This window comes from Paraburkholderia sp. RL17-347-BIC-D (assembly GCF_046027915.1).
GTDB lineage: Bacteria > Pseudomonadota > Gammaproteobacteria > Burkholderiales > Burkholderiaceae > Paraburkholderia.
In genome coordinates this window covers 57672-115342 of sequence record NZ_JARESS010000015.1, presented here as the reverse complement: position 1 = coordinate 115342, position 57671 = coordinate 57672, and the positions used below count along the sequence as shown (strand labels likewise).

Sequence of the window (57671 nt, the reverse complement as noted above, 5' to 3'; positions counted from 1 at the left end):
CCGCGGTATTCAGCCACGCCTGCGGGGTGCCCTGCGAAACCGCATACGCGCCGACATAAGGCATCATGCAAGTCGTCTGATAGAGCTGTGGCGTCCAGCCTGAAGGCGCCAGAAAAATCGTCGTCGCGCGCTTCTCGCTGTACGGACACGCACCGAACGTCGAAATATTCCACAGGGTCTGCTTGTAAGTGTCGTAGTCGATGTTATGGCGTTGCGAACCCGCTTGCCATCCTTCGAGCTGGATAAACGTGTTGTAGCTGCCTGCGCTGGCGTACGGATCGTTGACTGTGCGTCCGGCGAGAAACGCCAGGATCAACGCGCAGTTTTCCGGCGCAAAGCTGCCGCTGACATCCAGATAGTACGTGCCGGTGATATTGGTGACGCTCGCATAGTGCGAGTTGCCCATGTCGTGCCGCGTCGGCAGGCCAGCCGAAGTGAAGAACTGATCGAACGCGCTCATGGCAACGCCCGCCGGCAGATCGTCCTTCGCACTGACGGCGACGAAATGCGCGCCCGCCGCCAGCAAGCTGGTGAACGCTGTCACGCTCGCGGCGTTCCACTTTGCACCGTCGCCGAATGGAAACGCACGATAGCCGCTGATAGCGAACACGGACGGATTGGTGCCCGCCTGCCAGGTGATTTGCGGCACCCACATGGTCAGCGGTCCGTTGCTCGCCGCGCCGCTCATGTAACGCGCGAGCAATCCGATCAGCGCCGCGTCCTGCGGCGGACAAGCCGCGTTGTTTCCTGACATGCTGCCGCCCTCGAGCCACTGTTGTGCCCATTGCGCGGCAAAGCCCGCCATCTGGCCGCCGGTGAAATCCGCCGGCTCGATATAGCCGTTCGGCGCACCGTTGCCGTACGCCGTGGTGACGACGGCCGCATCGCGTGTGCCTTCGCCAAACATGCTGTTGACGAAATCCTGGCTGTTATTGCGCGCCGGTGTATCGAGCAGACCCAGCGGCACGACCCACGCACGATCGTTGGCGTTGACCGCCCGATATAGATTCAGATAAGCCACCGAGTCGTGCCCTGGAAACGTCGTTGCATTGGCGCCCGAGATATAACCGGTCGACGCATCCACGCTCACCGTCGTCGAACCCGCTCCAGACGGATGGTTGTACGACACGCCGAAATTCACGGCGCTGGCCGTCAGGCTGAAGCGGCCGGTGCAGCCGCCCGAGCGGTTGAGCGCGCTGGCCACCATCTTTCGTCCATAGCCGATCGCGCCCGGCTGTGCTTGCGGCACAGGCCCGTCGCTGGCGGCCGCGCTGCCAAACTCGAGCGTCAGGGCGGCAGCCCAGTTCGTAAGGTTGATCGTCATCGATCGTTCCGACATGGCATCTCCTTGAGGGACCGTGAGAAACGTCGCACGGCGCAGTCGCTGCGCCGCACCCCACCACCGCGTTCAATCATCGTGATCGACTTCACGCACTCTGATTCTTCGACGACGCGCCGTAGACGCCCCACACCGTATAACCGGTGACGAGGAAATAGCCGCCCGCGATATACGCGGCGATCGCCGCTTGCGAGGTTGCCTGCTGCTTGAGCGTGTCGACCGCGCCGTTGATCACGCTCGAGACCCGCACGATCGCCTTGTCCGACGCGCTGACGGCGGTAGACGCCGGCCCGGCATTGGCCGCTTTCACGCCGCTGAACGCACCCGAGAGCGCTCCCGTGCCGAAGCCCTGCGCCGAGCTGAGCAGCAACTGTCCGACCGTTACCTTCTGGCCGGTGACGGCGTCGGTGAGCAGGGTCGAGACGTCCTTGCCGATCATGCCGGCTGTCGCCTTCGTCAAGGCTCGGAACGCGACGCTCGCCGTGGCGCTCATGCCCTGCGACAAACCCAGCGTGGCCGGCATCGTGGCAAGCCCGCCGATGCCGCCGCTCGCAAAGCCGGTCAGCGCACCGGTGCCCATGGCTTCGAAAAAACCCTTGGCCGTGAAGTCCCGGCCGTGCTGGACGTCGTACTGCAAGCCGCTCGTGCCGGCGCCGCTGATCGCGCTGGTGGTCGCGCTCCACAACACCGAGGTGGCGTTCTGCGCGACGACCTGCGCGGTCGTGAGCGGCGCGGCTGCCTCGACGCTGGCACTCGCGCCGGCCGCGACCTCGGTCGCTCCCGCCGCCGCCCCTTCGACCGCGACCTCGCCCGCCGCGGCGCCCGCGGCCGCACCGGCCGCTTCACCGCCCACGGCCACCGCGCCGGCTGCGGCCTCACCGCCGAGTGCCGCTCCCGCCAGCGCACCGTCGGCCGCCGCGGCTGCCGGTGCGGCGGCGCCGAACGTCACGAAGCTCAGTGCGATGCCGGCCGCGATCACCGCAACCATCGCCGCACCGATGCCGATCTGCGCCCATAGCGAAATGTTGCCGCTCGGGTCGACCATGTTCAGCGGGTTATTGCTCGCGAACACATAAGGGCTCGCAAATTGCCGTGCCGGATCGGGCGTGACGAAGCGCAGCAGCGCAGGGTCGTAGAGCCGCGCGCCGAAGTCGTACAAACCGAGCGTCGCGTCCCACGGCTTGCCAGCGTACTGGAACAGCCAGCTCGGTGCGCCGCTGCCCGCTTCGCTCAACAACCCGCCGAACGGCAGATAGTCGAAACTGGCAACCAGTGCGCCGGCTGTGTCGGTCACGGCCCAGACCGTGTTCTGATGATCGGCGATCGGATACTTCAGGGCGCCATCGTGCACGGCGGCGAGCCCATTGGCCCCCCAGATGCAAACCTGCGGCGTGCCGTCGTTCCAGATCACGAGCGGCGTGTTGCCCGCGCCCTGGAAACTGATCTGCAACGCGCTGCCCTGCTGACGCACCACGCGCTGATTGTTCAGGCCGCGTGCGTAGCGAACCACGTTCGAGCCGTTCGTCACGGCGGCGACCGTGCCGAGCGCCGGGTCGTATTCCATGCTCAGGCCGCGCCACTGATCGGGTTTGCCGTCGTTGCGATAGTGGAACGTGACGCCCTCCCCGTCTGCGAGCGTCGCGGTGTCGAGCCTGTCGGTGCCCGCGCTAAAACTCGCCGACAAGGTCGCGCCGTCCTGCGTGGCCTTCCAGATGTTGCCGTTCGCGTCGTACTCCGTCACTGCCTGATTGCCGCGGCCGGCGTTGGCCACGACCGCCGTGTTGAAGCGTTGCTGGCCGTCGTACGTGTACGCGACCGAACGCGTGTCGCTCAGCGCGCTGAAATTGAAGGCGGTGTCACGGCTGGCGATCTGCGAGTCGGGCGTATACGTGTAGTTCTGGCTGAACACCGTCTTCGTGCCGACGCTCGCCTGGTGCGTAAGGATGCTGCCGGGCGAGTCGTAGCCCCACGCGTCGGCTAGCGCGCCGCGTTGTGCGGTTTGCAACTGGCCGTCGGCGGTCCATGTATAGCTTGCGATCGCGGCCGGTGTGCCGGGCACGCCGATCGCGGTGATTTGCCCCTGATCGTCGTACGTGTAGACGATGCTCGGCAATGGACTGCCCGCCGGCAGATCGATCTGCGTGATCTCGTTCAGCGCGTTGTAGTGATAAGTCGCGCTGGCCGACAGTTGCGCGGCGCCGGATACATCGAGACGCGTCGTCACGACACGGCCCAAGGCGTCGTAGATCCATTGTTCGTCGACGGTGCAGTCGCCGAGGCCGCGTGCGGATGCCGGCGCCGGATTGTAAGTGACCGCGCGCGTGAGCTTGCCGAGCGCGTTCGGGTCCGTGCCATCGCCGTCGTAGCTGTAGACACGCGCCGCGGTTGCGCCATCGCTCGCACTCGGCCACGCGAGGTTGTCCACTTCCGCGGTGAGTTTTGCGGCGTCCCATGCGCCGGCTACCACGCCCTCCTCGACGATGCGGCCGAGCGCGTCGTAGCGGGTATAGAGGAAGTACTGCTCATCACCGTCGAGCGGCACCTGAACGAAGCGCGACTGACCCTTCCCGTCGAACAGATACGACGTGTTGCCGGTATCCGGATCGCTATAGACGCTTGGCTGGCCCAACGGATTCTGCAAAGTCGTCCGTACGAATGCGGCCGGGTCGGACTGCGGCCCGTTCGTGAACGCATTCGGCAATTTCATCGTGCCGAGGATCCCGGCCGTGCCGGCCGCCGCGTCATAGCTCGGGCTCACAGTGGTTTGCCCGGCGTTGCTGCCGTCGGTGGCGAGTTGCACGGTGGCCACCGCGCGCTTGGCCGTATCGACGAACTGCCGTCCCTGGTAACCGCCGGGCGTGGTGGTGAGGGTCGCGAAATACTGGCCGGCTTGCACCGGATCGTTCGCGGCACTTGCCGTATAGACGGTGCGCGTCGTTTCGCGCTCGGCGGGACTTGTGGTGTTGACGTCGTGAATCGACAGTTGCAGCCCAGGCTTGCCGCTTTCCACGATGCGGCCAAGCGCAGAGCCACCGTAGCGCAATCCGTTGTACGGATAGTTCTGGTCGTCCGAACGCTTGACCGGCCCGTCGGATTGGCCGGCGTAGTACGCCGCGACGTCGCCTTCCATCTCACAGGTGTTTTGCAGCGCGGCGAGGAAAGCCGGCACGTCGACGAAGCTCGAGCGGTATTGCAGCGGCGCGAACGCCGCGCCGCTGCCGAACGTGCCGGGCGCAATGCGCGTCAGGGCGAGTTGCCGGTCGAGCGCGTCGTAGACGACTTCCATCACGCGGCTGTCCGTCCCCTGCAGCTGATGCACCTGGCGCTGGCGCGCGGCGCCGTCGGTATAAGACTGGCCGATGCGCGGATTGGCGCCCGCCATCAGATTGACGATCTGCAACGCGTTCGGCCCGGTGGAGAACGTCAGGCCTTGCGACGGCGTCGCGGCGCTCGCATGACTGAACAACAACTGGCCGTTGCCGAAGAACAGCACGGCGCCCGGCACCATGGCGAGTAGCCATTGGGTCGCCAGATGCGGCGGGGTCGCCAGCGGGGTTTGCACGGTTGTGCCGCCCGCGCAGCTCCATTGCCAGCCGGATCCCGGAGTCCAGCCGATCTGCTCGCCGGCTCCGAACTGGAACGCTATCGTGCCGTTGCCCAGCGTCGCCGGCGGCACCATCTCGATGAAGAACACGACGGCCGGTGCGGCGTTCGCGGCGCCTTGCCAGAGCAGCGAGTCGGCGGCGTTGCCGGTCTTGCTCAGCACGCCGTCCGCGGTGCTCCACAGGCCCGGATTACCGGGCTGCCAGCGGGTGCGCCACTGCGCGCCGTCGAGGAAGGTTTCCGCGTGGCCGCCGTCGGCCATGTGCAATGTCAGTTCGGCATTCGGACTGGCGTTGTTGAACGCATCGTCGGACGCGCCCTGGCGCGACAGGAAGCGCACGTCCAGTTCCTGCAACTGACCGTCGCCGCCGACCGCCCCCAGCGGCCGGTTGTACGCGTCATAGAGCGTGAAGCTCACGTTGCCGCCGGCGTTCATCGTCGCGCGCAGCAGACGCGTGTCCGCGTGCCAGCTTTGAACCGTGACGTCGGTGCCGAACGGCGCGAACAGCACACTGTCCACCAGCACATTGCCGCTGCCGACATTGGCAAGGCGCAACGCGATGCTGCTGGTGCCCGCAGCCAGCGCGACCGACGCGCTCAGATACTGCCATTGCCCTTGCGTGTCGACGAACGCGAGGTGACTCTTCTGTGAGCCACAGTCGATGTCGATGCCCGAGCCGTCGGCGTCGTAGCCCGCGGGCGTCTGATAACGCACGGCCAGCAGATAGGCCGTACGCCCTGCCGCCGGCGCAACCGTCACGCTTGCGCTCGCACCTTTCGGTACGCTCAGGCTGCGGGTGCCGAGCCACGCGTTGGCCGTGTCGAAGGTCGTGCCCGTAAGTGTCCAGCCGCTCGCGTCTTCGTAGGACTGGAAACCGTTCCAGGCGCATTCGGCGAGCGCCGCGGCCTTGAATGTCGCCACCGGCAAACCCAGTGCGGTGCCGAACAGCGTTGCGCATAACGTCCCGGCGCCATCCGCCTGCTGCAAGACGGTGCCGTTGGCCGCGCGCACCAGGTTGCGCGTCGTGCATTGCCAGTCAGCGGGTGTTTCGCCCGGCGCATAGGTCGAAAATGGGAACGCGGCGGGTCCGCCGGTCCAGCTGAAGTCGGCTTCTTCGGCGGGCGTCAGCACGTCGTCGCCCCATAGCGTCGGCCAGTTGCTCAGCGCCGTGACCGCCGACGATGTCGTGACGCCGGCGTTGGTCGAGGTTTGCGCCACCAGGCTGCTGACATCGCTCAGCACGCGGCTGGCCGGGTTGACTTCGCACGCGTACACATTGGTCTGCACGTCGGTTTCGAGTTCGCCCGCGCCGTTCATCGTCGTGCGGGTGACGCTCGCCGGCTGTCCCGTGTAGGTGTACGGCAGCCCTTGCGGCGCGTACACGGTCGCCTGCCCCGAGGCGACGCCGTCCGTCACCGCGTTCTGCGCGGTCTGCAGGACGTACGCGCCATAAAGCTGAACCGGCGCGGCATGCGTATCGGTCGGGTCGCCCGCGCGCATCACATACGCATTCCATTCGTTCTCGACGCTGCTCAGGGTCGTGCCCGATGCATCGCAGGTCACGACGCTGTGCAGCAAGCCGTCGAGCATGTTGTAGTAATCGTCGGGCGCGACCAGCTGGTTGCCGTTCAGGTAGCAACTCGTCACCGAACCATTCACCGGATTTGCGCTGCTGCCGCCCGGGTACACGATGCTCTCGAAATATTTGACGACCTCGCCGCTCGCATCGCACGCGGCGCTCGCGGTGTTCTGCGCATAGCAGGTGGTCGAGCTTTCCGACAGGCCGTCGTCGATCGTGATGCTGGCGACGGGCCAATCCTCGATCGGCCCCTGGATCGCGTCGCCCGCGTAGCGATGCAGATTGACGCTGGTGGCGTCGTCGAGATCGCTCGCGGTGTCCGGGTACGTGAAGAACGCCGAGGCTCCGCCCGGATACATGCCCTGTCCCGGCAAATCGTGCTCCTGCGCCGTCCACATCTGCTGGCCGCCGAGCACTTGGGCGGAGCCGGCCACCCCGCCATTGCGCAGCACCAGCGCCGACGAAGCCGTTGCATGCCCGCTCGGATTCTGCGTGTCGTACGCCGCACAGGCGATAAACGCGGGACCTTCGTTGATCACCGACGCCGCGTTCAACTGATAGCGGTTGCTCGTTCCGGCGGCCTGGTTGATCAGCGTCTGGATGTCGCCGATGCTCTGCGTCACCGCATGCGACCAGTTGGTCGCCACGCCGCGGAAAAATAGCTGCGTGCCGACGCTCAGATAGTCCGGGTTGCCGCCGCTCGCCCAGTTCGCCGTGCTCTGGTTGCTCGGCGGGACGCTCAAGCCGGTGATCGCGGTCGCCGTGTCGGTCCAGTTCGCGCTGGTGCTGTTCGCGTCGTAGCCGACCAGTTGTGCTTTCGGCGAACCGTTGCCGACGAGAATCAGCGTGCCGTAGTCCGGTCCATACGCGTAACGCTGCTCGCCGACGATCACGCCGCTTTGCGGCTTCAGGTTGCTGTTCGCGAGCCACGCGTCGCCATCGAAGCGGATCAGGTTGCCGCCCACCGCGACCATCGCGTTGCCGATGCTCGCGGGCGCCCAACTGGTCGGATACGCGTTGTCGAATTTGTCGATGAAAGAGAACTTCGCCGGCGCGGCAAAGCGGTAGGCGCTGTTCCATTGCAGCACGAACACGTCGTAGCCCTGCTGACCGCTCGACGCGCCACCCGAGGTCAGATGCGAGACCGCCAGCAGCGACACGTCCGAGCTCAGCGCGACTGTCGTGGTATTGCTCAGCGAAAAGCCGAGCGTCGCGCTGCCGCCCTGCTGCCACGTGCCCGTCGGACTCAGATACGACAGCGTGACCTGTGACTTCATATCCAGCGTGGTGAAGTACTCGCGGCCAGCCGTGAACCACGTATAGGAGGCCGTCTGCTGGGTCGTATGCGTCCAGCTTTGGGTCGGCCAGTTCCACGTGAACAGGTCATAGGTGCCCTGATTGGCCGAGGTGCTCATCTGCGGCACGAGCACGAAGTTCTGCCCGGCCAGTGTCGAGACGTGGCCGTTGGCAATCGGCCAGTGCCAGGTCGGGCTGTTGCAACCGCCGCTGCCGCCGCCGGCAATCACTGCTGCGTCCCACTGGGCCCGGCGCGCCGGATCCTTGCGGAACAGGTGCAGATTGGTGTTGGTGCTCGTGTTGTACGTAATCGCAACGAAGTCCGCGGCGGCCAGCACGGCGACCGTCGAGAGATCCGTGCCGCCGTTGCCGTCCACCAGCAGCGGGTTGGATGGGTCCGCCTGCCAGCTGGTCCACTGTCCGTTCCAGGTGAGGATCTGCAACGACAACTGCTGCGTCGCGCTGTTGTTCCACAGCGCGACCGCATAGTCGGGACCGAACCACACGCGCGGCATCGACTGCTGCGGCATGGGCGCGGGCGCGGATAGCGTCAGCGCGCGCTCGCAGATCGGCAACTCGACCTGCTCATACGCATAGCTGGCGCTGCCGCCGGTCGGATAGACGACGCGACGCAACGCGCCGAGGTTGGTGGGCTCGCCGATGTCGAGGTTGTAGTCATAGCCATAGCCTGGCAAATTTTCTTCGGCTGGATTGAACAGCGCGAAGCCGGTGAGCAACCGCTTGCAGGTGTCGCCCGATGTGCCGGCAACGTTGGCCACCGCCTGCGCGCCCGGGTTCGACGGGCTCGGGTCGTAGACGAATGCCAGCGAAAACAGCGTCGAGCCGTCGGTATGCGTGACCGCGATCCCGCTCAGGAACTGCGTCTCGTAACGGTCCTGGAAGCCGTTGGGCGTGATGTCCGGCACGGTCTTGTGCGGATCCGCATATTCGCGCGGGCTCTCCGGTGTCGCATTGCTCCACAGTTTCGGCTGATAGGTGAAGCTTGCAGTACGGTCGAACACGTCGGTGATACTCGTCAGATAGCAGGCCTTGGTGTACGGCTTACCGCCCACGCCGACCTGCTGTTCCGCGCCATGCGTAAGCAGTCCGCTGCCGTCGCGATCGAAGCCGTTGTAGCCGTACGAGACGAATTCGCCAAAGCGGCTATAGGCGCGCTGCAAATGCCACGCACTCGCGTATTGCTGCTGCTTGCCGGTCACGGCGCTGTTGCCTTGCCACAGAGCGAGACCGTTGTCGTCGGTCCATTGCACGGCCCATTCGATGCTGTTGCCGGCACTGACGTTGTAGCCCTGCGCGGTTTGCGCGACGCCGCCGCCGAACGACATCGTCTGCCCCGTCTCGTTGGTCACGGCCCAACGCTCGTAACGCGAGTAATACAGCACCTTCCAGAACTTGTAATTGACCAGTTGGTACGACTCGCCGCCGTCGCTGGCATCGAGCGTTTGCTGATTCAGTTGCAGAACGAATTGCTGCTGGAGTGCATCATCGTCGATCCGCCACGGGCTTGCGCTGCCCGCGATCTTCGCGCTCGCCGAGAGCGGCAAACCGCGCTGCACGAACTCGCTGCGCACGGCGGCCGGCACCGTCTGACCGTCGACCAGCGATCCCGCCAACGCGCCGGCCATGCCGAACAGCGACGGATTGGCGGGCTCGCGGATCAGTTGGCTCGACACGCCCGCCATATTGATCGAATAGGTCGCGGCTCCCGGTGTCGGCGCGCCGCCGGTGTCGAGCGTGATCGCCGATACCGGCAATTGCCAGCCCATGCCCAGCACGCCCGTCGGACGGTCGCGGTTCCATGTCATCGCCTGCTGGTGGACGTTGCTCTCGTACTGGATCGACAGATCGATCTGCAGGCCGTCGTTGCCGGTACGCCCGGGCATCGAAAACAGTGCCTGCGTAAGGTTCACGTCGCCGCGAAACAGGTTGACGCTGCTCTTGAGCACGCCCACCGTGCTGGCATCCATCTGGAAAGTACGAATGCTGGGAATCGAGGAATCAGACATGACGGCCGGCTCCGGAAAGAACGCGCGCACGCGACCGCCCGCGGCCAATGCGGGCGGCGTGAACGCGCAGGTGTAAGGAGGCGCACGCGCGTGCGCCGTTGCATGTTGCGGCGGGTTGCCTGGCCGCTGACTCAGGTGCCGACGATGAAACCGCTGACGTTACTCACGCCGTCGTCCTGCACATGGCCGGAGTTGTCGATCAGCTTCGCCGCGCCGGTAACCGTGACGTCACTGCCGCTCACGCTCTGCACCGACAGACTCACTGAGAACGTTTTCACGTGATGGTCTGAGTTGTCGCGGTACTGCACCTTGTAGCTGCTCAGGAACGGCGTGTAGTGGGCGAACGGCTTGCCGAACGTGACTTTCTGCGTGTTGTTCTGCAACGTGTTGGTGCCGCGCACGAAGTTGCCGAGCGACGGGTCGCAGTTCGCCACGAGTCCCGCATCCACGGTGCCCGATACGTTTCCATGGCCGGTATCGTCGTACATATAGACCGTGCCGTTGATCGACGCGGTGTTCCCGCTCAAGGTCGTGCCGACAGCCGCGCATGCCGTCTCCATATGGTGATCGGTGCCGCCATACGACAGGTAGTAACCGGCGAGCGCGGCTTGCAGCACGTTCGGATCGGTGCCGGGAATCGTGATCGGCGAACTCGTCCCGCCGTTGACGATGCCGGAGACATTGCCGAGCTTCAGATTGGAATCGTCGACGCCGACCCACGCGAGCGCGACGACATTGACATAGGACGAAGCCGGATCGAGGTTGTTTCCGCTGGCATCGACCATCGTCGCATGCGCAGTGATGGCGAGGGACGATCCCGATTGATTGACGCTCAGCGAGACCGATATCGTCTGCACGTGATGGTCCGTATTGCCATAGCTCAACGAAAAAGCCGAGATGCCGACCATACGTTGCGTAATCTGGTCGGTGAAGTTGAAGGTGTTGGTAGCACCGGGTTTGATCTGGGCACTCTGAATCTGCAGCGGCATGATATTGCTCCCGAATTTGAATACGCGCGGACAAAGCCAGTCCCTGCCATGGCGATTTATGCGCCTTGGCTTAACCAGCCATTTTTAATAAAAAAAGGAAGCCCTTTCAGTAAAAGACTGAAATAAAACCCAACGTACTTTTATTTAAAAATTTAACATTTCCGCTAAATCAGAATCCAAAAAACAAAATCTCTCCCAGACTCCAGTGAAGGGAATCGGATTGTCTGATTTTGAAGAGCGAAAGCGCAGACCGCACCCTCGCGTACGAACGGAAATGCCCGTCCCGCGCGCCTGATGCCCCCGGTATTCGATGGCCTCCTACAGAACCTCGGCACTCTGAGCGGCCGATAGCCGGATTGCGTCTAAATTGCTGTTATGCGACTCAGTATGGTTGATGGCAACAGGAAATTCAATGTTCAGACCAATTCCGGAAGGCGTTGCCATCAAAAAAAATCGTTTCACTCAGGCGCTGGTTCGGCGGGTAAGGAAAATCACATTCCCAATTGAAAGAGAGACAATTTCAGTCGATTAGCACAGTTTGACGTTTGGCTATCGGGCATCGATGCAAAGCGGATCAACCGGGCGCGTTGTGCCTTGATTGTGCTCGGGTTGTGATGAGTGCGAGCCCGCACTGAATAAGCTGAAAGCCTTTCGTCGGAGCGGATATGTAGGACAATATGTTCCGTCAGCAGCGCACTCCGCACTCTACCGTCCAGCACACATACAGATTGGATGGTTAGCGACGCCGATACACCCAGAAGACAGAACATCAACCAAACGGGTCAGAATGGACAGCTTGCTTATCGGGCCGGCAACACGCAAACAGGCCGTTTTCGCAGGTACATTTGCGTCGCTTGTTCTGCTCACCTTCGTGATCGCGGGTCCGCGCGCGCACCAGACGTTGCCGGCAATCACTTCCTTCATGCCGATGTGCGCACTCACGGTGTTCACCATGTCGGGAATCGCCGCGTTCCTTCTCGGCGCCCGCTTTGCCGTGACGCAACAACCGATGATCGGCGCGCTCGGTGGCGCATACGCATTCACGGCGATCACCGTCGCTTTGCAACTGCTGATGTTCCCTGGCATTTTCACGCGCACTGGCCTGTTCGGTGCCGGCGCTTACAGTGCGGCGTGGATGTGGGTTTTCTGGCATGCGGGATTCCCGCTGCTCGTCATCGTGGCAGCGCTCATTCGCGACCGCTTTCCGGGCAAGTCGATCGAACTGCCTCATATCGACTTCTGGACCTGGGCGCTGATCGGTGTTCCAACCGCGCTTGCCGCCGCGCTAGGCGTCCTCGCTGTTTATGCGGATCTGTCGGCGCCTTTTCATATGGCGCCCGAAACGGGCGTGCTCTCAGGCGGCCGAACCGCGGTCGTTATCTGCTCGCTCGACGTTCTGGCGATCGTCGTCGTTTTGATAAAAGGGCGACTGCGGACGGTGCTCGATCTGTGGATCACCATCGCTCTGCTGGCGTCGTTCGTGGACGCTACCCTGAATCTGCTGAGCATCGTTCAGTTCACGCTCGGCTGGTACGTCGCACGGGTCTTCAGCATGCTGGCTCCCGGCGTCCTGGTCTGCGTCCTGGTCTGGGAAGTCACTGTTCTCTATCGCAAACTGTCCGAGGCGCACACGACTCTGTTGCATACCTCCATACGCGATGCCCTGACCCGCGTTTATAACCGTAGCTATTTTGACGACCAGTTTCGCAGGGAATTCGAGCGTGCGACGCGCAACCGTCAGCCGCTCTCGCTCGTCATGGTCGATGTCGACAATTTCAAAGACTACAACGACGCTTTTGGTCATCTTCGTGGCGATGCCTGCCTTAGGGTGATTGCGGGCGCGCTGGCAGGAACCGCGCGCCGGCCAGGCGATTTCGTCGCCCGTTACGGCGGTGAAGAGTTTGCGCTCGTGTTACCCGACACGGGATTGAGCGAGGCATCGGCGATTGCCGAGCAGGCCAGGCTCGCAGTCATGGACTTAGGATTGACAGCGCCGATACCCGCCGGTCAGATCACCATCAGCGCCGGGTGCGCGACGACTATTGACCCAAACACACTGGGCACGCCCAGCGCACTCGTTCACGCAGCGGATGCCGCGCTTTACGACGCAAAACGTGCAGGACGTAATCGGGTTCAGTCCGTCACGTCGCTGCCGTGAAGCGCGACTGTCTGTTTCAGGGCCAACTGCTCAAGCGATACTATCCAGCAGGTCCAGCAACGCGTCGCCGTCAACAGGCTTTCTGAAGAAACCCAAGGCGCCTCTTTGCAGATAGTAGTCTTCCGTATGCCCGCTCGAGTTCCCGGTGATGATGATGACGGGTGTAAGCGCGTTCGAATGAACTGTTCTTTCGAGTACTTGAATACCGTCAATGGGCCGCATTCCCAAGTCCGTGATAACGCATACCAGACCGGAGCAACCATCGGAAAAGAAATCCAGTGGCGATTCGTAGACTCGTACTCCATACCCGCCAGACGCAAGCAGGTTCGCAAGAGACGTCAAAACGCGCCGGTCGTCATCAATTATGGCGACGGTCCGAACCGGAGGCGTGGGCATTTTTTTCTCCGCTCATCGCTTCTCACGAAGAATTAATCGACCTCAGACATCGGACGTGGTTGTCAGCGATGCTTCGAGTTGCAGTTTGCTGGCCTGCCTGACGAGAGTAGCAAATGAATCCGCCTGCATTTTTCTCATGATGTGGCCGCGATGTACCTGCACGGTGTATTCGGTGATGCCAAGAATTGCTGCCGCCTGCTTGTTGAGCAGACCGCTTGCGAGTAACGGCAAAATCTCCTGCTCGCGAGGCGTCAGCGATTGATAGAGAGCCCAGAGTGTCGTCGCGTCCTCCGCCTCCTTGCGAAGCACGTATGCTCTCGCGAGAGCCGCATCGACCGCGCCCATCAATGCGTCTTCATTGACGGGCTTGGTGAGGAAATCAACTGCCCCGCCCTTCATGGCAAGGACCGCGGACGGCACATCTCCTCTTCCCGTAATGAAAATGACAGGAATTCGCGAGTCCGTGCGTACCAGCTTCTGGACTTCCAGGCCATTCATGTCTGGCATGCGCATATCCAGGATCAGACATGCAACGACATTTTTTTGACGCGGCGTGTCCAGAAACTCTCCACCGGAGCTGAATGCCTGAACGTTTCTTCCGTTTGCGCGCAGCAGTGCGGAGAGTGCTTCCCGCACCCGTTTTTCGTCGTCGACCACGTAGACCAATTCGCTTGCGGATTCCATGGAACCCCTCGGTGGTTAGGTGAAAGTCCCTCCTAACTTCGGCACAGCCGGGCCACGATAATCCCGCTTAATGTCCGTCTCGCGCGGTCGTGCCGACAAAAAAACCATTGCCATCGGAAACGTCACATGAGACCACGGACGGCTGTGTTGTGCATCACATGAATATGTAATGGCAGCGCCCAAAATGAAGTTGTAGGCTCGGCACCCGTTGCGAAATGGCCCACAAGGTCTGTCACGAATGATCTGCAAACGTCCTTGCGTTGACGTGTGCCTGAACCATCCCCGCACGGTCTGGCTGCGCAAATGCGGGCGCTGGTCAATGAATGCCCAGGTGGAAAGGCTTACCTGACGAGCCGACCGGCGATACCGCCCACCCTCGTCAACGTGCTGTCGCGTTCGACCGCTCTATCGGAAGACTGAAGCTGAAGGTTACGCCGCGGGACACATTGCGCACGGCCCAGATCCGGCCCGCGTGTGCCTCGATGATGGACCGGCAGATTGCCAGCCCCATGCCCATTCCTGTTTCCTTCGTGGTGAAGAACGGCTCGAAGATCTTCTTGAAGTCCACCTGTCCCGAACCATGATCCTCCACGTCGACCACCACGTTGTCCGCATCGCGACGCGAGCGAATCACTAGCAGCCTCGGCCGTTCCTCCGTTGCCGCCAGCGCTTCGATCGCGTTGCGCACGAGGTTCACGATCACCTGCTGGATCTGCACCGCGTCCGCGCTGATCTTCGACACGTCTTCGCCCAATATTGTCTCGAGCGAAACCGCGCTGCGCTGGATGTCGTCGGCCATCAGCGTGCATACCTGAAGAATCAGCTTGTTGATATCGAGTTCGACCTTCTGTGGAGCCGTGTGCCTGAAGAGCGCCCGAATGCGGCTGACCACGTCCGCTGCGGAATTCGCGTCGCGGAGCAACTGCTCGGCCGAATATTTGGCTTCGTCGATCCTGGGCGGCGTTGCGGCGAGCCATCGCACGCATGCGCGCCCATGCGCCACGATGGCCTGGAGCGGCTGATTGAGTTCGTGAGCGATGGAGGCGGACAGCTCGGCAACGGCCGCGAGCCTCGACGCCTGCGCGAGTTGCTCCTGCGCATCGTGCAAGGCCTTCGACAGTTCCGCGCCGTCATCGATATCGACGTCGAGGCCGAAGAACTTCATCACCTGCGCGCCGGCCGCTTCAGTACCGCGCTGCTCTCGAGCGTGGCCGACTTCGAGCCTTGATAGCAGGTCCGGCTCATCCGATAACTGCTCGAGGAGCGCGACGAGATGGTGCCGTACACTTTCGGATCGGCGCGCGCCCTCCTCGATTGCGATGGCCAATTCCGCCCACCGCGGCTGCCGATAATGTTCGGCCAGATAGGCCCGGACAATGATCTGCGCAATGAAATCGAAATGATCGAGCAGATACAGCGAGACGTCGGCCAGAAGTTCCTTGGCAATGCGTTCGTCCAACTCGCCCAGCGCGATGTACGTGCTCCAGGTTTCTCGCAACCCGAGGCGCAGCGCCTGAAGGAGGCTCTGCAGCGGCACGCGCTGATGCTCACGTCTTTGGCTGATTTCCCGGAAAGCGTCCATGTCCTGTGCCGATGGAGGTTCGCCCGACAACAGCGTCTCGAACCATACTTTGGCCGACAGCGCGACGGATTCGTGAACGTCCCGTTTCGCTGCCGGCGCGAGCAATTTGTATCCATCGAACTGGGTCAGTATCGCAAGCGTGCGTTCGACGACAAGCGTCAGATCGGCTGCGATGGACACGGTTTTTTCCCGCAAGTGATTGCTGATCTTTGGAACTTTGGCTAACACGGCTATATATCTATCAGTAGCAGGCGCGCGATTTCGACTGACAAGGAGCGCCGGCGCAGCGATGTTGACGGCTGCGCGCCGACCGGTTCCCGCCTGGTACTCTGCAATGCGATTCGAGGCGGCGTATCATGTGGCAAAAAACGAGTCGTTCCCGGCGAAGCGCCAGTGAGCCGCCCGGCAGTGATCGACAAGCGCGCTGCCTTCTCCAGGGGGCACGCTTCGATCCCAACCCGGTGGACGCATGATCTCCTGGCGCGGCGCTGCCCACCATCCCCCATACAGGGGAGATGCCCGCCATCCCCCAACACGGGGGATACGCTTCAATAGATGGGGGATGGCGGCAAGCACGCCCACCCCAAAAACAATGTGACTGAAAAATGCGTGTGGTTGGAGAAACGTCCACGATCGGGCCGCATCTTTTCCTTGCAACGAAGGTCGTTCCGCCGCGTTTGCCGGTGGATCTGATCGTTCGTCCGCAACTCGTCGGTCTGGCTGAGCGCGCCGCGAGCAAACGTCTCACCGTGATCAAAGCGCCCGCCGGATTCGGCAAGACTTCGCTGGCGCTCATCTGGCTCGACCGGCTGCGCGCGAACGGTGCGCGGGTGGCCTGGTTGTCGCTCGACGCCGAGGACGACGAACCCGCACGCTTCGTCAATTACCTGGCGCATGCGTTGTGGCATGCCTGCGGCAATGTCGGCGCGGCGGCGATCAGCCTGACTGCCGACGCCGCGTTCGTCCCTCTGCACGCCGTCGTTTCCACGCTGATCAACGAGCTTGTCGAAGTCGACGACGAGGTCGTCCTGTTTCTGGACGACTATCACGTGGTCACCCTTCAAGCGGTGCACGACGCGATGTCGTTCTTTATTGAAAAGGCGCCGCAGAATGTGCATGTGGTTCTCTGCAGTCGCACAGAACCATCGCTGCCGCTCGCGAGGATGAGAGCAGGAGACGATCTGCTGGAAATCGATGCGTCGGCGTTACGTTTCGACTTCGACGAAACGAAGCGCTTCGTCGAACACGCATTGCCCGGCGTGCTGAACGCTTCCCGCATCGAGACGCTTTTTGCGAGCACAGAGGGCTGGGCTGCGGCGCTGCGCATCTCGATGTCCATGCTCTCGCGCAAGGAATGCCAAGGCGTTAAGGAGCCTGGTGCGCCGTCTGGCGCATCGCGGCCGTTCGCCGCCTATATCGAACACATGTTCGAGCGGCTGCCCGCCGAAATAGTCGGGTTCATGCTGCGCACGTCGATACTCGATCGATTGAGCGCGCCGCTCTGCGAGGCGGTAACGGGCCTGCACACGAGCCAGCGCATGCTGGACGACATCGCCGAGGGGCAGATGCTGTTGCAAGCGCTCGACTGCGACGGAAAATGGTTCCGCTATCACCATCTGATGGGCGAGTACCTGCGAGCGAAGCTCGACGCACAGCACGCCGACGAGGTGGCGGAATTGCATTGCCGCGCGTCCGGGTGGTATGGCGGCCAGGAGCTGTGGACGGAGGCAGTCAAACATGCGATCGCCGCGGGCACCACGGATAACGCGATCCGTCTCATGGAACAGTGCGCGATGGCACTGGTCAAGAAAGGCGATCTGCTCACGCTGCTCGGTTTGCAGCGCCGCTTCCCCGTGGGTCTGTCCGGTGCACAGGTGCGGGTTACGCTGGCGATCGCCTGGGGAATGGCGCTCGCGTTGCGTTTCGACGAGGCGCTCGCGATGCTGGATACGGTCGAACGTGATATCCCGTCCCAGACCGGCGCCGAGCCCGAAGACATCCGGTGGGAATGCCAGGCGATCCGTTCGGTCGTCGCGGCACTAAAGGACGATCCTGAAGCGGCGCTCGCTATCGCTGAGCCATGCCTCGAGCGACCGTCCGCCAATATCTGGACGACCAATGTGGCATCCAACGTCGTGCGCTTCGCGCACTGGAAGGCCGGCAACCTCGAAGCGCTTTACGCCACGCCGTGGATGTCCTATTCAATCGAAGAAAATCAACGCAATCTCTATTCTTCCGTCTACCGGCTGTGCCTGCTGGGACACGCGGAGATGCAACAGTTGCACTTCGAGCTTGCAGAACGGTATTTCACGGAATCGATGAAGCTGGCCGAACGCGAAGCCGGTCCCGATTCGATCTCGGTAGCACTATGCGCACCGATGATCGGACAGATCTGGTACGAACACGGCCGACTGGACGAGGCTGAAACGCTGGTTGCCGGACTGATGCCCGTTATCGACGTAGCGGTCTTGCTAGATAGCGTGTTGATCGCCTATCGCGTCCTCATCCGAATCGCAGTCGCGCGTTCGGACATGAGGCAGGCGTATGCGTTGCTCGATCGCGCGCAGGCGTTGGCTTGCGCACGTGGATGGGAACGCATGACCGCCGCCGCCCTGGTCGAACGCATACGGCTCTATCTTGTGGAAGGCAGGACGGTCGAGGCGGCTGTGTGCGCCGCCCAACTCGATCAGGTGGCGCGCTCCCAGTCCCATTCTTCACGCTCCATCTCGCTCGAGATCGAGGATTATCGTGCACTAGGGGCGGCCTCTGTCGCCGCGGCTCAGCACCGGACCGAAGAGGCCACTGCGCTGTTGAGCACCGCGCTGCAGAGCGCCGAACGGCGACATGGAGATTTCCTCGCGATACGTTTGCGAACCATGCTTGCGCTCGTCCGGCTGGCAGCGAACGAACGCACCCGTGCGATCGAGGTCTTTAGCGAAGTCCTGAAGATCGCCGCGCCCGCAGGGGTGTACCAATCCATTCTCGATGTGGGCCCGGACATCGGCGACTTGCTGCACGCCGTTTACGACGACGCGCACAATACGGCGCAAACGAACGAGACGATCGCCTACGCCAATCATCTGCTCCATGGCTGGCGGACACTCTATCAGCCCGGCGGCAACCGTCAGCGCGACACGGAGCGCGGATCACTGAGCTCAAGGGAGCGCGAAATCGTCGACTTGATTGCGAGAGGACAGTCGAACAAGGAAATCGCAAATACGCTTGGAATTGGCGCTGAAACCGTCAAATCTCATATGAAGAGCATCTTCATGAAACTCGGCGTCGATAAGCGAGCTCAAGCCGTTGCACACGCGCGGGACCTCGGACTCGTGGGTCCATACTAGGCCGCGTGCGGAGGGGCCGCTCACGGTATGTGGACTAACGCACTTGCCGGGCTCAGCCAGGGACCATGCCGCCACGAACCGCGGAATTCCGGAACTGAGGTTGCGCCGCCTCAGTCCCGATACAGCTTCCTATCAGAGTCCGTCTGCTCGCCCCGAGCGAGACGTTCCATCCACATCACCACCATACCCGGATACCGCACCTTGCGCTGCGGTGTTCTGTGCCGCGACTTTCGCTTCAGCAGCCTGGATATTTTCCGGGTAATGAACCCAATCGCGCGGGTTGTAACCCGCTTTCTCGAGCTGTTCCAACTGGGCACGCACTTGCGCACGGGTCAGCGACGGACTTGACTGTGCGAACGATGCAAGAGGGACAACGGCAAGCGCCGCAACGAGAACAACCTTGGTGAACGACTTCATGACTTCGTACCTCTTAGAATGGTTGGTGGCAGGACCACACGGGTTTTCTGCCACGGCTGAAAACAGTCTAAGAGGGAGAAGCACTTAGGGTAAGTACCAATTTTGCCAATTCACCGTTGCATCGGCGCACACAATCAGAAAAGCGATCTCATCACTTTTGGTATTCCAACACAGAACCGATCGTGTCTTTTCCGCAGACCTCGATCTTGGTGCACAGCTATCCTCATCCTCAGAGGACGCCCTTCAGGCAATCTTCCGCGCGCCAGCCATGCAACCACGCCAACGCGTCGTAGAACTGCTCCTGCGTGCGGCCGACCCAAAGCGAGTTACGCACCAGACGCTCGACACCCTTCGCGTGATAGATGCGGCCCATTTCGCGCGCCGAGTACAGCACGCGTGCCGTGCGCGGAATACGTGCGGTCTCGTACAGCTTGAACGCGGCTTCGAAATCGCCGTCGGTCGCGGCAACGGCCGCGCCGAGCGTGACCGCGTCTTCAAGCGCCTGGCAGGCGCCTTGGGCGAGGTACTGGGTCATCGGGTGCGCGGCGTCGCCGAGCACGGTGGCGCGCCCGTCGCTCCAGCGTTCCACGGGATCGCGGTCCGCCGTGGCCCAACGCTTCCAGGAAGTCGGCCGGTCGAGCATCTGGTGCGGCAGCGGATGGATGCCCTCGAAGTACGACAGCACTTCCTGCTTGCTGCCTTCGCGCACGCCCCATTCCTCCTTTTCGCGGCTATGGAACGTGACGACGAGGTTGTACTGCCGGCCGCCGCGCAGCGGATAGTGCACAAGGTGACAATGCGGACCCGCCCACACGACAGGCGCATTGATTTGCAGATCCGTGGGCATGTTCTCGGCATCGACGACTGCGCGATACACGACATGTCCCGTCACGCGATGCTCGTCGCCGATCAATGCCTTGCGTATCGCTGACTTCACGCCGTCACAACCAATCACCGCGTCCGCGCTGTAGCCCTCGCCATGCTGATCGGTGACGGTCACACCGTCTGCATCCTGATCGAGCGTGCAGACCTGCGTGTTCGTGCGGAACTGGATCAGCGGATGATCCTTCACGGCTTCCAGAATCGACAGATGGATGTCCGCGCGATGAATCACCGCATACGGATTGCCGAAGCGCTCGCGATACGGCGCGCCGACGTCGACGCGCACGATTTCCTTCGCGTCGAGCGCGTCCATCAGGCTCAGATAGTCGGTGAACACGGCGCGGCCACGCGCCGCCTCGCCGACACCCAGCGCATCGAGCGCATTGAACGCGTTCGCGGCCAGCTGGATGCCCGCGCCTATCTCCTGGATTTCCGGAGCCTGCTCGAGCAGTTGCACGCGAATGCCCTGACGCGCCAGCACCAGCGCAGCGGCCAGGCCGCCAATTCCGCCGCCGATCACGAGCACGCGGCGCCCTTTGTCTGTCTCACTCATGACTGTCTCCCCATGATTGCCCCGCCATCAAGCAATGTAATCCGGCTGGCGCTGCGGCTGCGCAGCAGCAAATGCCGGGTGTTTCGACGCGTGTTCATACACAGCGAGGCAGCGCGGATAGGCGCTCAGATCGCAGTCCATGCGCAGCGCGTTGGCGATCTGCGGCACGAGGGCCACGTCAGCGAGCGTCGGCTGCGCGCCGAAGCACCAGGGCCCTTCGTTGCTGCGTTCAAGCATGCGCTCGGCACCGGCCATCCCTTCAGCAATCCAGTGTCGATACCACGCGGTCTTCTGCTGTGGCGTCACCTTGAGTTCCGTTTCCAGATAGCGCAGCACGCGTAGGTTGTTGACTGGATGAATGTCGCACGAAATCAGTGATGCGAATTCGAGCACGCGCGCACGCGCCACCGGTTCGAGCGGAATCAGGCGTGGCTCGGGATGCGTCCGGTCGAGATAGTCGATGATCGCGAGTGACTGGCCGAGTTTGAAATCGCCGTCGACGAGCGCCGGCACCGACGCCGACGGATTCACGTTCGCCACGTAGTCCGCCGCGCGATGTTCGCCGATGCGGATATTGACGGGCAACGTGTCGTACGCGAGACCTTTGAGCGCGAGTGCAATGCGCACACGGTACGAGGTCGAGCTGTTAAAGAAACTATGGAGTTGCACGAGTAGATCTCCGTCCAATGCAGATTACGTGTATCAGGCCACGCGTACCGTCACTTCGCCCAGACGCTCGACGCCTACTTTCATCGTGTCGCCCGACTTCACCGAGCCGACGCCTTCCGGCGTGCCCGTGAAAATCACATCGCCCGGTTCAAGGCGGAAGTACTTAGACAGGTCCGCAACGGTTTCGGCCACCGACCAGATCAGATGCGACACATCGCTCTTCTGCTTTGTCTCGCCGTTGACCGTCAGCCACAGGCCGCCACTTTCAAAGTGGCCGACCGCACTGGCGGGATGAATCGGGCCGATCGGCGCCGAACGGTCGAAGGCCTTGCCGATTTCCCACGGACGGCCCATCTCGCGCATCTTCATCTGCAAGTCGCGGCGCGTCATGTCGAGGCCAACCGCGTAGCCCCATACGTGATCGAGCGCCTGTTCGACGGCGATATCCGAGCCACCCTTGCCGATCACCGCGACGAGTTCGGCCTCGTAGTGGTAGTTCTGCGTCTGCGACGGATACGCGAGTTCTAGCGTCTCGCCATCAGCAACGGGCACGACGGCATCGGCGGGCTTGCAGAAGAAAAACGGCGGCTCACGATCGGGATCGAAGCCCATTTCACGTGCGTGCGCCGCGTAATTGCGGCCCACGCAATAGACGCGACGTACCGCGAATTGAGCATCGCTGCCAGCGACGGGAACGGCGATCGGAGCTTCGGGAGGAAATACAAAAGCCATGATGAATTCGACTCGGAGAAGAGGATTGAGCACGCGCCGCGCCGGCGGCGCGCGTAAGAAAATGCCAACGGTTAGCTGCGTTCTTCGCGTAACAGATTCAGCGCGGCGAGCACCGGACGATCCGAATAGCTGAACAGCACGCTTTCCGCAGCCGCCGACAAGTGCACGGGCGCCCACGACGGCGCGACGAACACGTCGTGAGGCTCGAAGGTGAATTCGTCACTGCCGATCTTCACGGCGCCCTTGCCTTCGACGACGCAGTACACGGTTGCATCGGTGCTGCGATATGTGCGGCCTTTGAAGCCCGCAGGCAGGTATTGCATGAAGGTCGCGATGGTCGGCATCGGCCAGCCGCCCGTCGCCGGATTCACGTAGCGCAGCTTCACGCCATCCCATTCGTCGAGTTCGCCGTTTCGCAACAGCGCGTCGAGCGCTTCGCGGCTGCGCTCGTACGGGTAGCTGAAAATCGGCGAGGTGGGATCGGTCACACGATGCCGCACGGGCACCATGTTGTGGCCGAAGCGCGCAAAGCTGTCGCCTTCCGGGCGCGACACGGGCTGCGTCGCCTCGGGATAGTTCTCGGCGAAACCCGCGTCCATCTGCGCGACGAGCGGAATGTCCAGGCCGTCGAGCCATACGACGGGTTCGCCGCCGTCTTCCACGGACGGATTGCCGTGGTCGTGCCACGTCCACGACGGCGTGATGATGAAGTCGCCCGGATGCATGGTCGTGCGTTCGCCGTTGACGGCTGTCCACGCGCCCTTGCCTTCGACGATAAAGCGCAGCGCCGATTGCGTATGCCGATGGCTCGGCGCGATTTCGCCCGGCAGGATCAACTGCAATCCGGCGTACAGGTTCGGCGTCATGCTCGACTTGCCGGGCAGGCCGGGGTTTTCGAGCACCAGCACGCGACGCACGGCCTCTTCGGCGCTGATCACGGAACCGGCCTGCATCACGAGGTCGCGCACTTGCGCGTACTTCCAGATCGCGGGCTGGGCTTTCGGTTGCGGCGTCTTCGGCACGAGGTTGTGCAGCGATTCCCACAGCGGCGACATGCGCTGCCGCGCGATTTGCTCGTAATAGGCCGCGCGCGATGCGCCCGGAGCGTTGTTGCTCATTCGCGTCTCCTTTCAGTGTCTCGTGGGTCAGGCGCGTCGCGGGTCACGCGTCGCTCTTGTCGACCCTCCGCATTATTTATATGCGACAAAGCTATACTCGGTAAAATGGCAAAAACATCTAGCCCATATGGTTTTGGGTATATCTGCGCTACCACAACGGGAATCTGACGAGAGGATTAGGAGATGGACTGGACTTACCGTCTTCGTCTGAGGCATCTGCAGGTGCTGCTGAGCCTCGCGAGCACAGGCAATCTGAGCCAGTCGGCGGCGGCGCTCAACACGACGCAGCCGGCCTTGTCGAAATGGCTCAAGGAACTGGAGGAGGATGTCGGCCTGCCGCTATTCGAGCGGCACGCGCGCGGCTTGCGGCCTACGTCGTATGGCGAGGCGCTGATCGAACACGCGCGCCGCATAGAAGCGCGCCTCGACGTTGCGCGCGACGACATGCAGGCAATGCGTGAAGGCGGTAGCGGCCTCGTGAGCATCGGAACGTCGGGCGTATCGGCGGCCGATACAGTGCCCCTCGCCGTCTCCCGGCTTCTGGAGCGCATGCCTCGCGCGCAGGTGCGACTCGTCGAGAGCACGATGAACCAGCTGATGCCGCAGCTGGTGCGCGGCGAGCTGGATATCGTCGTCGGCCGGTCTGGCCAGCAGTACGACGATCCGCAGTTGCAGACGCAGACTCTTTACACGGAGCCGATCAACTTCGTCGCGGGACCGCAGCACCCGCTCACCCGCAAGTCGACGCTCACGTGGGAAGACGTGCTTGGTTTTTCATGGATCGTCTGGCCACAGGGAACACCGGTGCGAACGGCACTGGAAGCAGCGCTGACGGCCGAAGGACGCACGCTGCCAGATCATTGCGTGGAATCGAATTCCTCGATTCTCAACCTGACATTGCTGAACAACACGGAACTGGTAGGCGTCGCATCGCATCGGGCCGCGCTCCGATTCGAGCAGTTAAACGCCCTTCGTATTCTGCCTATCGAACTCGAAGGCTTCGGGTCGGTCTCGGTCTACTGGCACGCCGAGAACGTCAATCGCGCCGCGGTGGCCATGACACTGGAAAGCCTGCGCGCTTTCGCCGATCCGCATATGGAAGAATGGCACACCGCTTAAGGCCTTGGACGCCGGCCCACGTTCAATCCACGACCGTATCGCCTTGAGACTTCTGGGTGAGGTTCGTCTCGATCTGACGCATGACCTTCCAGAAAATGCGCATATCTTTTTGGGTGATCCCGTCGAATGATGACGAAATCATCTCAGTGAGCTCGGGCAGCATTTCATCGACAAGCCGCTTGCCCTCGTCCTGCAGATTGACGAAGTACTTTCTTCTGTCGTTTGGATCGCGGGTTCGTTGCACGAGGCCGCGTTTTTCAAGGTTATCCAGCGCCGGTACCGCGGTGGTCGAGGCAATGCCAACGCGCTTGCTGAGTTCCAGCTGGTTTAGTTCACCGCGTTCGGCCAGGACTCGAAGGTAGTACCAGTACGCGATCGCGAGATTCTCCCTGTCGAGAATCTTCTGTGCTTGCGCGTCGTAGAGCCTGTGTATCGTTCGCGCCATCCACGGCACAGTTCGGCCCCGATCATCAAACACGTTAGAGGGTTCTGTTGCTGCCGGTCGTACGGCAACGTCCATCGTTGCTTTGGCCGCAGTGGAATTTGACTTGGGCATTCGCTCATTCCTTGACATGGAGTCTTTGACTTTATTCACCCAAAACACATCATTCGATATAACTCTATCTCCAACGGAATCATCTTTTTAAAGATGATTCGTTTCGACAGAGATCATACAACAGATACCCGTCTGTTCATCTGTATCCGCGAATCCACTTATAGTGCGGGACCGGCACGCTGCTTTGTCGACGCTCACCGTCTGGCGAGGCCGCTGCCGTTAGTGGCCCCGCGCACAGGGTAACGGCATCAGGCTGTCAGGAAAGCAGCACGCCAATTCCACGCCGGAGTTGGCAACTGCTGCTCCGTGCAACCTCTAACCTTGCCGGCCTGGATCAGATCGCAAAGCTCTCGAGACTTGCCGGATGGAATAGCTCCCGAGCTTCCAGCCGGCGGCTCGACAGTCCCTCCGCATAATGACGGGCGAGAAAGCGGTCAACGACATGTTCATTGTCAGCAAAACCGTATGACCAGAAGTCGGTACCCATCAGCTTGCGAGCGGCACGCAACTGATCCTCAACGAACGGCAACGTAATCTTCGTGGCCGACGTATCGCTCAGCCGAGTCAAGGCAAGAGCCTTGGACTTCTCAAACGCCTTCATTACTGCGCCGGGCAGCCACGGGTGACGTTCCGCGAGCGTCTTCCTGATTCCGAGCGTGTGCATGATAGGGAAAAGCTTCGTGCGCGAATACCACTCGGCGGCGGTCTTGTGCGGATCGTCGAAAAGATACCTGACCTGCGGATGTCCACGGTCGAAGCAGGAAGGAGCGCGCGGCCCGATGACCGCGTCGATCTCCCCTTCTGCCAGCAGGTTCGAGATCGTCTGCCCTTCAGGAGCGTTCTCCAGTTTCACATCGTCAGGCAGATTCAACGAGATTTTCTCAACGCGTGTCGCATCCTCGTAGCCGCCGCGCACCCACGTCACGTCGGAAGCCTTCACGCCGTATTCTTCTTCGAGAAAGAGACGGACCCAGACGTTGGCGGTGAGTTGATACTCGGGCACGCCGATGCGCTTACCCTTCAGATCCTCAGGGCGGTTGATACCGCGGTCCGCACGCACATAAATCGAGGTGTGCCGAAACGCTCTCGACGGAAACACCGGGACAGCGATGTAGGGTGAAGTGCCCGCTGCGGTCTTCACCGAGTAACTGCTAAGCGAGAGTTCGCAGATATCGTAGTCCGCATGTCTGAAAGCACGGAAGAATATCTCTTCGGGATCCTGCAACATGAAAACCGGATCGACACCCTCGATCTGCACCTCGCCATCGACCAGCGGCCGAATCCGGTCGTAGTTGCCTACGGCGACGGAAAGCTGAAGCTTGCTCATTGCGTCTCCTGAACGTTACTGAAAATGCAACCTCTGCGGGTTGATGCGTCGTCTAGTGGCTCACGACTCCTGTCTCGCTCTTTCCGGTTGCGAGAGTGCCAACGCAGCGCAACCTTCATCGCGATCGACAATCGAGTCAATTCGTTTTATATCGCATGATCTTACAAGGAATTATGCGCGTCAAGAAGTTCTCAGGGCGAGACGACACGCGCGCCACATGAGACAGATATGACTTTGCCAGGGGATTCCCTGGAGTTTCTTGACATCATTCATTCCGAGACACATCATTCGATATAAATCGATTTCCAACCAGATCCAACAGAAACCCTTAAAGCAGGAAAACCGCCATGGACACCGCTACGACGGAGAACTGGGACCGCGAGGCCGACGTCATCATCATGGGAGCCGGCGCGGCTGGCATGACGGCGGCAATCGTGTCAAAGAACGAAGGGCTTGTGCCGCTCGTTCTGGAGAAGACCGACCAGGTCGGGGGCACCTCCGCCTGGTCGGTGGGCATGATGTGGTTCGTCGACAGCGCGCCTATGCAGGCGGCCGGCTTCAAAGACTCGTTCGACAAGGCGCGAAAATACTTTGCCGCCACGGTCGGGACCAGTGTCGACCGCTCATTGCAGGAAGCCTACATCTCGCAGGGCCGTGTCGCGCTCGATTACCTGTTGCGTCACTCCGAACTGGAAGTCATGGCGCTCGAGTATCCGGACTACAGTCCCGAACTCGAGGGCGGGATGTTCGGTCGCGCTCATGCCCCGCTCGAATTCGACGGACGCAAGCTTGGCGCGCACTTCAAGGATCTACGTGCCCCGCTTCCGGCCTTCGCGCCATTCGGCGGGATGATGCTCGACCTCGTCGACCTGCTCCATTTCCTCTCCTTCACGCGCTCGGCGCGGTCGTTCTTCCATGTACTGAAGCGCTTTTTTCGCTATGGCGTGGACCGGCTGAACTATCATCGCGGCACCCGGCTCGTCGGTGGGAATGCATTGATAGGCCGTCTGTACAAAACAATGCTGGATCAGAACATCGACGTCTGGCTGCGCGCGTCCGCGACCCGGCTGATCATGGATGGCGGCAAAGTCACGGGCGCGGAAGTGGTGCGAGACGGTCGGACAATCCGCGTACGCGCTCGCCGGGGCGTCGTCATTGCGACGGGGGGCTACCCCGGCAACCAGGTCATGCGCCGGGAGCACTCCCGACAACCAACGGTCGAACTCGGACTTGGTCTGCCCAGCAACGTCGGCGAAGGCATTCATCTTGGCGAATCGGCCGGCGGTCGACTCGACCACAACGGTCAGGACACCGGCTTCTACGTCCCCATGTCGGTCTATTCGAACGACGCGGGTGGCAAGGAACTCTGGGGGCACTTCATGCTCGACCGTCCCAAGCCCGGCTTCATTGCCGTAGGCAAGGACGGATACCGCTTCACGAATGAGGCGGCGTCGTATCATGCCTTCACGCTTGGCATGTTCAACGCAGGCGCAATCCCGGCCCACCTGATCGCAGATGCCACGGCGATCAAGAAGTACGGGATTGGCGTCATCTTGCCCGGCAGCTTGTCGTTGCGACGCTATGAGAAAGCGGGCTACCTGTTCAGCGGTCGCACGTTGCGTGAACTTGCCGGCAAGATCGGCGTCGACCCGAGCGGACTGGAACGCAGTGTCGAGCGCAACAATCGCTTTGCGAAAACCGGTATCGACGAGGACTTCGGGAAGGGATCATCTGCGTACAACATTTATAAGGGTGATCCGACACACTCGCCAAGTCCCTGTCTCGGCCCCATTGAAAAGGGGCCCTTCTACGCCGTCAAGCTGATGCCGGGCGACTTTGGAACGAGCCGCGGGCTCGTGACCGGATCTCACGGAGAAGTGCTCGACGACGATAGTCGCCCGATTCCCGGACTATATGCCTGCGGCAACGATATGAACTCGCCGGTAGGCGGTCACTACATCGGTGCCGGAATTACGCTCGGGCCCGCATTGACGTTTGGATATCTCGCCGCCATGGCGCTTGCCGAGAATGATCAGGCCGAGGGCATCAGCAAGTCGGAGTCCACTTCATCGCGTACGCAAGACGTCGGCCTTTCCTGATCAAATACCGCAAACCGCTGAATCGTCCATTCGATGAAGGCGCGTACTCCGCGCCCTCGTTTCGGCATCCAAACCTTCACTGTCTTTCAATTCGCTTGCGCGCTCGTCGTCCTTTGATTGGCGGTTTCCTTATATCGCCTGTCGTCGCCCCGTATGTATGCGCACAAGGAGTTCATCATGAAAGACAGTTTGCCCATTTACCGGCTCGAACCCCAAGACACCAGCGTCAAGCGCCTGGCGATGCTCGGGCGGCAAATCTTCGGCCTGCACGATGAGTTCCGGCTCAGCGAAACGCGCGACGGCAAAGTACTGCGCAACGCCCACCACCTCGTGGAAATTGCCAATGCCAGCGGCGCGGTATGGGCCGCTGACGAGTCGCAGATGTGGCGACCATCAGTCAGCGCGGAACTGCCGGGCGATGACGACGCACTGTCGATAGCCAAAGACTTTCTGCATCGCGAAGGTTTGCTGCCTGCTTTGGAAGCGCCGTTTTCCTATGGCAAGCCGGTGATCGGCGGCACTCATTTCGCGTTACGCAAGGACGGCAAGCGGCAAAACCGGCGTCTTGACGTACAGGTGGTGTACCCGGTTATGGTCGACAAGATTCCCGTAGTCGGCGGTGGCAGCGATCTGACTGTGACATTGGGACACAAAGGCAGCGTGATCGGCTTTAGCGGCGGCTGGCGCACAGTGGTGGCTGAATTCGACGCGAAAATGATCGCGCCGGACAAAGTGAAGGAACAATTTCACGGCCTCATGAGCCAGATGAAAATCGAATCCTTCGACATGTCGCTCGCCTATTACGCAGCGCCGTCGTTTACCGCGCAGGAGTTCCTCTATCCGGTGTACGTGTGCCGCGCCACGGCCGTGTTCGGCAAACAACGCGTGCCGCTTCGGCAGGTCATGCTCGCCGCCACCGACTTCGGTCCACCGCTCACCTTCGGCGAGCCGCAAGCGAAACGGCCGAAATCGGCCAAGCCCGCCACGGTGTCGAAAGAAAAAGCCAAGACCGAAGCTGCCGGCAAACTGCGCCGGTCGTTTGCCGCCGCAACCGTGACGCGGCCGTGGGAAGCCGGAACATCGTGGATCGGACAGAGCGGAGGTTTGGCGGGGAGCCAGGCCAACGCGCAAGGATTCGTCGACGAATGGGCGGCAGCAGGTTGGCACATCGATTTCAACTGGGGCGATGCCAACGCATGGGAATCGGATTGGCGCCGCAACGACGACACCTGGGTGGACAACGCCGACTTCGTGTTCTACACGGGGCACGCCAATATGAACGGCTGGGTGCTATCCAAACCCGACGACGGATTCCTCGACTTCGCCGAAGTCGGCGCCGGACCACAAACACCGGGCGACCTGTGGGGCCAAAGCGATCTCGAATGGGCGACGATTGCCGCCTGCGGCCCATTGCAGGACGACCTGCTCGCAAGTGGCGGCGGTGACGTGCTGGCCCGCTGGGATGGCGCGTTCGATGGCATGCACATCCTGATGGGCTACGGCGCGATCACCTTCGACAACACCGACGAAGGACGCAAACTCGCCCAGTACGCGAAGGGCGGCAGCACCATCATCGATTCGTGGTTCCGCACAGCCCGGGAGATTCAGCCGGCGACGAACGGCGCCGCCGCGCCCGATGGTCCGAACGTCTGGGTCGGCGCGATGTGGGTGGGCAAAGACGGAGTCGATCCCGTCAATGACCACGCATGGGACTATGGCTCGGTCGCCAATGATCCGACCTCGCCGACGTGGCTCGCCGCGATGTGGACGACCTGCTGAGCGCAACACTCAGCCTCGTACTCCAACTGCTGTAGATGTGCGTCAAGCGGCACACGTCTGTGGCAGTTGGAGGCGTCGTCGATGAACCACTCTCCAACTGCGAACCTACGCCGTTGAAATGAAAGCGGATCCGCCGTGTGCGCCGATACGGTTCCGCTTTGTATCGCAACGTATCTGCCGGGTTCACCGATACCCGCGCATACAAAAACCGCCCCTCCCGACACACGCGGGATACCTCCGCGCGCTCCAATACGTCCACCCTACATCGAATACCGCCTGCCAATCGCTCGTGAAATCGTGAAATCATGTTGCCATTGATGGGTAAGCCTGGCTTCATCGCCGATCGGAGACTTTATGTCAGACAACCTCCCTCCTCACTCGCCCTCTCGCCGCCGTTTTGTCAGCGTAGCAGCGGCGGCCGTTGCCGCCGGCTCATTGAGTCAGCTCGCGTTCGCGGAAACGAATCAAGCGATTACTGAAGTTGCCCCGGCGACGGGCGGCGAGAGGACCGCCATTCGCCGGCTCCGCGTGCATGTGCCGGAATCGCAACTCATCGACCTGCGCCGACGCATCAAGGCGACGAGATGGCCTGATCGGGAGACCGTCACGGATAACTCGCAAGGCGTGCCGCTCGCGATGATCCAGGAACTCGCGCGCCATTGGACAACCGACTACGATTGGCGCAAGTGCGAAGCGAAGCTCAACTCGCTGCCGAATTTCGTGACCGAGATCGACGGACTGGACATTCATTTCATTCACGTCCGCTCGAAACATGAGAATGCGATGCCGCTCATCGTCACGCATGGATGGCCAGGTTCGGTGATCGAGCAGTTCAAGATCATCGATCCGCTGACCAATCCAACCGCGTATGGCGCGAGTGCGTCCGACGCGTTTCATCTGATCATTCCGTCGTTGCCGGGCTACGGATTTTCAGGCAAGCCGACCACGACCGGTTGGGGCCCCGAGCGTACCGCGCGTGCATGGGTCGTCCTCATGAAGCGCCTCGGATACGAGAAATTTGCCGCGCAAGGCGGCGATCTCGGTGGTGTTGTCTGCAACGTAATGGGCAAGCAGGCGCCACCGGAATTGTTAGGCATCCACGTCAATTTCCCGGCGACTGTTCCGCCGGAAATCACCAAGGCGCTTCAAGCCGGCGATCCGCCGCCAGCCAACCTCTCCGCCGACGAAAAGCACGCTTACGAACAACTGAGTTCCGCGGCCATGAAGCGACGCGCCTACGCATTGGAAATGGGCACACGCCCGCAAACGCTCTCTGGATTGTCGGACTCTCCCATTGGCCTCGCGAGCTGGCTTCTCGACCATGGCGACGGGTATGAGCAGCCGGCGGCGGCACTGACCTCGGCCGTGTTCGGGCACTCCGTCAACGGGGAATCGGCCGGCGAGCTGACGCGCAACGATGTACTCGACGACATCACCCTGTATTGGTTGACGAACACGGGGGTTTCCGCGGCGCGTTTCTATTGGGAGTCGCACTTCAACTTCCTGGCCGCCGCCGATGTATCCGTCCCCGCTGCCGTAAGCGTCTTTCCGCGCGAGAACTATCAGGCTCCGCGCAGTTGGACAGAGCGGGCGTATCACAACCTGATCTATTACAACCGGCTCGATAAAGGCGGCCACTTCGCGGCGTGGGAGCAACCGCAACTATTTGCCGAAGAGGTCCGCGCAGGGTTGAGGCCGCTGCGCACGTAAATGAGAAATTGCCGGACTCGGACGACTACCCGCAGCAAGCGACAACGGTCCGAGTTCGGCGTATCACGCGGCCGCATCGCGCTACGGCAGTTCACGCAGCATTCACATGCCGCCGAGCCTGTTCCTCGAGATAAAGCGCCACCTCTTCGGCCAACGCCTTAGCGACCTGCGGACGATGCGCCGTTCGCTTGTAATACGCGTCAACGGACGGCCACTCGGCAAGATCGACACCGCTATGCTGCGCCCAGTTCAGGACGGTGACGAGATAAGCGTCCCCAACCGTGAAATGCTCCATGAGAAACTCGCGCCCGCGTAGATGCGCTTCCAGCACACCGAGTCGGAGGTTGACTTTCTTGCGTGTGTAGGCCTGAACGTCGGCCGTCGCATGCGGATCGAGCAGCGGCACGAATACGGCTTTATGAAGCTCCGTGCTGATAAAACCCAGCCATTCCTGCAATTTCGCGCGTTCCGCGGTCCCCACTGCCGGCGCGAGCCGCGCTGCCGGAAATGCGTCGGCAACATACGGCAGGATCGCGGTGTTTTCCCTGAGCAGCCAACCCTCGTCGGTACGCAAGACAGGCACCTGACCTAACGGGTTGATCGGATAGAAATCGGAGCCGTCACGCAACTGCTTCGACTTCGTATCGACTTCGATGAACTGCGCGTCCGCATTGGCCTCGTAGAGCGCAATACGTGTCGCGAGCGAACAGGCGAGCGGCGAGAAGTAAAGCTCCATGCTGGCGTCTCCGGTTGTTGGATTGATTTTTGTACTATAGTGTATAAAAATCGACGCGGCTAGATAATTTTATGCACAACGGTACAAAAAGTGAGAAGCGTTCGCGCGGACGGCCTCGTGGCTACGATTCCGAGCAGGCGCTGCGCGACGCGCGGGACGCGTTCTGGCATGGCGGCTATTCCGGCACGTCGCTCGACGCGCTGAGCGACGCGACCGGCATGAACCGGCCGAGTCTATACGGCGCATTCGGCGATAAACACGCGCTCTATCTGAACACGCTGGATCAATACATCGAACTCGGGCGTCAGGGGATGGAAGCCGCGCTCGCCGGAGATCGCCCATTGGCGAAGGCCTTGCAGTCGGTGTACGACGCCGCGCTCGCCATGTACCTTCCTCCCGGCGAGGCGCCTCGCGGATGTTTCCTGATCGGTACGGCACTCGTGGAATCAAGAAACGATGGCGAAGTTCGCGACAAGCTCCTCGGCGGCCTGACTACCTACGATCGCGCATTCGAGCGGCGGCTGGAACGCGCCAAAGCAGAGGGCGAACTCAGTGCGGCTTCGGATCCGGCCATGCTGGCGAAAATCGCTTCGGCGATCCTTCACAGCATCGCGCTGCGCTCGCGTGCGGGCGACTCGAGCGATTCGTTGCGAGCGACCGCCGAGGCCGGCATCGCGTTGATCTGCGGCACGCGCGACGAGCTGCCAGCCGATCCGCAACCACGCGGGCGACGCAAAACGAAGTCCTAGACTTTTACCGAAAGCTAGAGGCCGTCGATCAAAGATCCAACGTCACGCCCGCATCGCCAGCAACCGGATGTGCCATGCAAACCAGTGCCGCGCCGGGTTCGATTTGCGCCTCGACTTCGCCGTCGTACTTGACCTTGCCCGACAACAGTCGCGTCGAACACGTCCCGCATACACCTGCTCGGCAACTGGACGGCGCGTCGATACCGTGCGCTTCGGCAAATTCGAGTAAGCTGCCGTCGCGCGGCAGCCATTGAATCGTCCGCTCCGAGCGCGCGAAAGTCACTTGCACAGCGCCGGTGTCTTGCGCCGAAGTCTCAATCGGTTTCGTCTCCGCGTTTACGACAACCGCACGCTTGACGGTCGCCGGACCGAAAGCCTCGAAACGAATCCGCTCATCCGCGACATTCAAGCCGCGGAGGCCCTCATACAGATCACGCATGAACGACTCGGGGCCGCACAGATAGAAGTCATAGTCATCGAACGGAAGCACGCGCTTTAACGCGTCGATAGTCACACGCCCGGCCGACACGCCTTCGGCCAACCCATCGGCGGCGCTATCGAAAAGATGCAAGGACAGCGCCGCATTGCGCGCGGCAAGCTCTTTCAATTGCGCACTGAACGGACGTTCGCGATCGCTGCGCGCGCCGTGAAAGAAGAACAGCCGCTTCGCTCGCGCAACCTCACTGGGAGATGCTGCCAACGCATGCCGAAGCATCGCCATCATCGGCGTGATGCCGATGCCCGCCGAGATAAGGACGGCGGGCCGCGGGCTGTCTTCATCGAAAACGAACGCGCCGCGCGGCTTCATCGCTTCGATTTCCGTGCCGGCAATGAGGTGCTCATGCAGCCATGTCGAAGCCACGCCTTCGCGCTTCACGCTGATTCGATACCGCCGCGGATCGTGCGCATCGGAAAGCGTGTAGGTACGCGACAAAGGCGTGGCAGAGTCCGACACCGGCACGCGGATTGGCAGAAACTGCCCCGGCTTGTACGGCGGCAACGGCACACCGTCGACCGATTCGAAATAGAAGGAGCGAACCGACGCTGTCTCATCGACCACGGCCGCAACCTTCAACTTATGCCAGGGCGATGCAGCCACCGGCTTACGCACCGCCGCCGCAAACTGCGGCGCATACTCGACGTCCGACCAACGGAACGGCAACGCGCTCCGGCTGCGCCGCACTTCCTGCACGTGAAAACGCACGAGCCGTTGCGCGCCTTCGAACGCAGCCAGTTCCGCGCCGTCCCATACGATCTCCGCGCGCGCCGCGATATACAGTAGATCGCCGCTCGCAAAGTCGATGAACAGCAGGCCGGCGCGCGGATCGTGGATCAGGTTGCCGATCGTATTGAAGAAGTTGTTGCCGATAAAGTCGGGCGTCGTCAGCGTGTGCTCATCGTCGACTCGAACGAAGCCTGGCGCGCCACCGCGATGCGACACGTCGACGCCGCGGGCAAGGTCCGCATCTTCCGCAAGATTCGCGCTCGCGATAAAAAACGTATCCGCCCGCGCCAGTAACTCGCGGTCGGCATCACTGAGTTGGGTCGCTATTGCCAGCGGCGTGGCAGATTCAGACGAACTCTGCTCCACCCAGGTCGGCGTACGGCTCTGAATGTACTTATTGCAGTTGCCGAAGCTCTGGCGAACGTCGAGCGTCAACGCGGCCCCGTCCACGGACCTCACGACGCCGTTGATCCGGTTGCGCCTGCGGGTCTGCGGCTGCAGCCCCAGGCCGCCGATCATCGAGCCCTCCCGCCAGCTATCCGCGAGCGGATCGCCGGGCAACACACCGCCCTCGATGCGCAACGTCTGCGCATCCGGCGACGACACGAAGCCCGGCATGCCGGCGCGCACCGTCGCCCACGGCTGCCCGTGTCCATCGACACCGCCGAACACCATGAACGGCTGCTCGCTGAAAAACTTGCGATGCTGATCCGGCATGTAGCGGCGAATCCCCCGGCGTCCGGACGCTTCCGCCATGCTTCTCACCCCGGCACGCTGCTGGGCGGCCAGTTCGGCCGCGTGAAACGGCGAGGCGTCGACGCCCCAGCCATTCAGTGGGATAAAGGTGGACATGACCGGACTCCGGTGTCGTGAAAGATCAGCCGCTCATTCGGCGAGCAGCCCCGCTTTTGTCGACGGCATCGCGATGAACCGCGGCAATGCCTCGACGCGGCGCAGCCACGCACGAATGTTCGGATACGGGTCGAGCGACACGCCGCCTTCCGGCGCGTGCGCAATGTAGGTGTGGGCGGCGATGTCGGCAATCGTCACCTGATTGCCCGCCGCGAACGGCTTGTGCGCCAGTTCGCCGTCGAGCACGTCGAACAGCTTGACGGCCAGCTTCTTCGCGGTGTCGTGATCGTGCGGCGCACCAAACACGGTGACGAGCCGCGCTGTGCACGGCCCATAGGCGATCTGGCCGGCGGCGAGCGACAGCCAGCGTTGCACCGCGGCCGCGCCGAGCGGGTCTTCCGGCAACCACGAGGCGTCGCCGTAACGCTTCGCCAGATACACGAGAATGGCGTTCGAATCGAACAGCGTGATGTCGCCGTCCTGAATCGTCGGCACCTGTCCGAACGGGTTGAGCGCCAGATACGCCGGCTTGCGGTTCTCGCCGGCCTTCATATCCAGTTCGACCACTTCGAACGGCAGATCGAGCAGGGTCAGAAACAGCTTCACCCGATGGCCGTGGCCGGAAAGCAGGGTCGTATAGAGGCGGATCGGCTGGGCGGGTCGGGCAACGGGCATGACGGGTTCCGGAAAACGTGAAGGAATGGATCGAGCATAATGCGCACGAGCCACCTTGCAGAAGCCTGATAATCCGGGAAACACAATCAATCGAAGATGGACAATCCACTATGGCCGACGTACGCGACGTAAACCTCAACCGCTTGGCGATCTTCGTCGCGGTCGTCGACGCGGGTTCGCTGACCGCCGCGGCAGCGCGTCTGGGTCTCGCCAAGACGATGGTCAGCACGCACATGCAGCGGCTCGAGGCCGAAGTGGGCGCAAGCCTGCTGGTGCGCACGACACGGCGGCTCGGTTTGACCGAAGCGGGCCGCGCATTCTACGACGCGAGCGTGAAGATCCTGCGCGCCACGGAAGACGCGCTGTCGGCGATCGGCGGCGAAACAGCGTCCGTGCGCGGCATGTTGCGCGTGAGCTCGCCGATCGATTACGGTTCGCTTGCCGTCGCGCCGGTGCTTGTCGAACTGCGCCGCACGCATCCGCAACTCAATGTCGAGTTGCTGTGCACCGACCGATATGTGGATCTCATCGCGGACGGCATCGACGTCGCGATTCGCCTCGGCCGGCTGGCCGATTCCAATTACCGCGCGGTGAAACTCGGCAGCTTCGTCAAGTGGGTCGTGGCGAGTCCGGATTTCGTCGAGATATGGGGGCAGCCGCAGACGCCCGCCGAATTGTCGGCGATGCCCTTCTGCGCGTTGACGGTCCTGCCGCGTCCGCTGACGCTCGACCTGCAGCGCAACGGTGGCAAAAGTGATGGCGACGTGGAAACCGTGCGCTGTGAAAACGCGTTGCTGGTGAACACCGCCGACGCCTGCCGTGCGGCGACACTTGCCGGCGGCGGCTTCGGCCTGTTGACGGACTTCTCGATCGGCGGCGACATCGCCGCCGGGCGGTTGATTCGCCTGCTGCCGGAATGGGCGACCGAGCCCGCCAGTATTCAGGCTATCTTTCCGCCCACCAGCCATCCTCCGCCAAAAGTGCGGGCGCTGATCGACACGTTCAAGAAGCAGCTCGAGCGCGCATCGTGACGGCGTGGATGGTGTCCCGTGACCCGGGACACCGCAAAACCTGAAAACTTCGCCGCACGTCAAAACGAATGCCGCATGCCGATCCGCACGTCGGTCTGTGTGTTCGATGTGGACGGCGTAAAGCTATAACCGATTACCGCGTTCACGCCATCCGATGCGCGCAGATAGTCGCCGGAGATATAGACGTCCGTACGCTTGGACAACAGGTAATGGAGCCCAAGCGAGCCCTGGTTCCAGTGATTGCCTTCGAACCGCGTGTGCTGATAGCCGCCGTATAGCATCAACGCAGGCGTGAAGGTGTACGAGGCGCCCGCCTCATAGACCTGCATATGCGAGGTTTCGCCGAGACCCTTGATGGTCGTGTAGGTGAAGTCGCCGCTCAGCATGACGTTGCCGATCGTATAGGCGGCGCCGACCGCGAACGCCCCTTGCTTGTCGACCGGGAACGGCGACGAGCTATACAGGTCCGTCACTGCGCCGGTCGCCGGATCGACGGATACGGTCGGCTTGCCGAGGAACGTGCGCGTGCCGATCATCGCGTACGGGTCGAATGCATAGATGCCGTTCGGGTTGTTCAACTGCGTATAGGCCGCGCCCATGTTGAAGGCGCTATGCTCGTAACGCGCGCCCACGCTCCACGCGCTCTTGTTGTGGAAGTCGCCCGCCGTATTGCCGAACGAATACATGCCGCCGAACGAGAAGCCCGCATAGTCGCTGGAGAGAAACTTGACCGAATTCGGCAGCCGGTCGCCGTTCATCCGGTCGAAGTCGCCTTGATGGATCGCGTAGCCGCTCGCCCATGCCGAGATGTTATAGAGGTAGACAAACTCTTCGGTCATGTCGAGTTGATTACCCAGCGAAAGCGTTCCCCAGTTGTTCTTCAAGCCGACATAAGCCTGGCGTCCGAACTCGGCGCCGCCGAATGCTAATTGCCCGTTGCCCAAGTGAAACCCCGATTCGAGCACGAACACGGCCTGCAAGCCGCCGCCGAGATCCTCGACGCCCTTGAAGCCGATCCGGTTGCCGTACGAAATACCGTCATCGAATTTGAACTGCTGAGCCCCGCCGGCATTGTTCACGTAGGTGATGCCGGCATCCAGAATGCCGTACAGGGTGACGCTGCTTTGCGCATGGGCAGCCGTCGGCGCGCATACAGCGCTTGCCGCGATCGCGAGTCCCGAAAGGCTGACGGCATTTCTCTTCTTCATCTAATTCTCCCCTGCTCTTTGCCTGCTTATTTCGTTGGATAAAGCGATCCCTGCTGCGTACTGTTGACCAGCGCGCGGCACTTCTCGCATGACGGGCAGTTCGAAACCGGCTGAGACCGAGTGAAACGGATTGGAGCTATCTACGATGCATACAGTGACCAATCATGTCCGCATCGCCGGATCAAGAATACGAGTCCAGATTGACGAGGATTCGACCGGATGCGACATAAATCTGTCGCACGGCGACCTCATCGTTAGGAATGCGGCTGTTATTTCACGCCGAGTGCGGTTTGCACGGCTTGCAGGCCATTGGTGCCGCTGGCTGTGTTCACGCCGTCGAGCCACGACTTCAACAATTCGGGGTGACGCTTGAGCGCTTCTGTCGCCGCTGCATCCACGCCAGTCTTCTTTTCCAGTACTTCGGTGATCACGCCGTTTTCCAGATCGACGTTGAAGGTGAGTTGCCTGAACAGGCGGCCGATATTCGGACACTGCGCCGCATAGCCACTGCGCGCAACCGTATTGACCGTGGCGCCGCCGTAATTGGGCCCGAAGTACTTGTCTCCCCCATCGAGGTACGTGAGCTTGAACTTCGTGTTCATCAAATGCGGCTCCCACGCGAGAAAGACAATCCACTTCTTCTCGCGCACCGCGCGCTCCACTTGCGTAAGCATGCCGGTTTCACTCGATTCGACGAGCTTCCAGTTACCGAGTCCGAACGCCTTGTCGTCGACCATCTTCTTGATGTTCTGATTGGCCGGCGCGCCAGGCTCGATGCCATAAATCTTGCTGTCGAACTTATCGGCATTCTTCGCCAGATCCGCGAACGAATGGATGCCGGCAGCGGCCACATAGTCGGGCACGGCCAGCGTGAACTTGGCGTTGCTCAGATTCGGGTGCACGACCTCGATCGACTTTTCTTCCTCGAACGGTTTGACGACCGGAGCTTGCGCCGGCATCCAGTTGCCGAGGAATACGTCGATCTGCCCTTTCTTCAGGCCTTGATACGTGATCGGCACCGACAGGTTCGCGACGTTCTGTTTGTAGCCGAGCGCCTTCAACAGCACGCCGGTCATCGCATTGGTCGCGTCGATGTCGGTCCATCCCGGCCCCGCCATGTTGACCTGCGCGCACGACTGCGGCTCGGCGGCCGACGCAAAAGTGGCTGCCGCGCACAGCAGCGCAACGCCGGTTACCGCCTGTTTGAAGAGCTTTTTCATTATGTCGGCTTCCTGTTCGTGGGGTGGATGGGGTCGTTAGCAGCGTGAGGATCAACGGGCGACGGCGGGAAAACGCGCCATTGCTTCGAGCGTATCGAGATCGATGTGATTGCGCATATAGCGCTGGCTCGCATCGACGAGCGGCTGCCAGTCCCATGACGCGACCGTGCCTTGCGTCGTGGAAGCAAAATGAAAATGGCGGCGCCGCTGGCTTTGCAGCACTTCGTCGTGCAACGCGGCGAGGTCCCAGCGTTGCGCGATTTCCTCACGAAATGCCGCGACCTGTGATGCATATTCACTGCGCGCGGCAAGGTTCTCGCGTTCGAGCGGATCAGCCGCCACGTCGTAGAGTTGATCGGGATCGGCCGGCGTATGAATGAACTTGAAGCGCCCACGCCGCAACATCACAATCGGCGCAATCGCGCCCTCAGCCAGATATTCGCCGATGGCTTCGTCATGGCCGCCTTGAGTCCCCAGCAGATGCGGCACGAGGCTTTGTCCATCGAGCGAATCGGGCCACGCAGCCGGTTGTTCGCCGCGCGCCAGTTCGACCAGCGTCGGCACCAGATCGAGATGCGAGACGGATGCCTGCACGCGATGCGGGTCGAATTGCTGCGGTGCGTGCACGATCAGCGGAACGCGACAACCGCCTTCGAAGAAAGTCATCTTGTACCAAAGGCCGCGCTCGCCGAGCATCTCGCCATGATCGGACGTCACGACGATCACGGTGTCTTTCGCGAGCCCGGCTTGGTCGAGCGCTTCGAGGATCGCGCCGAACTGGTCGTCGACGTAGGAGATCGCGCCGTAGTAGGCGCGGCGCGCATTGCGGATTTGTTGATCGGTGGGCGGCGTGCGATCGGTTTCGCAGACATGGCGCAAGCGCTTCGAGTGCGGGTCGGCGTCTTCGAACGAATCGCGAAACGCGGGCATGTCGATATCTTCGTCGCGATACATGTCCCAGTACTTTTGCGGAATCGCGTACGGGTCGTGCGGGTGCGTCAGCGAGGCGACCATGCAGAATGGCCGCGCGTCTTTGCCCGCATGACGTTCGCGCGCGATGTCGAAGAGTTTCTGACGGGTGGTGAACGTGACCTCGTCGTCGAAGTCGAGTTGATTGGTGCGCACGCATGGGCCCGCGTCGATCACGGAACTCATGTTGTGATACCACGTGGGACGCGCTTCGAAGGTGTCCCAGTCGGGGGTCCAGCCGAAGTCGGCGGGATAGATGTCGGTGGTGAGCCGTTCCTCGAACCCGTGCAACTGATCGGCGCCGCAGAAATGCATCTTGCCGGAGAGAATCGTGCGATATCCTTCGGCCCGAAGATAATGCGCGAAAGTCAGCGTCTGCGACGGAAATTCCGCTGCATTGTCATAGGCGCCGATTGCGGAAGGCAGCTTGCCCGACAAAAAGGAGAACCGCGAAGGCGCACACAGTGGACTCGCGCAATAGGCCGATTCGAACACCACGCCCTGTTTCGCGAGGCGATCGAGATTGGGCGTTTTCGTCAGACGGTGTCCGTAAGCGGCGAGCGCGAACGGCGTCATTTGGTCGGCCATCAGAATGAGAATATTCTTCCTGGTGTCAAGCATTGGTGCGTGCCTCGAATAGAATCGCAAGTGTTGGTGCAAATGTCGTGATGGATGCAACCGCGAGCGGCTGCCAGCGTGCCGAGCCCGCCATGTGCACCACTATTGCCGTCCAATTCGCCGCTGTGAAGACGGCAATTCGTTATGTGCCTATAAGAGGGTGTTATGTCGAGACAGGATCGCTTGCCGCCGATGCAGGCGTTGACGGTGTTCGAATCCGCCGCGCGTCTGGCCAGCTTCACGGCGGCCGCGCGCGAGCTGGGTTCGACGCAGCCCGCGGTGAGTCAACGCGTCGTGCAACTCGAGGAAGCGCTGGGCGCACCGCTCTTCGAGCGCGGCCATCGCGGCGTCACGCTCACGGAAGACGGCGAGCGGCTCTTCGAAGCGGTGCGCCACGCGCTGGACACGATTCGCCTCGCCACCAGCGAAATCCGCGCGCGGCGCACGCCGCAAACGCTCACGCTCTCCACCGACTTCGGCTTTGCCACCTATTGGCTGATGCCGCGTCTATCGCAGTTCAAGGCGCTGATGCCGGACGTCGACGTGAAGATCATCACCTCGCAGGACGTGTTCGATCCTTCGCACGATAAGGCGGATATCGCCATTGCGTTCGGCGACGAACACGCGGACTGGACCGCGCGCGGCGTGGTCAAGCTGTTTCCCGAGCGCGTCACGCCGGTGTGCAGCCCCGCCTTTCTCGCGGCGCATCCGTCGTTGCGCACGCCGTCCGATCTGCTGAACCTGCCGCTGCTGCATCTCGAGCCGACCCAGCCGGCGCGCTGGCTGTCGTGGGCCGACTGGTTTGCCGCGCACGAACTGGATGCGCCCGCCGCGCATCGCGGCATCACGTTCAACAGTTTTGCGCTCGTGGCCCATGCGGCGATCATGGGTCAGGGCGTCGCGCTGGGTTGGGCGCCATTGATCGACGAACTGCTTGCCACCGGCCAACTGGTCGAACTCTTCGACCCGCCGGTCGTCACCGAGCGCGGCTACCTGCTCGTCACGCAGCGCGCGGCGACACCCGTGGTCGGCGCCTTTCGCCATTGGCTGCTCGGCGAATGCGGGCTCGACGCCGAATGAACGCCTGCGCGCCAGCCTGACGCTCCCGTTCCAGCGCGACGGCGGTTAGCTTCTATCCGCGCGCCCGCCTGATTTGCTCTACTGCGAAGATGCATGCCGCGCCCCGCGGCATCGTCCTATCGTCCAAGTGGAGTGCGCATGTCCGCCGATTCCCGTCCTGATCAGCTGGTTCTCACCGTCGCCTGTCCGAGCGCGGCGGGCCAGGTTGCCGCCGTCGTCGGCTTTCTCGACCGGCATCATTGCTATATCGACGAACTGACCGTTTTCGACGACGACCTCAGCGAGCGCTTCTTCGTGCGCTGTGTGTTTCATGGCGTCGACAGCAGCGAGACGCTGCACGTTACGGCGCTCAAGCGCGAATTCGAACCGATCGCCGAGCGTTTCCGCATGACGTGGGCAATGCACGATGTCGGCACACGGCCGAAGGTGCTGATCATGGTGTCGAAGCTCGAGCACTGTCTCGCCGACCTGCTGTTCCGCTGGCGCATGGGTGAGCTGAAAATGGACATCGTCGGCATCGGCTCGAATCATCGCGATCTCGAACCGCTGGCGCAGCAACACGGACTGCCTTTCCACCATCTTCCCATCACCGCGGACACAAAGCCGCAACAGGAAGCGCGCCTGCTCGATCTGTTCGAGACGTCGGGTGCCGAGCTGATGATTCTCGCGCGCTATATGCAGATTCTGTCCGGCGAAACGAGCCGTGCGCTCGCGGCGCGCGCGATCAATATCCACCATTCGTTTCTGCCCGGCTTCAAGGGCGCCAAGCCGTATCATCAGGCACACACACGCGGCGTCAAACTGATCGGCGCCACCGCGCACTTCGTCACCGACGATCTCGACGAAGGTCCGATCATCGAACAGGTGGTGGAGCGCGTCGATCATTCGTATAGCCCAGAGCGCTTGCTCGCTACGGGGCGCGACGTCGAATGCATTACGCTCGCGCGGGCGGTCAAGGCGTTTATCGAGCGAAGGGTGTTTATCAACGGGGATCGGACCGTCGTACTGCAATAAACGAAAACGCCGCTAAAAAGCGGCGTTTCCTTTAGACGTTGCCGTTTCATCAAAGCGGCAACGCGTTCACACGAACAGCACAATCACTTCACCCAGCTGTCCACCCGATCGCTATGCGCGCTGATCCACGCATCGGCGGCGGCGGTAGGCTTCTCGCCGTTTTGCGTCGCCAGCATCACGCTGTCGATTTCGCCGGGTTTCCATTGAAACTTCTTGAGGAACGCGACCACCGGCGGCGCCTTCTTCTCGAGTTCCGGATTCACGACGCTATCCACGTGCTCCGCTTCGCCGAAAACCTTCTTCGGATCGTCAAGAAATTTGAGCTTGTACTTCGCGAACATCCAGTGCGGCTTCCAGCCCGTCACGATGATCGGCTTGCTCGCCGCTTCCGAACGCGCCAGTTCGGCGGTCATCGCGCTGCCCGAGCTCGGCATCAGCGTGTAGTCGAGACCGTAGGCCTTGATCGCCTCGCTGGTCTTTTGCATCACGCCCGCGCCGGCGTCGATACCGACGATGCGCGAACCGAACTCCGACTTCTTCGCTTGCAGATCGCCCAGGCTCTTCACGTCGACGTTATCCGGCACGATCAGCCCGATCTTCGCGTCGTTGAAGTTCGGACCGAGGTCGACCACCTTGTCCTTGAAGTTGTTCCAGTACGCGCCGTGCGTGACCGGCAGCCACGCCGACAGCGTCGCGTCGAGGTCGCCGCGCGCCACGCCCTGCCACATCACACCGGCCGCGACCGGCACGAGTGTGACCTGATAGCCGAGGCGCTTTTCAATCACACGGGCAGCCACGTTTGAGGTCGCGACGCTATCGTCCCAGCCTTCCACGTAACCGATCTTGATGGTCGGCTTGCTATCGGCCGACACGCTCACGCTGCTTGCCGCCAGCGCCGCGCTCAAGGCGCTCAACACGAATATCTTTCTGATCAGTCTCATCGCCGCTCTCCCGTTTGCCGTCAAAACAACCCAATGAGCATTTAGAATCGCCAGCCAGAATTGCCGGGTAGCGTTGTTTTCCGACATCCAGTTGTCCCCACGCGACTTCGTGGCCACTGGACACACCGTCCTTCTCGTCTTACTTATCCACGACGAGATCGCTCAACGGCTTGCTGCAGCACAGCAGCACCATGCCCTGATCGATCTCACGCTGACGAATGCCGCCGGCGTGTTTCATCGCGACTTCACCCGATACCAGCTTTACCTTGCAAGTGCCGCACATCCCCTGCGTACACGAAGCGGGTAGCCGCACGCCCGCTTTCTTCGCCGCGTCGAGCACGTGTTGGGCGCTGCCGCATTCGATCTCGCGGTTGCTCCTGGCGAAACTCACCTTGAAGCGCGTTTCCGTTTCGACGGACACGGGCGCCGGTGCGGACGCGGGCGTGAACCCCGACGCCTCTTCGCGCGCCTCGATAAAGCTGTCGGCAGTCACCGGCGCGAGCGCGCCTTGCAATGCGTCCGCGACATGCACGGTGGTCAATTGCGCGGCCACTTCGCTGACCGTCTCGAAGGAAAAACTTTCCTCGTGATAGTGGCTGCGATCGAACCCGCCCTCGTCCAGCAGATTGCGCACGGCTTGCATGTACGGCGCGGGGCCGCAGGTGAAAATCTCCCGCTCCAGATAATCCGGCGCGATGAGCTTGAGCAGCGGCAAGGTCAGAAAACCGGTGACACCTGGCCAATTCGTGCGCGCACCGAGCCGTTCGCACACAAACGCGGTGCGGAAATGGGCCTGATTCGACGCGATCAGATCGAGCTCGCGCGCGAAGATGATGTCGTCCGGCGTACGGGCGCTGTGCACGAACACGATGTCGCTGTCTTCACCGAGTTCATGATGCGCGCGGCTCATCGACATCAGCGGCGTGATACCCGAGCCGGCCGATAGAAACAGAAACTTGCGCGCCGGATGCCGTGCGCAGGTGAATTCGCCCGACGGCCCGAGCACACGAACTTCGGCGCCCGCGTGCAGATTGTCGTGCAGCCAATTGGAGACCTTGCCGCCCGGTACACGCTTCACCGTGATCGAGATCGTGTGAGGACGCGTGGGCGGCGAAGAAATCGTATAGCACCGGTTGATCGATTCGCCGTCGATCTCCAACTCCAGCGTAATGAACTGCCCCGGCTCGAACACGAACGCCCGCCCGGACGGCGCGCGAAAGAAAAAGCTCTTCACGTCGTGCGTTTCCTGACGAACCTGGCAGCACACCAGTGTATCGTCGGTATCGCTATTCCAGCGTGGCGGCAACGTCTCCCAGAACCGCGGCTGCGTGACGCGGCTCGCAGCGTGGACCGGAGCCGGCTCGGGGCTGAGCTGAAACGTCGCCTGATCGCGCATCATTGTTTTCTCCGACTCCTGGTTGCGGTGTCGCGCTCAGCGCATGAAGGACACGACTTTTTCGCCGTGCGAAGCCGGCGCGGTATCGCCTGCCTCATGGGTTTGGGGTGCATTGCTGTAATCCGCCATGCGCGCGATGTACCACTCGCAGAACTTTTCGACGAGCCCTTCCGTGAACGGCGAATACGGACCCGGCTCGTACGCGCTGCTCGTCGCGCCGCGTTGCGAGTATTCGACAAGGGCGCGGTCCTGATCGTTGGTCGCGCGCCACACAGCGGTGAGGTTATTCACGTCGTAATCGATGCCTTCGCGCGCGTCCTTGTGCACGAGCCACTTGGTGCGCACCAGCGTCTTGCCCGCCGAGAGCGGAATCACCGAAAAGCTGACGATGTGATCGCTCATGAAGTGATGCCACGAATTCGGCTGCGTCCAGAACGACAGGCCGCCGAGATCGGCTTGCTCGAAGCCGCCGAGCAGTTTTTTCGACGCCACTTTCGCGTCGAGCGTCTGCGATTCACCATCGCGATCGAGCGGCAGGCGTTGCGTGCGGAAACCCGTGACCAGATCGGCCAGCCGTTCGATTTCCGCCGAGGGCAGCTTCATCGCTTCCCATTGCGCGGTACGGCGAGCCACCGTCTCTTCGAAGGCGGCCATGCCTTCTTCGTTGGCCGGCGAGCGCTGATAGCCGAAACCGTATTCGTAGAGCGAAATGGTCAGCTCGGGATGGTTCGCGACGCAGTGATAGCACTCGCGATTGTTCTCCATGGTGAGCTTCCAGTTGCCGTCTTCGATAATGTCGATCGAGGCCGCGATCTTGCAGCCGGCCAGATCGTGCGGCAGCAGGTACGGTTCCATTGCGGCACGCATCACGCCGAAGTCGGTCGGCGGATTGTCAGCGAGGCAAATGAAAATCAGGCCCGCCAGATTCTCGACGTGCACGGCCTTCAGGCTATGTTTGCAGCGGTCGAACTGATCGCCCATGTGCTCGGCGAACATCAGATCGCCGTTCAGGTTGTACGTCCAGCTGTGATATGGACAGACGATATTGCCGAGCGAGCCTTTGTCGGTATTGCACAGGCGCGCGCCGCGATGGCGGCAGACGTTGTGAAACGCCCTCACCTGCATGTCGTCGTCGCGCACGATCAGAATCGAATCGTTGCCGATTTCCACCGTGATGTAATCGCCCGGCTCCGGCACGTCCGGTTCCACCGCGACCTGAATCCAGTGCTGACGGAAGATCGCGTCCATGTCGAGCGCGAAAATATCCTCGCTCGTATAGAACGGCGCTTCCAGCGTGTAATTCTTCTTGCGGCGTTCGATCATTGCGCGAACGTCTGCCGAAACTTTCATTGTGTGCTCCGTTGCATGTCACGTCTGGCGCCGCGCCAGGCCCTCCTGGTCGCATGCTGGCCCGAACCGGAAATCAGTAATCCACGAGTTGATGCTCGCGCAAATACGCCAGAATCACTTGTGCTTTTTCGACAGAACTTCCTTCAATTACGACGCTGCCGCCGCGGCTTTCAGTCGTCGTCGCCGAGAGCATGCGGGCGTGGCCGGAGCGCTTTTCGGCAGTGGCGAGGCGCACCGGTTTCGCGCCCGCCGGGCGCACGGTCCAGGCGAGGTCGTCGGGGTTGGCGGCGGCCTGCGTGGCGACCGGGCGAATCGAGCCTTCGCGCAAGCGCGCATACGCGTAGGTCGGTGCGGCGTTGGCCAGCGGATGCACGGCAATCAGCGCGGGCAGCCGCACTTCCACGCGACGGCGCAAACCCTTCGGCATGAACTGGCGGACTTCCGCGCAGCCGTCGCGCAGCGCGATGTCGACGGCGGCGCCGACCAACGGCATCTCCAGTGCATTGGCGACGCGATACGGCAGCATGCCGCTGTCGAACGCGCCTTCGGCACGCGTGCCGGTCAAAACGAGGTCGTAGCCACGCAGGCGGGCAGCCAGCGGCGCGGCTGCATCGACTTGCAATTCGGGCGTGGCGGCGATCTCGAGCACTTCGACCGAACGTGCGCCGAGCGCCAGATATTCTTTCAACGCAGGATTGGACGGATCGCCCGCGTGCAGCACGTCGAGCGTCGCGTTGTGCGTTCTGGCGAGCGAGAGCGCCAGGGTCAGCGCGGCGGCATCGTTGCGGCTGTAGCGCGCAGTGCCGCTCACCGGATGACGGCCCACGGAAACGAGGATGGCGATCTTCATGCGAGCGCTCCTTCGACGACAGCCGTTGAATTGAGCAGCGCCGCACCGGTTCCGCGCGCCGTGCGCGCCGCGGACGCCGCTTCGTTGAGCGCCGCGATGGTTTCCTGCGCGTCCGCGATCAGCGTGAGATTCGCGCGTTTGGCGATCGGCGCGCTGGCGTCCAGATTCACCGCGATCACATGCCGGCAATCCTTGATGCCTTGCAGATGCTGCACCGCGCCGGAAATGCCGAACGCGATATACACACTCGCTTCGACGGTCTTGCCGGTCGCGCCGATCTGCTTGTCGCGGGTGAACTTGCCGTCGTCCACGGCGACGCGGCTCGCGCCGATCGCCGCGCCCAGCGTAGCCGCGAGACGCTCGAACGCCGGCACGTCGCTCACGCCGTTGCCGGCTGACACGATGAAATCCGCCTCTTCGAGCGCGAGTTGCGCGGCGTCGATTTCCTCGATGCCGAGATCGCGCACCACGCCTTGCTGCGAGGCGGGCTCTCCGTCGAAGCGCCACATGACCCGTTCACCCGCACCGACGAACGGCAATTTCGGATCAACCGCGTTGGGCGCTAGCAGCACCACCTCGGGCAGCTTGCGCGCGGCGAACGCTGTATTCGCCTGAACATAGGCCGCCACATGCGCGGCATCGATCTCGACGACATGCGTCGCGACGCTTGCATTCGCGGCGGCGGCATAACGCCGGCCAAGATCGCCGTCGCCGGTCGCGTTATCGGGCAGGAAAATATGGACTGGCGCATACGCCGCGACGCACGCAGCCAGCGCGTTCAGTTCGTCTAGCGGCGCAAAGTTACGGCGATCGAACATCGGCAATTCGATCAGCTTGTCGGCGCCGAGCGCGGCGGCGTCGCCGCTGAACTCGCCGAATACCAGCAGCACGACTTCGGTTGCCGAATCGGCGATCAAAGCAGCGCCAGCCAGAGTTTGACGTGCGTGATCGTCCAATGCGCCACGGTCGGCATGCGCGGCCACGAGTATCACGCGCTGCGGCACAGCTGTGCTCCGGCGCGGTTTGGCCTGTTCACGATGCGAGGCGCCGCCGTGCGTGGCAAATTCCAGTGAACCAGTTACGCCCGTCACGCCGAGCGTGATGCGTTTGAGTCCGTCTGCCGTGATCGTGAACGGACGGCGCGGATCGATTCGTTTGAGAGTGTTCATCGCGTTACTCCAGCGCCGCTGCAACCAGTTCGGCGACGTCCAGCACTTCCGGACGCGGCCCGACCACGCCTTCGAGCATCGCCGTGCAATTCGGACAGCCCACCGCGACGATCTCCGCGCCGACAGTCTTCGCGTCGTCGATACGGATATCCGGAATACGCCGCTTGCCCGGAATGTCGGTTAGAGGCGCACCACCGCCACCGCCGCAGCAGCGTCCGCGCATACCGTTGCGCTCCATCTCCACGACCTTGATGCCGATGGTCTTCAGCAAACGGCGCGGCGCTTCCGTTTCACCGTTATAGCGGCCCAGATAGCACGGGTCGTGATACGTGATCTTGCGATCCGCGAAGGCGGCCACCGCGCGCGGCGTCAGCTTGCCGCTCGCGACCAGTTGCTCGATCAGCGCTGTGTGATGCTGCACTTCATAGAAGCCGCCGAGCGCGCGATACTCGTTGCGCAGGCTATGCAGCACGTGCGGATCGGCGGTGACGATCTTGCGGAACGAGTACTGCGAAAGCGTGCCGATCAGTTTGTGCGCGAGTTGCTGGAAGGTCGCTTCGTCACCGAGACGCCGGGCCGTGTCGCCGGTATCGGTTTCGACGCCGCCCAATACCGCATAGTCGATGCCCGCGCGATTCAGCACCTTAACAAGCGCGCGCAGCGTGCGCTGATAGCGCATGTCGAACGCGCCTTCGCCCGCGATCAGCAGCACATCCACCGGACGCCCCGGCTGCGCGACCTGCACCTGCAGATCAACGGCCCAGTCGTAACGCGCGCCGATGTCGTAGCCGTTCGAGCTGCCCGTCTCGCGCAGATTCGCGAGCGTGATCGGGCCTTTGCCCGGCACGCTGCCTTCCACCAGCGTCTGATTGCGGCGCATATCCACGATCGCGTCCACGTGCTCGATCAGCATCGGGCACTCCTGCACGCATGCGCGGCAGGTCGTGCAGGACCACAGCGTGTCCGCTTCGATCAGACTGGAAATCAGCGGCTTGCCCGGCGCGCCAGCATGCTTGCCGACTGGAATGCCTGGCGTGGGACTGCCCGCGTATTCCGCATCCGTGCCGCCCACCATGCCCGTGACCAGATCCTGAATCAGCTTCTTCGGATTGAGCGGCTGACCGGCGGCGAACGCGGGACACGCCGCTTCGCACTTGCCGCACTGCACGCACGCATCGAAACTGAGCAACTGGTTCCAGCGGAACTCGACCGGCTTGCCTACACCGTATTCTTTCGCGTCGAGCAGCGGCGCTTTCAATGCGGTAGGCGGCACCACGTCGGTGTCATTGCGCTCGGCGAAACGCTCCTGGCGCGGATGAAACGCGAGGTGCAGCAAACCGGCGAGCGCATGCTTCATCGGACCGCCGCGCGCCGCGCCGAACGTCATCGCAAACGCGCCCGCCGCGATCAGCAGCGCGACGATGATCGCCAGCGCGCCGGACATCGCGCCGGCAGGCAGCGCGATAAAGAGCACGAGACCGAGCGCGAACGATCCAAGCAACAGCGGCAAATGATCCCAAGGTCCGCGCGAGAGCCGGGCCGGCACCGCTTTCGCGCCGTGACGGCGGCGCCAGACGAACACCGCGCCGACCAGCATCACGAGCGCGGCGAGAAAGATCAGCTTGTCGAGCCACGGCGAGTAAATCGCCAGACCGTAGTTGACGAACACCAGCGCCATCGCGAGAATCGCGCCGCCCGCGGTCGCCACGTGCGTTTTGGCAATGTACGGATCGCGCGCCACCACATGATGCAGATCGACGAAGTAGCGCTTGGGGATCGTCAGCAGATTGGCCCAGCCGTAGGCGCCCGCCGCCGTGGCGCGGCCTTCGCGCCAATACGCGGCACGTTTGACGAGCGCGAACGCCAGACCTGCTACCGACAACCACAGCAGGACGGTGATGACAAACACGGGGCTCATCGTCAGAAATCCTTGCAAAGGCGCAGCGCGTCGTAGATCGCGCCGTGAATGTTGTGCATGGAAATGCAGTCGCCGACACGGAACAGCAGGAAGCGGCCATTGCCGAGCTCTTCGCTCAAAGACGGTTGCGGCTCGGAGGCGAACAGCTTGTGCACGTCCACCTGACCGCGATTCACCGATTCCGGCTTGAGCTTCCAGTACAACTCGTCGTTCGGCGTGCTGCCGTTTTCGATCACCACCTGATCGACCGCGCGCTCTTCCTGCTCCTCGGTGTACTCGTTGCGGATCACGGCGATCTTCTTGCCGTCTTCCTCGTAGACCTTGTCGAGCCAGTAGTTCGGCGTGTGGATCACGCCTTGCGCGTAGAGCCGTCGGTAGAAAATCGGGAACGTGGTCCCGCCTACGTCGTCGGCGACCTTCACGTCCGGCGTCACGATCTCGACGTTCGAGCCGCGGCTCGACATGAAATCGGCCACGCCCGCGCCGGCATGCGTGCTGACGCCGTCGTACACCAGCACGTTCTTGCCCGGTTCGACCTTGCCCGAGAGCACATCCCACGAACTCACGGCGAGGCCTTCGTCGACGCCCCACGCCGCCACTTGCGACGTGAACGACGAACCGCCCGTGGCGAGCACGACGATGTCCGGCTTCTCGGCCATGATGGTTTGCTCGTCGGCGGCGACACCGAGGCGCCGGTCCACGCCGAGGCGCTTCGTCTCCATGTCGAACCAGCGCACGATGCCCGCCATCTGTTCGCGTTGCGGCGCTTTCGCGGCCAGCATGATCTGACCGCCGACGTAGTCGTTCTTCTCGAACAACACCACGTCATGACCGCGCGACTTCGCCACACGCGCCGCTTCGAGTCCCGCCGGACCCGCGCCGACCACGACCACCTTGCGCTTCGGCCCGCGCGTCCTGGCGATCACGTGCGGCATTGTTTCTTCGCGCGAGGTCGCGGCGTTCTGTACACAGAGCACGTCGAGCCCGTTGTACTGGCGGTCGATGCAATAATTCGCGCCGACGCACTGCTTGATTTCGTCCTCGCGGCCGTCGCGGATCTTGATGACCATATGCGGATCGGCAATCTGCGCGCGCGTCATGCCGACCAGATCGACCATGCCGCTGGCCAGCAGCCGCTCGGCCTGGCCCGCGTCGCGAATGCTTTGCGCGTGCATGACGGGCAACTTCACCACCGACTTGATGCCCGCCGCGAGATGCACGAAAGGCTCCGGCGGCAGCGCCATGGGCGGCATGCAGTTGGCCAGCGTGTTATGTGTGTCCGCACCGGAGCCGATCACGCCGAGGTAATCGATCAGGCCGGTTTCGCTCATCGCCTGGGCGATTTCCTTCAGTTGTTCGTGGTCGAGGCCGTCTTCGTGGAACTCGTCGCCGCACATCCGCAAGCCGATGCAGAAATCCGCACCCACTGCTTCACGCACGGCCTTCAACACTTCGGTGCCGAAACGCAGACGGTTTTCGAGCGAACCGCCCCATTCATCGGTACGGAAGTTGGTGCGCGGGCTCCAGAACTGATCGATCAGATGCTGGTGCGCCGCCGAGATTTCCACGCCGTCCATGCCCGCATCTTTCACACGCTTCGCAGCCGCTGCGAAATCGCTGATGATGCGGCGGATTTCCTCGACTTCGATGATCTTCGCATTGCCGCGATGCACCGGCTCACGTACGCCCGACGGCGACATCAGATGCGGCCAATGCTCGCCATGAAACGCCGAGCGGCGTCCCATGTGCGTGGCCTGAATCATGATTTTCGCGCCATGCGTGTGCATCGCTTCGGCGAGCCGCGCGAGCGGATCGATGATCTTGTCGGTCGACAGGTTCACCGACTTCCACCAGCCTTGCGGGCTGTCGATCGACACCGGACTCGATCCGCCGCACACCGCGAGGCCGACGCCGCCCTTGGCCTTCTCCTCGTAGTAACGGATATAGCGGTCGCCGGGCAGGCCGCCTGGTTCCGCATAGACCTCCGCGTGCGCGGTGCTGACGATGCGGTTACGCAAGGTCAGCTTGTTCAGCGTGAGAGGCTTGAAAAGGTTCGGGTAACGCATCGCGATCGACCTCGGAATGGAGTACTTTTTGCGCTGTGTCGTGCGCGGTCAGGAAGCGCGCGGCGACACTTCGAACACGCAGTGGTCGTGGTGCTCGGCCGCGCATTGCGCTTCTCTCGAATGGGACGGCGGCCCCTTGCGCGAGGCGTCCGGCGCGGTGTCGTTGACCCAGTCCATCGCGCCCGCGAACCAGCCGGCGAACATGTAGCAGAGCTTGCCGACCTTGCCCGGCTGCGCCAGCACGAACGACGAATGATGCAACTCGATGCGCGCGTGCGAACTCGACGGATCGGCTTCGGTGATCGTGAAGATGCCCCAGCCGCGTTGCGACAGACGCTTCAGGTAATGCTCGAACACGGCCATGCCGGCAATGCCGTGCTGCTTCGCTTCCTTGTCGCACCAGAAGTACGCGGATTTGTAGCCGGCCTTGTAGAGAATCTCGGCATACGTATCGAGGCCGAGTGCTTCTTCCACTGCGGTGTGGTTGTTCGTGAAGAAGTGACGCGGCACATATAGCATCGGCAGTGCGTCGGTGGTCCAGACGCCGGTGTTCGCATCGACGTCGATAGGCAGTTGGGGTTGCATGTGGAGGCTCCGTTTTTTATGTGCACGAGTGAGATTTCGTTAGCGATGCAAGGTCACACCTTCCACACTTCCCCAAACACCCGTACCCAGTTTTCACCCATGATCTTCTTGATGCGTGTCTCACTCCAGCCGGCGCGTTCCATCGCGGCCGTCAGGTTCGGAAACTCGCCGATCGTGCGGATGCCTTCCGGATTCACCACCTTGCCGAAGTTCGTCAACTGGCGATAGCGGCCTTTGTCGTGCGTGATCCAGTCGAAGAACTCGGTGCTATAGCCTTGCGTGAAATCGGTGCCGATGCCGACCTGGTCTTCGCCGATCAGATTCACCACGTATTCGATCGCTTCGATATAGTCCTCGACGGTCGCGTCCGGACCGCGCTTGAGGAACGGCGCGAACATCGTCACGCCGACGAATCCGCCTGCGTCCGCGATCTCTTTCAGTTGCTCGTCGCTCTTGTTGCGCGGATGCTCTTTCAGACCGGACGGGCAGCAATGCGAGTAGCACACCGGCTTGTTCGACGCCGCAATCGCTTCAGAGGAAGTCTTGCCGCCCACATGCGAGAGATCGACCATGATGCCGACGCGGTTCATCTCCTGGATCACTTCGCGGCCATAGCCCGACAGACCGCCGTCGCGTTCATAGCAACCCGTGCCCACCAGGTTCTGCGTGTTGTAGCAAAGCTGCACCACGTTCACGCCGAGGTCCTTGAACGCTTCGATATAGCCGAGGTTGTCCTCGAAAGCATGCGCGTTCTGGAAGCCGAAAATGATGCCCGTCTTGTTCTCTTTCTTCGCGCGGAAGATGTCGTCCGTGGTGCGCACGAGCGTGAGGATCTCGCCGTACTCGCGGATCTGCTGCTTCATCTCGGCGATGTTGTCGACGGTCTTCTGGAAGCTCTCCCACACCGAGACCGTGCAGTTCACCGCGGTCACGCCGCCCTTGCGCATGTCCTCGAACACGGAGCGCTCGAACTTCGAAATGTTCAGACCGTCGATGATGATGCTGTTGTCGTGCAAAGTGCTCATCGTTTGCTCCAGGCGTGCTTAGTAAATGGGAAAGCGCTCGCACAGCGCGAAAATCTCGCGGCGCACGCGTTGTTCGGTGGCGGCATGCCCTTCGGGGTGCTCACGCAGCGAGTCGAGCACGTCGACGATCAGCCGGCCGATGTCGCGGAATTCGCTCACGCCGAAGCCACGCGTGGTGCCCGCGGGCGTGCCGAGGCGGATGCCGGAGGTGATCGTCGGCTTCTCGGTGTCGAAAGGAATGCCGTTCTTGTTGCAGGTGATGCCCGCGCGCTCCAGCGCCTGCTCGACCTGGTTGCCCTTGAGGCCCTTGGGCCGCAGATCGACCAGCAGCAGATGGTTGTCCGTGCCGCCCGTGACCAGATCGACGCCGCCCGCCTTGAGCACCTCGCCGAGCGCCTGCGCATTGGCGAGCACACTGTCGATGTAGGTCCTGAAGCCCGGTTCCAGCGCCTCGCCGAACGCGACCGCCTTGCCGGCGATCACATGCATCAGCGGGCCGCCCTGCAAGCCAGGGAACACGGCGGAGTTGATCTTCTTCGCGATGTCTTCGTCATTCGTCAGCACAAAGCCGCCGCGCGGGCCGCGCAGTGTCTTGTGGGTGGTCGACGTGACCACGTGCGCGTGTTCCACCGGATTCTGGTGACGTCCCGCCGCGATCACCCCGGCGATATGCGCCATATCCACCATCAGCTTGGCGCCGACGCCGTCGGCGATCGCGCGCAGCCGTGCGAAGTCCAGCGCGCGCGGATAAGCCGAGAAGCCGGCGATCAGCAGCGCGGGCTTGTGTTGCTGCGCGAGTTCCTCGATCTGCTCGTAATCGATCAGCATCGTGTCGCGATTCACGCCGTACTGCACCGCGTTGAACCACTTACCGGACATGGCCGGTTTCGCGCCGTGCGTCAGGTGGCCGCCGGCGTCGAGCGACATGCCGAGCACCGTGTCGCCCGGCTTCACCAGTGCGAGCATCACCGCGCCGTTCGCCTGTGCGCCGGAATGCGGCTGCACGTTGGCGAACTTCGCGTTAAAGAGCTGCTTGATGCGATCGAGCGCCAGCGTTTCGATCACGTCGGCGTATTCGCAACCGCCGTAGTAACGCTTGCCCGGATAGCCTTCCGCATACTTGTTGGTCAGCACCGAGCCCTGGGCTTCGAGCACCGCGCGCGACACGATGTTTTCCGACGCGATCAGTTCGACTTGCGACTGCTGGCGCTCGAGCTCTTTCAGAATGGCGCCGCGCACCGCCGTGTCGCGCGTGGCCAGCGATGTTTCGAAGAAAGGATTCGGGTTCGACATGGAAGGTCCGTGGAGTCGTTGACGGAAGGCCGGAAGCCGCGCCTGGGCCTTGCTTCGCCCCTGCTACTACCGGTGTGCATTGCGTCTATTCTTGACGCTCGCCCCGCGCGTCAATTTATGAATTCAGACGCGTTCTTTGCCTTTTCCGCCATACGCGTCCTTTTTTCACAAGTCGACGCTGCCGCGCTTTCGTTAATGGTCGAACGAGCGTGCTGAAGCGGGGTCGTGCTGCACTGCACGCGAACGCCCGTGCGCGCTTCAGGTGCGAGAGCGGACCTCTGCGGCTCCGTTCTGGTGCCACTTGTTTAGCTATCCGAGTCGAATACGGGCCAACCGAGGGTTTAGCCTGATGGCACGGTAGTTGCCCTAGTCCTCAAAATTGAAGGAGTCGCTGCTCCCCACGGCGACGTGACACTACAGATTCGAAGGAATCATTCCTCCCATGTCCACCGATCGCACGGCGTCGTTGTCGCATTTCGCATTCATGCCGGTTCCCAACTTCACCATGATTGCGTTCACCAACGCGATCGAAGTCCTGCGCATGGCGAATTACCTGACGGGCCAAACGCTTTACCGCTGGTCGATCGTGAGCCCTGACGGCGGCCCGGTCACGGCTAGCAACGGTTTGTCGGTCGATACAGGACCGGTTGAATGCGTTGGCCAACCGGACATCGTGTTCGTGGTCGGCGGCATCGACGTGCAGCGCGCGACCACGCCCGCCCACCTTTCCGCACTGCGCCGCTTCGCCCGGTTGGGCTGCGTGCTCGGCAGCCTCTGCACCGGCACCTATGCGCTGGCGCGTGCCGGTCTGCTGGCGGGTTATGCGTGCGCGATTCACTGGGAGAACATGTCGGCGCTCAAGGAAGAGTTTCCCGACACGCGCTTTCTGAAAGAGCTGTTCGTGATCGATCGCGATCGCGTCACGTGCACGGGCGGCGTCGCGCCGCTCGACATGATGCTGAACCTGATCGCGCCGCGCGTCGGCACGGCACGCGTCACGCAGATCGCCGAGCAGTTCATCGTCGAACATGTGCGCGATACCAGCGCGCAACAGAAAATGCCGCTGGTGGCGCGGCTCGGTTCGGCCAACAAGTCGCTCTTCGAAGTGATCTCGCTGATGGAGAACAACATTGAAGAGCCGCTCTCGCGCGAAGAACTCGCGCGGCTCGCGGGCATGTCGCAACGGCAATTGCAGCGTCTGTTCCGCGAACATCTGGGCATGACGCCGACGCATTACTATCTGACGCTGCGATTGCGGCGCGCGCGTGAGTTGCTGCTGCAAACCGACATGTCGATCATGCACATCACGATGGCGTGCGGCTTCCAGTCGGCGTGCCACTTCTCGAAGAGCTATCGCGACGCGTTCGGCACGGCGCCGACGCGCGAACGACGCAAGCAGGCGCCGTCGCTGGCTGCGGTGCCGGTGCTGGCGGCTTGATCACTGCTTGACGGCCTCGCTGGACTCACTGCCCAGCCACAAAAAAACGCGTTGAACGGAAAACCGCTCAACGCGTTTGTTTTTGTGCCTCGACCTTCTCAGTTTCTGTTGGCCCACCTACCTTCCAGCACGACGGCGCAACACGAGACCGCGTATGCAGTCCCGCCTTCGCATCAGATCTGCCTCAAGCCGCCTTCAACAACCCATGCGGATCGATCACAAACTTCTTCGGCGCACCACCATCGAACTGGCGATAACCATCAGGCGCCTGATCGAGCGACACCACGGTCACGTTGACGATATC

41 protein-coding genes (2 of these 41 cut by a window edge) are annotated in these 57671 nt (G+C 62.1%); 11 read left to right on the top strand and 30 right to left on the bottom strand.

Annotation, left to right across the window (positions count from 1 at the left end; genetic code table 11):
* The 3 genes from P0D96_RS21530 to P0D96_RS21520 all read right to left on the bottom strand — a co-directional run.
* A protein-coding gene (locus tag P0D96_RS21530; RefSeq protein WP_408315187.1) for a hypothetical protein crosses the window boundary here: on the bottom strand, positions 1–1339 show its 5' portion. 56 nt of this gene lie to the left of the window's left edge; only the first 1339 of its 1395 coding nucleotides appear in the window; the start codon lies at positions 1337–1339; its stop codon lies off the left edge, out of view.
* Positions 1340–1427: 88 nt separating this feature from the next.
* Positions 1428–9845, bottom strand: coding sequence for an RHS repeat domain-containing protein (locus tag P0D96_RS21525; RefSeq protein ID WP_408315185.1), 8418 nt, complete (start codon positions 9843–9845; stop codon positions 1428–1430).
* Positions 9846–9976: 131 nt separating this feature from the next.
* Positions 9977–10834 carry a hypothetical protein gene (locus tag P0D96_RS21520; protein WP_408315183.1) on the bottom strand — a complete coding sequence of 286 codons (858 nt, stop codon included), beginning with the start codon at positions 10832–10834 and terminating at the stop codon, positions 9977–9979.
* A gap of 787 nt (positions 10835–11621) precedes the next feature.
* Here P0D96_RS21520 and P0D96_RS21515 point away from each other — a divergent pair.
* On the top strand, positions 11622–12992 hold the full coding sequence (locus P0D96_RS21515) for a sensor domain-containing diguanylate cyclase (RefSeq protein ID WP_408288739.1): 1371 nt from the start codon (positions 11622–11624) through the stop codon (positions 12990–12992).
* A gap of 30 nt (positions 12993–13022) precedes the next feature.
* Here the strand turns inward: P0D96_RS21515 and P0D96_RS21510 are convergent, their stop codons facing one another.
* The 3 genes from P0D96_RS21510 to P0D96_RS21500 form a co-directional block, all read right to left on the bottom strand.
* Complete coding sequence (locus tag P0D96_RS21510) at positions 13023–13388, bottom strand: response regulator (RefSeq protein ID WP_408179184.1); 366 nt, start codon at positions 13386–13388, stop codon at positions 13023–13025.
* Between the two features lie 42 nt (positions 13389–13430).
* On the bottom strand, positions 13431–14072 hold the full coding sequence (locus tag P0D96_RS21505) for a response regulator transcription factor (protein WP_132377129.1): 642 nt from the start codon (positions 14070–14072) through the stop codon (positions 13431–13433).
* Positions 14073–14451: 379 nt separating this feature from the next.
* Positions 14452–15834 carry a sensor histidine kinase gene (locus tag P0D96_RS21500; RefSeq protein WP_243658285.1) on the bottom strand — a complete coding sequence of 461 codons (1383 nt, stop codon included), beginning with the start codon at positions 15832–15834 and terminating at the stop codon, positions 14452–14454.
* 425 nt (positions 15835–16259) lie between these two features.
* Here P0D96_RS21500 and P0D96_RS21495 point away from each other — a divergent pair, with 425 nt between their 5' ends.
* Positions 16260–18998 carry a winged helix-turn-helix domain-containing protein gene (locus P0D96_RS21495; protein ID WP_408315181.1) on the top strand — a complete coding sequence of 913 codons (2739 nt, stop codon included), beginning with the start codon at positions 16260–16262 and terminating at the stop codon, positions 18996–18998.
* A gap of 132 nt (positions 18999–19130) precedes the next feature.
* Here P0D96_RS21495 and P0D96_RS21490 read toward each other — a convergent pair whose 3' ends face one another.
* The 5 genes from P0D96_RS21490 to gtdA form a co-directional block, all read right to left on the bottom strand.
* A complete protein-coding gene (locus tag P0D96_RS21490; protein ID WP_408179181.1) occupies positions 19131–19415 on the bottom strand; it encodes a DUF4148 domain-containing protein in 285 nt (94 codons plus the stop codon).
* A 229-nt stretch (positions 19416–19644) separates the two neighbouring features.
* A complete protein-coding gene (locus P0D96_RS21485; protein ID WP_408179180.1) occupies positions 19645–20850 on the bottom strand; it encodes a 3-hydroxybenzoate 6-monooxygenase in 1206 nt (401 codons plus the stop codon).
* Between the two features lie 27 nt (positions 20851–20877).
* On the bottom strand, positions 20878–21519 hold the full coding sequence (gene maiA, locus P0D96_RS21480; protein WP_408315179.1) for a maleylacetoacetate isomerase: 642 nt from the start codon (positions 21517–21519) through the stop codon (positions 20878–20880).
* Positions 21520–21552: 33 nt separating this feature from the next.
* Positions 21553–22251: a fumarylacetoacetate hydrolase family protein gene (locus tag P0D96_RS21475; RefSeq protein ID WP_408179179.1), complete on the bottom strand. Its 699-nt coding sequence runs from the start codon at positions 22249–22251 to the stop codon at positions 21553–21555.
* A gap of 71 nt (positions 22252–22322) precedes the next feature.
* On the bottom strand, positions 22323–23369 hold the full coding sequence (gene gtdA / locus P0D96_RS21470; protein ID WP_408315177.1) for a gentisate 1,2-dioxygenase: 1047 nt from the start codon (positions 23367–23369) through the stop codon (positions 22323–22325).
* Positions 23370–23552: 183 nt separating this feature from the next.
* Between gtdA and P0D96_RS21465 the strand changes: the two genes are divergently transcribed.
* The gene (locus P0D96_RS21465) at positions 23553–24488 is read left to right on the top strand and encodes a LysR family transcriptional regulator (protein WP_408315176.1); all 936 of its coding nucleotides are present in this window, start codon (positions 23553–23555) and stop codon (positions 24486–24488) included.
* A gap of 22 nt (positions 24489–24510) precedes the next feature.
* Here the strand turns inward: P0D96_RS21465 and P0D96_RS21460 are convergent, their stop codons facing one another.
* Together P0D96_RS21460 and P0D96_RS21455 are read right to left on the bottom strand one after the other, a co-directional pair.
* A complete protein-coding gene (locus tag P0D96_RS21460) occupies positions 24511–25044 on the bottom strand; it encodes a MarR family winged helix-turn-helix transcriptional regulator (protein ID WP_408179176.1) in 534 nt (177 codons plus the stop codon).
* Between the two features lie 334 nt (positions 25045–25378).
* Positions 25379–26371: an ABC transporter substrate-binding protein gene (locus P0D96_RS21455; RefSeq protein ID WP_408288675.1), complete on the bottom strand. Its 993-nt coding sequence runs from the start codon at positions 26369–26371 to the stop codon at positions 25379–25381.
* A 347-nt stretch (positions 26372–26718) separates the two neighbouring features.
* Between P0D96_RS21455 and P0D96_RS21450 the strand changes: the two genes are divergently transcribed.
* The 3 genes from P0D96_RS21450 (at position 26719) to P0D96_RS21440 (ending at position 31959) form a co-directional block, all read left to right on the top strand.
* On the top strand, positions 26719–28470 hold the full coding sequence (locus P0D96_RS21450; RefSeq protein ID WP_408315174.1) for an FAD-binding protein: 1752 nt from the start codon (positions 26719–26721) through the stop codon (positions 28468–28470).
* Positions 28471–28647: 177 nt separating this feature from the next.
* Entirely contained in the window at positions 28648–30249 is a 1602-nt protein-coding gene (locus tag P0D96_RS21445) for a DUF6345 domain-containing protein (protein WP_408315172.1), read from the top strand.
* A gap of 354 nt (positions 30250–30603) precedes the next feature.
* Positions 30604–31959, top strand: coding sequence for an epoxide hydrolase family protein (locus P0D96_RS21440; RefSeq protein WP_408315170.1), 1356 nt, complete (start codon positions 30604–30606; stop codon positions 31957–31959).
* 91 nt (positions 31960–32050) lie between these two features.
* On the opposite strand, the gene P0D96_RS21435 is transcribed toward P0D96_RS21440, so the two are convergent.
* On the bottom strand, positions 32051–32695 hold the full coding sequence (locus tag P0D96_RS21435) for a glutathione binding-like protein (RefSeq protein ID WP_408288664.1): 645 nt from the start codon (positions 32693–32695) through the stop codon (positions 32051–32053).
* A gap of 71 nt (positions 32696–32766) precedes the next feature.
* On the opposite strand from P0D96_RS21435, the gene P0D96_RS21430 reads away from it, so the two are divergent.
* Positions 32767–33444, top strand: coding sequence for a TetR/AcrR family transcriptional regulator (locus tag P0D96_RS21430; protein WP_408288661.1), 678 nt, complete (start codon positions 32767–32769; stop codon positions 33442–33444).
* 28 nt (positions 33445–33472) lie between these two features.
* On the opposite strand, the gene P0D96_RS21425 is transcribed toward P0D96_RS21430, so the two are convergent.
* Positions 33473–35521: a pyridoxamine 5'-phosphate oxidase family protein gene (locus tag P0D96_RS21425; RefSeq protein ID WP_408315169.1), complete on the bottom strand. Its 2049-nt coding sequence runs from the start codon at positions 35519–35521 to the stop codon at positions 33473–33475.
* 33 nt (positions 35522–35554) lie between these two features.
* On the bottom strand, positions 35555–36196 hold the full coding sequence (locus P0D96_RS21420; protein WP_132377115.1) for a glutathione S-transferase family protein: 642 nt from the start codon (positions 36194–36196) through the stop codon (positions 35555–35557).
* Positions 36197–36306: 110 nt separating this feature from the next.
* Between P0D96_RS21420 and P0D96_RS21415 the strand changes: the two genes are divergently transcribed.
* The gene (locus tag P0D96_RS21415; RefSeq protein ID WP_408315166.1) at positions 36307–37227 is read left to right on the top strand and encodes a LysR family transcriptional regulator; all 921 of its coding nucleotides are present in this window, start codon (positions 36307–36309) and stop codon (positions 37225–37227) included.
* 59 nt (positions 37228–37286) lie between these two features.
* On the opposite strand, the gene P0D96_RS21410 is transcribed toward P0D96_RS21415, so the two are convergent.
* The 3 genes from P0D96_RS21410 to betC form a co-directional block, all read right to left on the bottom strand.
* A complete protein-coding gene (locus tag P0D96_RS21410; protein ID WP_408315164.1) occupies positions 37287–38435 on the bottom strand; it encodes a porin in 1149 nt (382 codons plus the stop codon).
* Positions 38436–38704: 269 nt separating this feature from the next.
* Positions 38705–39655, bottom strand: coding sequence for a choline ABC transporter substrate-binding protein (locus tag P0D96_RS21405; protein ID WP_408315163.1), 951 nt, complete (start codon positions 39653–39655; stop codon positions 38705–38707).
* A 51-nt stretch (positions 39656–39706) separates the two neighbouring features.
* Positions 39707–41245, bottom strand: coding sequence for a choline-sulfatase (betC, locus tag P0D96_RS21400; protein WP_408315161.1), 1539 nt, complete (start codon positions 41243–41245; stop codon positions 39707–39709).
* A gap of 162 nt (positions 41246–41407) precedes the next feature.
* On the opposite strand from betC, the gene P0D96_RS21395 reads away from it, so the two are divergent.
* Together P0D96_RS21395 and purU are read left to right on the top strand one after the other, a co-directional pair.
* On the top strand, positions 41408–42322 hold the full coding sequence (locus P0D96_RS21395) for a choline sulfate utilization transcriptional regulator (RefSeq protein WP_408315159.1): 915 nt from the start codon (positions 41408–41410) through the stop codon (positions 42320–42322).
* A gap of 138 nt (positions 42323–42460) precedes the next feature.
* A complete protein-coding gene (gene purU / locus P0D96_RS21390; RefSeq protein WP_132377109.1) occupies positions 42461–43336 on the top strand; it encodes a formyltetrahydrofolate deformylase in 876 nt (291 codons plus the stop codon).
* An 83-nt stretch (positions 43337–43419) separates the two neighbouring features.
* Here purU and P0D96_RS21385 read toward each other — a convergent pair whose 3' ends face one another.
* The 10 genes from P0D96_RS21385 to P0D96_RS21340 form a co-directional block, all read right to left on the bottom strand.
* Positions 43420–44277 (bottom strand): glycine betaine ABC transporter substrate-binding protein, encoded by an 858-nt coding sequence (locus P0D96_RS21385; RefSeq protein ID WP_132377108.1) that lies wholly within the window; start codon positions 44275–44277, stop codon positions 43420–43422.
* A 139-nt stretch (positions 44278–44416) separates the two neighbouring features.
* Positions 44417–45676 (bottom strand): FAD-binding oxidoreductase, encoded by a 1260-nt coding sequence (locus tag P0D96_RS21380; protein WP_408315157.1) that lies wholly within the window; start codon positions 45674–45676, stop codon positions 44417–44419.
* Between the two features lie 33 nt (positions 45677–45709).
* Positions 45710–47023, bottom strand: a complete 1314-nt coding sequence (locus P0D96_RS21375; protein ID WP_408288627.1) for an aromatic ring-hydroxylating oxygenase subunit alpha — start codon at positions 47021–47023, stop codon at positions 45710–45712.
* A gap of 73 nt (positions 47024–47096) precedes the next feature.
* On the bottom strand, positions 47097–47873 hold the full coding sequence (locus P0D96_RS21370) for an electron transfer flavoprotein subunit beta/FixA family protein (protein ID WP_408315155.1): 777 nt from the start codon (positions 47871–47873) through the stop codon (positions 47097–47099).
* Positions 47870–49042 (bottom strand): electron transfer flavoprotein subunit alpha/FixB family protein, encoded by a 1173-nt coding sequence (locus tag P0D96_RS21365; protein WP_408315154.1) that lies wholly within the window; start codon positions 49040–49042, stop codon positions 47870–47872. The genes P0D96_RS21370 and P0D96_RS21365 overlap by 4 nt, the downstream gene beginning before the upstream one ends.
* Before the next feature lie 4 nt (positions 49043–49046).
* On the bottom strand, positions 49047–50960 hold the full coding sequence (locus P0D96_RS21360; RefSeq protein ID WP_408315153.1) for a (Fe-S)-binding protein: 1914 nt from the start codon (positions 50958–50960) through the stop codon (positions 49047–49049).
* A 2-nt stretch (positions 50961–50962) separates the two neighbouring features.
* The gene (locus P0D96_RS21355) at positions 50963–53026 is read right to left on the bottom strand and encodes an NADH:flavin oxidoreductase (RefSeq protein ID WP_132377102.1); all 2064 of its coding nucleotides are present in this window, start codon (positions 53024–53026) and stop codon (positions 50963–50965) included.
* A gap of 48 nt (positions 53027–53074) precedes the next feature.
* Positions 53075–53611, bottom strand: a complete 537-nt coding sequence (locus tag P0D96_RS21350; RefSeq protein WP_408224254.1) for a DUF5943 domain-containing protein — start codon at positions 53609–53611, stop codon at positions 53075–53077.
* A gap of 53 nt (positions 53612–53664) precedes the next feature.
* Positions 53665–54636 (bottom strand): dipeptidase, encoded by a 972-nt coding sequence (locus P0D96_RS21345; RefSeq protein WP_106280831.1) that lies wholly within the window; start codon positions 54634–54636, stop codon positions 53665–53667.
* An 18-nt stretch (positions 54637–54654) separates the two neighbouring features.
* Positions 54655–55929: a serine hydroxymethyltransferase gene (locus P0D96_RS21340; RefSeq protein ID WP_408315151.1), complete on the bottom strand. Its 1275-nt coding sequence runs from the start codon at positions 55927–55929 to the stop codon at positions 54655–54657.
* Positions 55930–56371: 442 nt separating this feature from the next.
* On the opposite strand from P0D96_RS21340, the gene P0D96_RS21335 reads away from it, so the two are divergent.
* Positions 56372–57367 (top strand): GlxA family transcriptional regulator, encoded by a 996-nt coding sequence (locus tag P0D96_RS21335; RefSeq protein ID WP_106280835.1) that lies wholly within the window; start codon positions 56372–56374, stop codon positions 57365–57367.
* Positions 57368–57551: 184 nt separating this feature from the next.
* On the opposite strand, the gene fdhA is transcribed toward P0D96_RS21335, so the two are convergent.
* A protein-coding gene (gene fdhA / locus P0D96_RS21330; RefSeq protein WP_408179154.1) for a formaldehyde dehydrogenase, glutathione-independent crosses the window boundary here: on the bottom strand, positions 57552–57671 show its final stretch. It continues 1080 nt past the right edge of the window; the window shows 120 of its 1200 coding nt (coding positions 1081–1200); the start codon falls outside the window, past its right edge — the gene reads right to left on this strand; it ends in the stop codon at positions 57552–57554.

What these genes read in the sequence shown, in the direction of transcription:
- P0D96_RS21375 (WP_408288627.1), bottom strand. Translation starts at nt 47,023, where the DNA reads ATGAAAGTTTCGGCAGACGTTCGCGCAATGATCGAACGCCGCAAGAAG.
- P0D96_RS21450 (WP_408315174.1), top strand. Translation starts at nt 26,719, where the DNA reads ATGGACACCGCTACGACGGAGAACTGGGACCGCGAGGCCGACGTCATC.
- P0D96_RS21490 (WP_408179181.1), bottom strand. Translation starts at nt 19,415, where the DNA reads ATGAAGTCGTTCACCAAGGTTGTTCTCGTTGCGGCGCTTGCCGTTGTC.
- P0D96_RS21435 (WP_408288664.1), bottom strand. Translation starts at nt 32,695, where the DNA reads ATGGAGCTTTACTTCTCGCCGCTCGCCTGTTCGCTCGCGACACGTATT.
- P0D96_RS21415 (WP_408315166.1), top strand. Translation starts at nt 36,307, where the DNA reads ATGGCCGACGTACGCGACGTAAACCTCAACCGCTTGGCGATCTTCGTC.
- P0D96_RS21410 (WP_408315164.1), bottom strand. Translation starts at nt 38,435, where the DNA reads ATGAAGAAGAGAAATGCCGTCAGCCTTTCGGGACTCGCGATCGCGGCA.
- P0D96_RS21525 (WP_408315185.1), bottom strand. Translation starts at nt 9,845, where the DNA reads ATGTCTGATTCCTCGATTCCCAGCATTCGTACTTTCCAGATGGATGCC.
- P0D96_RS21520 (WP_408315183.1), bottom strand. Translation starts at nt 10,834, where the DNA reads ATGCCGCTGCAGATTCAGAGTGCCCAGATCAAACCCGGTGCTACCAAC.
- P0D96_RS21515 (WP_408288739.1), top strand. Translation starts at nt 11,622, where the DNA reads ATGGACAGCTTGCTTATCGGGCCGGCAACACGCAAACAGGCCGTTTTC.
- P0D96_RS21485 (WP_408179180.1), bottom strand. Translation starts at nt 20,850, where the DNA reads ATGAGTGAGACAGACAAAGGGCGCCGCGTGCTCGTGATCGGCGGCGGA.
- betC (WP_408315161.1), bottom strand. Translation starts at nt 41,245, where the DNA reads ATGCTTGACACCAGGAAGAATATTCTCATTCTGATGGCCGACCAAATG.
- P0D96_RS21420 (WP_132377115.1), bottom strand. Translation starts at nt 36,196, where the DNA reads ATGCCCGTTGCCCGACCCGCCCAGCCGATCCGCCTCTATACGACCCTG.
- P0D96_RS21355 (WP_132377102.1), bottom strand. Translation starts at nt 53,026, where the DNA reads ATGCGTTACCCGAACCTTTTCAAGCCTCTCACGCTGAACAAGCTGACC.
- P0D96_RS21395 (WP_408315159.1), top strand. Translation starts at nt 41,408, where the DNA reads ATGTCGAGACAGGATCGCTTGCCGCCGATGCAGGCGTTGACGGTGTTC.
- P0D96_RS21405 (WP_408315163.1), bottom strand. Translation starts at nt 39,655, where the DNA reads ATGAAAAAGCTCTTCAAACAGGCGGTAACCGGCGTTGCGCTGCTGTGC.
- purU (WP_132377109.1), top strand. Translation starts at nt 42,461, where the DNA reads ATGTCCGCCGATTCCCGTCCTGATCAGCTGGTTCTCACCGTCGCCTGT.
- P0D96_RS21335 (WP_106280835.1), top strand. Translation starts at nt 56,372, where the DNA reads ATGTCCACCGATCGCACGGCGTCGTTGTCGCATTTCGCATTCATGCCG.
- P0D96_RS21455 (WP_408288675.1), bottom strand. Translation starts at nt 26,371, where the DNA reads ATGAGCAAGCTTCAGCTTTCCGTCGCCGTAGGCAACTACGACCGGATT.
- P0D96_RS21460 (WP_408179176.1), bottom strand. Translation starts at nt 25,044, where the DNA reads ATGCCCAAGTCAAATTCCACTGCGGCCAAAGCAACGATGGACGTTGCC.
- P0D96_RS21380 (WP_408315157.1), bottom strand. Translation starts at nt 45,676, where the DNA reads ATGATGCGCGATCAGGCGACGTTTCAGCTCAGCCCCGAGCCGGCTCCG.
- P0D96_RS21475 (WP_408179179.1), bottom strand. Translation starts at nt 22,251, where the DNA reads ATGGCTTTTGTATTTCCTCCCGAAGCTCCGATCGCCGTTCCCGTCGCT.
- P0D96_RS21505 (WP_132377129.1), bottom strand. Translation starts at nt 14,072, where the DNA reads ATGGAATCCGCAAGCGAATTGGTCTACGTGGTCGACGACGAAAAACGG.
- P0D96_RS21440 (WP_408315170.1), top strand. Translation starts at nt 30,604, where the DNA reads ATGTCAGACAACCTCCCTCCTCACTCGCCCTCTCGCCGCCGTTTTGTC.
- P0D96_RS21365 (WP_408315154.1), bottom strand. Translation starts at nt 49,042, where the DNA reads ATGAACACTCTCAAACGAATCGATCCGCGCCGTCCGTTCACGATCACG.
- P0D96_RS21385 (WP_132377108.1), bottom strand. Translation starts at nt 44,277, where the DNA reads ATGAGACTGATCAGAAAGATATTCGTGTTGAGCGCCTTGAGCGCGGCG.
- P0D96_RS21370 (WP_408315155.1), bottom strand. Translation starts at nt 47,873, where the DNA reads ATGAAGATCGCCATCCTCGTTTCCGTGGGCCGTCATCCGGTGAGCGGC.
- P0D96_RS21345 (WP_106280831.1), bottom strand. Translation starts at nt 54,636, where the DNA reads ATGAGCACTTTGCACGACAACAGCATCATCATCGACGGTCTGAACATT.
- P0D96_RS21465 (WP_408315176.1), top strand. Translation starts at nt 23,553, where the DNA reads ATGGACTGGACTTACCGTCTTCGTCTGAGGCATCTGCAGGTGCTGCTG.
- P0D96_RS21430 (WP_408288661.1), top strand. Translation starts at nt 32,767, where the DNA reads ATGCACAACGGTACAAAAAGTGAGAAGCGTTCGCGCGGACGGCCTCGT.
- gtdA (WP_408315177.1), bottom strand. Translation starts at nt 23,369, where the DNA reads ATGAGCAACAACGCTCCGGGCGCATCGCGCGCGGCCTATTACGAGCAA.
- P0D96_RS21340 (WP_408315151.1), bottom strand. Translation starts at nt 55,929, where the DNA reads ATGTCGAACCCGAATCCTTTCTTCGAAACATCGCTGGCCACGCGCGAC.
- P0D96_RS21495 (WP_408315181.1), top strand. Translation starts at nt 16,260, where the DNA reads ATGCGTGTGGTTGGAGAAACGTCCACGATCGGGCCGCATCTTTTCCTT.
- P0D96_RS21425 (WP_408315169.1), bottom strand. Translation starts at nt 35,521, where the DNA reads ATGTCCACCTTTATCCCACTGAATGGCTGGGGCGTCGACGCCTCGCCG.
- P0D96_RS21350 (WP_408224254.1), bottom strand. Translation starts at nt 53,611, where the DNA reads ATGCAACCCCAACTGCCTATCGACGTCGATGCGAACACCGGCGTCTGG.
- P0D96_RS21360 (WP_408315153.1), bottom strand. Translation starts at nt 50,960, where the DNA reads ATGAGCCCCGTGTTTGTCATCACCGTCCTGCTGTGGTTGTCGGTAGCA.
- P0D96_RS21510 (WP_408179184.1), bottom strand. Translation starts at nt 13,388, where the DNA reads ATGCCCACGCCTCCGGTTCGGACCGTCGCCATAATTGATGACGACCGG.
- P0D96_RS21445 (WP_408315172.1), top strand. Translation starts at nt 28,648, where the DNA reads ATGAAAGACAGTTTGCCCATTTACCGGCTCGAACCCCAAGACACCAGC.